The 57,671-nt window shown below is 32.8% G+C and carries 56 protein-coding genes and 2 tRNA genes (2 of these 58 cut by a window edge); 15 read left to right on the plus strand and 43 right to left on the minus strand.

Annotated elements, in window-relative coordinates:
- Together Q0856_RS03790 and Q0856_RS03795 are read left to right on the plus strand one after the other, a co-directional pair.
- Positions 1 to 2,259, plus strand: the 3' portion of a protein-coding gene (locus Q0856_RS03790; RefSeq protein WP_298502778.1) for a reprolysin-like metallopeptidase. 1,506 nt of this gene lie to the left of the window's left edge; only the last 2,259 of its 3,765 coding nucleotides appear in the window; its start codon lies off the left edge, out of view; the stop codon is at positions 2,257 to 2,259.
- A complete protein-coding gene (locus Q0856_RS03795; protein ID WP_298474425.1) occupies positions 2,256 to 2,936 on the plus strand; it encodes a hypothetical protein in 681 nt (226 codons plus the stop codon). Before Q0856_RS03790 ends, Q0856_RS03795 begins: the two co-directional genes overlap by 4 nt.
- Here Q0856_RS03795 and pth read toward each other — a convergent pair whose 3' ends face one another.
- The 3 genes from pth to Q0856_RS03810 all read right to left on the minus strand — a co-directional run bounded on the left by pth (position 2,937) and on the right by Q0856_RS03810 (position 5,255).
- Complete coding sequence (gene pth / locus Q0856_RS03800; RefSeq protein WP_298474427.1) at positions 2,937 to 3,566, minus strand: aminoacyl-tRNA hydrolase; 630 nt, start codon at positions 3,564 to 3,566, stop codon at positions 2,937 to 2,939.
- A 77-nt stretch (positions 3,567 to 3,643) separates the two neighbouring features.
- Positions 3,644 to 4,267 carry a 50S ribosomal protein L25/general stress protein Ctc gene (locus Q0856_RS03805; protein ID WP_298474429.1) on the minus strand — a complete coding sequence of 208 codons (624 nt, stop codon included), beginning with the start codon at positions 4,265 to 4,267 and terminating at the stop codon, positions 3,644 to 3,646.
- Positions 4,268 to 4,313: 46 nt separating this feature from the next.
- On the minus strand, positions 4,314 to 5,255 hold the full coding sequence (locus tag Q0856_RS03810) for a ribose-phosphate pyrophosphokinase (RefSeq protein WP_298474431.1): 942 nt from the start codon (positions 5,253 to 5,255) through the stop codon (positions 4,314 to 4,316).
- A gap of 152 nt (positions 5,256 to 5,407) precedes the next feature.
- Between Q0856_RS03810 and Q0856_RS03815 the strand changes: the two genes are divergently transcribed.
- From Q0856_RS03815 to Q0856_RS03830, 4 genes are all read left to right on the plus strand, one after another.
- Positions 5,408 to 5,488: transfer RNA gene (locus Q0856_RS03815), tRNA-Leu, on the plus strand.
- Between the two features lie 161 nt (positions 5,489 to 5,649).
- A complete protein-coding gene (gene dinB, locus Q0856_RS03820) occupies positions 5,650 to 6,870 on the plus strand; it encodes a DNA polymerase IV (RefSeq protein ID WP_298502781.1) in 1,221 nt (406 codons plus the stop codon).
- Positions 6,871 to 6,881: 11 nt separating this feature from the next.
- Positions 6,882 to 9,908 (plus strand): DNA polymerase III subunit alpha, encoded by a 3,027-nt coding sequence (gene dnaE, locus Q0856_RS03825; RefSeq protein ID WP_298502784.1) that lies wholly within the window; start codon positions 6,882 to 6,884, stop codon positions 9,906 to 9,908.
- Between the two features lie 33 nt (positions 9,909 to 9,941).
- On the plus strand, positions 9,942 to 10,814 hold the full coding sequence (locus Q0856_RS03830) for an AraC family transcriptional regulator (protein ID WP_298502788.1): 873 nt from the start codon (positions 9,942 to 9,944) through the stop codon (positions 10,812 to 10,814).
- Here the strand turns inward: Q0856_RS03830 and Q0856_RS03835 are convergent.
- The 3 genes from Q0856_RS03835 to Q0856_RS03845 form a co-directional block, all read right to left on the minus strand.
- Entirely contained in the window at positions 10,811 to 12,193 is a 1,383-nt protein-coding gene (locus Q0856_RS03835; protein WP_298502790.1) for a GH1 family beta-glucosidase, read from the minus strand. The two genes, Q0856_RS03830 and Q0856_RS03835, sit on opposite strands and share 4 nt — an antisense overlap.
- A gap of 44 nt (positions 12,194 to 12,237) precedes the next feature.
- Entirely contained in the window at positions 12,238 to 13,845 is a 1,608-nt protein-coding gene (locus Q0856_RS03840; RefSeq protein ID WP_298502793.1) for an MFS transporter, read from the minus strand.
- Between the two features lie 173 nt (positions 13,846 to 14,018).
- Positions 14,019 to 14,969 carry a hypothetical protein gene (locus Q0856_RS03845; RefSeq protein WP_298474441.1) on the minus strand — a complete coding sequence of 317 codons (951 nt, stop codon included), beginning with the start codon at positions 14,967 to 14,969 and terminating at the stop codon, positions 14,019 to 14,021.
- Between the two features lie 596 nt (positions 14,970 to 15,565).
- On the opposite strand from Q0856_RS03845, the gene Q0856_RS03850 reads away from it, so the two are divergent.
- The 5 genes from Q0856_RS03850 to Q0856_RS03870 all read left to right on the plus strand — a co-directional run bounded on the left by Q0856_RS03850 (position 15,566) and on the right by Q0856_RS03870 (position 20,868).
- Entirely contained in the window at positions 15,566 to 16,666 is a 1,101-nt protein-coding gene (locus tag Q0856_RS03850) for a helix-turn-helix transcriptional regulator (RefSeq protein WP_298474443.1), read from the plus strand.
- A 72-nt stretch (positions 16,667 to 16,738) separates the two neighbouring features.
- Positions 16,739 to 17,281 carry a phosphatase PAP2 family protein gene (locus tag Q0856_RS03855; RefSeq protein WP_298474445.1) on the plus strand — a complete coding sequence of 181 codons (543 nt, stop codon included), beginning with the start codon at positions 16,739 to 16,741 and terminating at the stop codon, positions 17,279 to 17,281.
- A gap of 420 nt (positions 17,282 to 17,701) precedes the next feature.
- Complete coding sequence (locus Q0856_RS03860; protein ID WP_298502795.1) at positions 17,702 to 18,862, plus strand: DUF3800 domain-containing protein; 1,161 nt, start codon at positions 17,702 to 17,704, stop codon at positions 18,860 to 18,862.
- Between the two features lie 341 nt (positions 18,863 to 19,203).
- Positions 19,204 to 19,374 (plus strand): hypothetical protein, encoded by a 171-nt coding sequence (locus Q0856_RS03865; protein ID WP_298502797.1) that lies wholly within the window; start codon positions 19,204 to 19,206, stop codon positions 19,372 to 19,374.
- Positions 19,375 to 19,935: 561 nt separating this feature from the next.
- A complete protein-coding gene (locus Q0856_RS03870) occupies positions 19,936 to 20,868 on the plus strand; it encodes an IS1595 family transposase (protein WP_298502800.1) in 933 nt (310 codons plus the stop codon).
- A 160-nt stretch (positions 20,869 to 21,028) separates the two neighbouring features.
- Here Q0856_RS03870 and Q0856_RS03875 read toward each other — a convergent pair.
- A tRNA-Ala gene (locus Q0856_RS03875) sits at positions 21,029 to 21,100 on the minus strand.
- 48 nt (positions 21,101 to 21,148) lie between these two features.
- Positions 21,149 to 21,307 carry a hypothetical protein gene (locus Q0856_RS03880; RefSeq protein ID WP_298502803.1) on the minus strand — a complete coding sequence of 53 codons (159 nt, stop codon included), beginning with the start codon at positions 21,305 to 21,307 and terminating at the stop codon, positions 21,149 to 21,151.
- A 129-nt stretch (positions 21,308 to 21,436) separates the two neighbouring features.
- Here Q0856_RS03880 and Q0856_RS03885 point away from each other — a divergent pair, with 129 nt between their 5' ends.
- From Q0856_RS03885 to recQ, 3 genes are all read left to right on the plus strand, one after another.
- A complete protein-coding gene (locus Q0856_RS03885; protein ID WP_298502806.1) occupies positions 21,437 to 21,559 on the plus strand; it encodes a hypothetical protein in 123 nt (40 codons plus the stop codon).
- A 374-nt stretch (positions 21,560 to 21,933) separates the two neighbouring features.
- On the plus strand, positions 21,934 to 22,266 hold the full coding sequence (ssb, locus tag Q0856_RS03890) for a single-stranded DNA-binding protein (protein WP_298502808.1): 333 nt from the start codon (positions 21,934 to 21,936) through the stop codon (positions 22,264 to 22,266).
- A 97-nt stretch (positions 22,267 to 22,363) separates the two neighbouring features.
- Entirely contained in the window at positions 22,364 to 24,481 is a 2,118-nt protein-coding gene (gene recQ, locus Q0856_RS03895) for a DNA helicase RecQ (RefSeq protein ID WP_298502811.1), read from the plus strand.
- Between the two features lie 14 nt (positions 24,482 to 24,495).
- Here the strand turns inward: recQ and Q0856_RS03900 are convergent, their stop codons facing one another.
- The 35 genes from Q0856_RS03900 to Q0856_RS04070 form a co-directional block, all read right to left on the minus strand.
- Positions 24,496 to 25,176 carry an ATP-binding cassette domain-containing protein gene (locus Q0856_RS03900; RefSeq protein ID WP_298502813.1) on the minus strand — a complete coding sequence of 227 codons (681 nt, stop codon included), beginning with the start codon at positions 25,174 to 25,176 and terminating at the stop codon, positions 24,496 to 24,498.
- A gap of 407 nt (positions 25,177 to 25,583) precedes the next feature.
- Positions 25,584 to 26,033 carry a hypothetical protein gene (locus Q0856_RS03905; protein WP_298502816.1) on the minus strand — a complete coding sequence of 150 codons (450 nt, stop codon included), beginning with the start codon at positions 26,031 to 26,033 and terminating at the stop codon, positions 25,584 to 25,586.
- 53 nt (positions 26,034 to 26,086) lie between these two features.
- Positions 26,087 to 26,653 (minus strand): Crp/Fnr family transcriptional regulator, encoded by a 567-nt coding sequence (locus tag Q0856_RS03910; protein ID WP_298502819.1) that lies wholly within the window; start codon positions 26,651 to 26,653, stop codon positions 26,087 to 26,089.
- A 25-nt stretch (positions 26,654 to 26,678) separates the two neighbouring features.
- Positions 26,679 to 27,968, minus strand: a complete 1,290-nt coding sequence (locus Q0856_RS03915; protein WP_298502822.1) for an AMP-binding protein — start codon at positions 27,966 to 27,968, stop codon at positions 26,679 to 26,681.
- Positions 27,965 to 29,650: a C45 family peptidase gene (locus tag Q0856_RS03920; RefSeq protein ID WP_298502825.1), complete on the minus strand. Its 1,686-nt coding sequence runs from the start codon at positions 29,648 to 29,650 to the stop codon at positions 27,965 to 27,967. The genes Q0856_RS03915 and Q0856_RS03920 overlap by 4 nt, the downstream gene beginning before the upstream one ends.
- On the minus strand, positions 29,637 to 31,187 hold the full coding sequence (locus Q0856_RS03925) for an NAD(P)/FAD-dependent oxidoreductase (RefSeq protein ID WP_298474459.1): 1,551 nt from the start codon (positions 31,185 to 31,187) through the stop codon (positions 29,637 to 29,639). Before Q0856_RS03925 ends, Q0856_RS03920 begins: the two co-directional genes overlap by 14 nt.
- Positions 31,184 to 34,858, minus strand: coding sequence for an MMPL family transporter (locus Q0856_RS03930; RefSeq protein WP_298502828.1), 3,675 nt, complete (start codon positions 34,856 to 34,858; stop codon positions 31,184 to 31,186). The genes Q0856_RS03925 and Q0856_RS03930 overlap by 4 nt, the downstream gene beginning before the upstream one ends.
- A gap of 4 nt (positions 34,859 to 34,862) precedes the next feature.
- Positions 34,863 to 36,065, minus strand: coding sequence for a DUF2062 domain-containing protein (locus Q0856_RS03935; protein ID WP_298502830.1), 1,203 nt, complete (start codon positions 36,063 to 36,065; stop codon positions 34,863 to 34,865).
- Between the two features lie 68 nt (positions 36,066 to 36,133).
- Entirely contained in the window at positions 36,134 to 36,619 is a 486-nt protein-coding gene (locus Q0856_RS03940) for a hypothetical protein (protein ID WP_298502833.1), read from the minus strand.
- 1 nt (position 36,620) lies between these two features.
- Entirely contained in the window at positions 36,621 to 36,989 is a 369-nt protein-coding gene (locus tag Q0856_RS03945) for a 3-hydroxyacyl-ACP dehydratase (RefSeq protein ID WP_298474468.1), read from the minus strand.
- A 2-nt stretch (positions 36,990 to 36,991) separates the two neighbouring features.
- Positions 36,992 to 37,579: a porin family protein gene (locus tag Q0856_RS03950; RefSeq protein WP_298474470.1), complete on the minus strand. Its 588-nt coding sequence runs from the start codon at positions 37,577 to 37,579 to the stop codon at positions 36,992 to 36,994.
- Between the two features lies 1 nt (position 37,580).
- Positions 37,581 to 38,189, minus strand: a complete 609-nt coding sequence (locus Q0856_RS03955) for a hypothetical protein (protein WP_298502835.1) — start codon at positions 38,187 to 38,189, stop codon at positions 37,581 to 37,583.
- Complete coding sequence (locus Q0856_RS03960) at positions 38,170 to 38,790, minus strand: outer membrane lipoprotein carrier protein LolA (protein WP_298474474.1); 621 nt, start codon at positions 38,788 to 38,790, stop codon at positions 38,170 to 38,172. Before Q0856_RS03960 ends, Q0856_RS03955 begins: the two co-directional genes overlap by 20 nt.
- Positions 38,783 to 39,502, minus strand: a complete 720-nt coding sequence (locus Q0856_RS03965) for a polysaccharide deacetylase family protein (RefSeq protein WP_298502837.1) — start codon at positions 39,500 to 39,502, stop codon at positions 38,783 to 38,785. The genes Q0856_RS03960 and Q0856_RS03965 overlap by 8 nt, the downstream gene beginning before the upstream one ends.
- Positions 39,503 to 39,552: 50 nt before the next feature.
- On the minus strand, positions 39,553 to 40,617 hold the full coding sequence (locus Q0856_RS03970; protein ID WP_298502839.1) for a beta-ketoacyl synthase N-terminal-like domain-containing protein: 1,065 nt from the start codon (positions 40,615 to 40,617) through the stop codon (positions 39,553 to 39,555).
- Positions 40,614 to 41,813 (minus strand): beta-ketoacyl-[acyl-carrier-protein] synthase family protein, encoded by a 1,200-nt coding sequence (locus tag Q0856_RS03975; protein WP_298502842.1) that lies wholly within the window; start codon positions 41,811 to 41,813, stop codon positions 40,614 to 40,616. Before Q0856_RS03975 ends, Q0856_RS03970 begins: the two co-directional genes overlap by 4 nt.
- Positions 41,814 to 41,833: 20 nt before the next feature.
- A complete protein-coding gene (locus tag Q0856_RS03980; RefSeq protein WP_121063768.1) occupies positions 41,834 to 42,091 on the minus strand; it encodes a phosphopantetheine-binding protein in 258 nt (85 codons plus the stop codon).
- A gap of 8 nt (positions 42,092 to 42,099) precedes the next feature.
- Complete coding sequence (locus Q0856_RS03985; RefSeq protein WP_298502845.1) at positions 42,100 to 42,717, minus strand: 3-oxoacyl-ACP synthase; 618 nt, start codon at positions 42,715 to 42,717, stop codon at positions 42,100 to 42,102.
- Between the two features lie 5 nt (positions 42,718 to 42,722).
- Positions 42,723 to 43,784, minus strand: coding sequence for a methyltransferase (locus Q0856_RS03990; RefSeq protein WP_298502849.1), 1,062 nt, complete (start codon positions 43,782 to 43,784; stop codon positions 42,723 to 42,725).
- 18 nt (positions 43,785 to 43,802) lie between these two features.
- Entirely contained in the window at positions 43,803 to 44,951 is a 1,149-nt protein-coding gene (locus Q0856_RS03995) for a beta-ketoacyl synthase (RefSeq protein ID WP_298502853.1), read from the minus strand.
- A complete protein-coding gene (locus Q0856_RS04000) occupies positions 44,944 to 45,393 on the minus strand; it encodes a thioesterase family protein (RefSeq protein WP_298474485.1) in 450 nt (149 codons plus the stop codon). Before Q0856_RS04000 ends, Q0856_RS03995 begins: the two co-directional genes overlap by 8 nt.
- Positions 45,371 to 46,645: an ABC transporter permease gene (locus Q0856_RS04005; RefSeq protein WP_298502856.1), complete on the minus strand. Its 1,275-nt coding sequence runs from the start codon at positions 46,643 to 46,645 to the stop codon at positions 45,371 to 45,373. The genes Q0856_RS04000 and Q0856_RS04005 overlap by 23 nt, the downstream gene beginning before the upstream one ends.
- On the minus strand, positions 46,638 to 47,381 hold the full coding sequence (locus Q0856_RS04010) for an ABC transporter ATP-binding protein (RefSeq protein ID WP_298474487.1): 744 nt from the start codon (positions 47,379 to 47,381) through the stop codon (positions 46,638 to 46,640). The genes Q0856_RS04005 and Q0856_RS04010 overlap by 8 nt, the downstream gene beginning before the upstream one ends.
- A gap of 12 nt (positions 47,382 to 47,393) precedes the next feature.
- Positions 47,394 to 48,389 (minus strand): BtrH N-terminal domain-containing protein, encoded by a 996-nt coding sequence (locus Q0856_RS04015; protein WP_298474489.1) that lies wholly within the window; start codon positions 48,387 to 48,389, stop codon positions 47,394 to 47,396.
- A gap of 5 nt (positions 48,390 to 48,394) precedes the next feature.
- Complete coding sequence (locus Q0856_RS04020; RefSeq protein WP_298474490.1) at positions 48,395 to 48,796, minus strand: hypothetical protein; 402 nt, start codon at positions 48,794 to 48,796, stop codon at positions 48,395 to 48,397.
- A 2-nt stretch (positions 48,797 to 48,798) separates the two neighbouring features.
- A complete protein-coding gene (locus Q0856_RS04025) occupies positions 48,799 to 49,248 on the minus strand; it encodes an ABC transporter permease (RefSeq protein ID WP_298474492.1) in 450 nt (149 codons plus the stop codon).
- A 7-nt stretch (positions 49,249 to 49,255) separates the two neighbouring features.
- Positions 49,256 to 49,693: a hypothetical protein gene (locus tag Q0856_RS04030; RefSeq protein WP_298474493.1), complete on the minus strand. Its 438-nt coding sequence runs from the start codon at positions 49,691 to 49,693 to the stop codon at positions 49,256 to 49,258.
- Positions 49,693 to 50,826 carry a beta-ketoacyl-ACP synthase III gene (locus Q0856_RS04035; RefSeq protein WP_298474494.1) on the minus strand — a complete coding sequence of 378 codons (1,134 nt, stop codon included), beginning with the start codon at positions 50,824 to 50,826 and terminating at the stop codon, positions 49,693 to 49,695. The genes Q0856_RS04030 and Q0856_RS04035 overlap by 1 nt, the downstream gene beginning before the upstream one ends.
- A complete protein-coding gene (locus Q0856_RS04040; protein ID WP_298502859.1) occupies positions 50,826 to 51,752 on the minus strand; it encodes a dialkylrecorsinol condensing enzyme DarA in 927 nt (308 codons plus the stop codon). The genes Q0856_RS04035 and Q0856_RS04040 overlap by 1 nt, the downstream gene beginning before the upstream one ends.
- Positions 51,749 to 52,636 (minus strand): lipid A biosynthesis acyltransferase, encoded by an 888-nt coding sequence (locus Q0856_RS04045; RefSeq protein WP_298474497.1) that lies wholly within the window; start codon positions 52,634 to 52,636, stop codon positions 51,749 to 51,751. The genes Q0856_RS04040 and Q0856_RS04045 overlap by 4 nt, the downstream gene beginning before the upstream one ends.
- Positions 52,637 to 52,643: 7 nt before the next feature.
- Positions 52,644 to 52,886: an acyl carrier protein gene (locus tag Q0856_RS04050; protein WP_298474498.1), complete on the minus strand. Its 243-nt coding sequence runs from the start codon at positions 52,884 to 52,886 to the stop codon at positions 52,644 to 52,646.
- Between the two features lie 3 nt (positions 52,887 to 52,889).
- Positions 52,890 to 54,107 carry a beta-ketoacyl-[acyl-carrier-protein] synthase family protein gene (locus tag Q0856_RS04055; RefSeq protein WP_298502861.1) on the minus strand — a complete coding sequence of 406 codons (1,218 nt, stop codon included), beginning with the start codon at positions 54,105 to 54,107 and terminating at the stop codon, positions 52,890 to 52,892.
- Between the two features lie 19 nt (positions 54,108 to 54,126).
- On the minus strand, positions 54,127 to 54,879 hold the full coding sequence (gene fabG, locus Q0856_RS04060; RefSeq protein ID WP_298474502.1) for a 3-oxoacyl-ACP reductase FabG: 753 nt from the start codon (positions 54,877 to 54,879) through the stop codon (positions 54,127 to 54,129).
- A gap of 21 nt (positions 54,880 to 54,900) precedes the next feature.
- Positions 54,901 to 56,031 carry a WG repeat-containing protein gene (locus Q0856_RS04065; protein ID WP_298474503.1) on the minus strand — a complete coding sequence of 377 codons (1,131 nt, stop codon included), beginning with the start codon at positions 56,029 to 56,031 and terminating at the stop codon, positions 54,901 to 54,903.
- A 6-nt stretch (positions 56,032 to 56,037) separates the two neighbouring features.
- A complete protein-coding gene (locus Q0856_RS04070) occupies positions 56,038 to 57,564 on the minus strand; it encodes an aromatic amino acid ammonia-lyase (protein ID WP_298502864.1) in 1,527 nt (508 codons plus the stop codon).
- Between the two features lie 104 nt (positions 57,565 to 57,668).
- Between Q0856_RS04070 and Q0856_RS04075 the strand changes: the two genes are divergently transcribed.
- A protein-coding gene (locus Q0856_RS04075; protein WP_298502867.1) for an NAD(P)/FAD-dependent oxidoreductase crosses the window boundary here: on the plus strand, positions 57,669 to 57,671 show its beginning. Its footprint extends 1,239 nt past the window's final position; 3 of the gene's 1,242 nt are visible here — the first part of the coding sequence; the start codon lies at positions 57,669 to 57,671; the stop codon falls past the right edge of the window.

Genomic DNA, 57,671 nt, shown 5'->3' on the forward strand with positions numbered 1-57,671 from the left:
CTTTCTGATGTTGAACGGGAATTAAATTTTGCCCTTACCGTAAGAGATAATGCTCCCGGAGGAGGACAAGTGGTATCTGACCTAGTTACTGTTTCCGTAGTAAATAACGCTGGCCCTTTTCTTGTCACCTCTCAAACAACTAATGAAATTTATAAAGCCGGAGACACCCACACTATTACTTGGGACGTTGCAAATACTAATATTGCCCCAGTACTCACATCTACCGTTTCTATTTTACTATCTCTTGATGGAGGACAAACATTCGATATTGTTTTAACAGAAGATGCTATGAATGACGGAGAACATAAAATAATTATCCCTAACGCTAATACAACAGAAGCAAGAATAATGGTAAAAGCAAATAACAATATTTATTTTGCTGTAAATAGTAGCGATTTTACCATTGAAGAATCTGAAGTTATTTTAAACTTTAGTGATTTAGAGTATGAAATTTGTGTGCCAAATGATTTAACTACTACTTTTAATTACGAAACCTATCTAGGATTTTCCGAAGAAAGCACTTTCAGTATTGTATCTCCTCCTGCAGGTCTAGATATAGCAATTACTCCAAATACCGCAACACTAACGAATACTGAAGTTACTTTAGACTTTACTAATACACTAAACTTAGCTCCAGGCACATATCCCATTCAAGTTCTTTCTACCTCTGCAACACAAACAAAAACAGTCACTTTAGACCTTCATATCTCAAATTCTAATTTTACAGATGTAGTACTCCAAACGCCTATTAATAATTTATTAGATGCCTCTACGAACACTGAAATTACATGGACAGACAATGTGCTTTACACCAGCTATGATATAGAAATAGCTACCGACGAATTGTTTGCAAATATCGTAGAAACAACCAACGTAACATCTAACTCCTACACTCCCGTATCTTTACAATATGAAACTACTTATTACTGGCGTGTAAAACCAAAAAATATTTGTGGTGAAGGAAATTTTAGTGCTCCTTTTTCTTTTACTACTATTAAATTTAGTTGCAATACCAAAAACGCTATTGGCCTTCCATTAGAAATAACTGCAGAAGGGACCCCAACTATAAACTCAAAAATATCTTTCTACGAAGATGTACCTTTATCAGACATTAAGGTTTCTTTAGAACTAGATCATAATTATTTAGCAGATTTAGTGGTAACCTTAATATCTCCTCAAGGAACTAAAATAATATTAGTGTCTAGTTCCTGCGGAGATTTAAAAAATATAAATGCAATTTTTGATGATAGCGCTAATGCCTTTAGCTGTGGTGGAAATCCTGCCATAACTGGAACCGTAAAACCTCTTGGAAATTTAAGCTCTCTTCAAGGAGAATCTATAAAAGGGGATTGGACACTTCAAATTAGTGATAATGCCAATGATGATGGCGGTTTTCTTAAAGCTTTCTCTATTGAAATATGTGTCGAAGGAGAGCTTAGACCCGATGAAGATAATGACGGTGTTTTTGATGATGGAGATGATTTGTGTCTTGGAACTCCTGCCGGATTAGAAGTAGACGAAACTGGATGTACCATTTACCTATTCCCTTCTACTAATTTTACAGTTACTTCTCAAAGCGAAGCTTGTAGAAATAATAATGATGGAAAAATCATTATAGATGCAACCCTACCATTAGATTATGAAATTACCATCAACGGTAATGGTATAAATTCTACGGAAAATTTTACTACCAACCACACTTTAAATGACTTAGGTTCTGGAACATACAATATTTGCATTAATGGTACAGACGGCAACATAACCTATGAAAACCATTGTTTTGAGGTAGTAATTACTGAACCAGAAGTACTAAATGTAAGCTCCAAACAGTCTCTAGATGGCAAACAAACTATTTTAAATTTATCTGGATCTACTTTATATAATATAGAATTAAATGGCGTAGTAACGCAAACCAATAAGTCCGAAGTAATTTTAGATTTAAAAGGAGGCGCAAACACGCTAAAAGTATATACCAACATCCCATGCCAAGGGGTACACAAAGAACAACTCTTTGCAATAGAGCAACCTATTATTTACCCCAATCCTTTTAATGGCTCTACGACCTTATTTCTTGGAAATTATACACAGGATATTGAAATTAAAATATTCACTAGTAGTGCACAATTAATTAGCTCTAAAAACTACAATATAAATAATACAGAATTAAATTTAGACTTTACAAGTTTACCAACAGGTATCTACTTTATATCTTATAAAGGTGAAGCTTTAAAAGGAACTGTTAAAGTAATTAAACAATGAGAATTTTAGGAATAATTATACTAACTTTTTTTGTTTTAAGTTGCAAAAAATCTGACCCACCTAAACCCCCTGGAAGCACGCAATTATCTTATCCAGACAAGAATTCTGAATGTACTACAGGAATAAGTATAAGCGATACTTCTAGCGAAGTAGAATTTAGATGGAGCACCGCGGAAAATACAGACACCTACACTTTAAGTGTTACCAACCAAAACACAGGGTTTACGCAAACCACAAACACTTCTGCCACAAAACTTAAAGTGCCAATTGATAAAGGAACTCCTTATACTTGGTTCGTCGTCACAAAAAATAACAAAGTCTCTGAAACTTCTACAAGCGACAAATGGGCTTTTTACAATTCGGGATTTGTTTCTGCTTTTGTTCCTTTTCCGGCAGAAATTCTTTTTCCAAAAATTGGAGACAATGCATTTATAGATTTAAACAATGAGGTTACTTTAGACTGGTCCGGAGCCGATTTAGATAATGATATTGATGGCTATGATTTATATTTTTCCACTTCTAAACCACCAACAACACTTTTAGTATCTACTACTCCCTCGGTTACAGAACAAAAAGTTACTGTAGAAGCTAACACCATATACTATTGGAAAGTAATAACAAAAGATAAAGAAGGTAATACTTCTGATTCCGGGGTATTTAGTTTTAAAGCCCTTTAATTATTTACCATTAAATTGATTCATGGTGTTTTTAACACCTGATAACACAAAAGAACTAACAAGATCTGCAGCTTTTATTAAACGCTCTTCAAGAGCTTTATTTTCCTCTGCGCTCCACTCTCCTAAGACATAGTCTACTTGCCTACCCTTGCCAAAGTTTGCACCTACACCAAATCTAAAACGATTATATGTTGCGGTTTGTAGTATTTCTTGAATACTTTTTAATCCATTATGACCACCATCACTCCCTTTAGTTTTTAATCTAAATGTACCGAATTCTAAATTTATATCATCTGTAATTACCAACACATTCTCTAATGGCACCTTCTCTTTATCCATCCAATACTTAACTGCCTTACCACTAAGATTCATATACGTAGAAGGCTTTAAACAAAGAAGACTTCTTCCTTTAATTTTAACCACTGCAATATCTCCCAACCTTTGAGTTTCAAAAGCAACCTCTTTACTTTGTGCTAAGGAATCTAAAACTTTAAAGCCAATGTTGTGTCTTGTCTCTGCATATTCGCTTCCTATATTTCCTAAACCAACTACTAAAAATTTTTTCATTATATCTGATTCTTCTAACAAACCGGTAGTACTACCAAATAACCATTTAAACATAGACAACATAAGCCTTTTGTGATGGTATAAAAATACAAAAGCATCTCATAAAAAATGAGATGCTTTTAAACTTATATAATTTTTGTTTATTCTGCTGCTGCTTCTGCTGGTGCATCTGCTGCTTCACCTTCTTCACCTTCTTCTTCCTCGTCTTCTTCAACTGTATTACGAGAAGTTTTAACCTGTACAACAACTGTATTGTCTGGATGTAACAAAGTAAATTTATCACTTTTCAATGATTCCACTTTTATATTTCCACCAATTTTAAGCTCTGATAAATCTACATCAAAGAAATCTATTAAATCTCCTGGCAATGCTTTTATAGAAAGTTTTCTGTTTCTAAATAATAAACGTCCACCATTTTTAACTCCAGGAGAGCTACCTAATAATCTCACTGGAATAGACATTGTAACCTCTTTGTCTGCAAATAATTGATAAAAATCTATGTGAATTATCTTATCTGTTACAGGGTGAAACTGAATATCCTGCATAATTGCATCTACTTTAGTTCCATTCTCTAACTCAATCACAACGGTGTGTGCGTTAGGCGTGTAAACCAAATCTCTAAATGACAATTCATTCGCTGAAAAATGTAATGGTTTTTCCCCTCCGTATACTACGCAAGGAACCTTTCCAGCATTACGTAAGGCTTTTGTTGCTTTTTTGCCTACGCTTTCTCTTTCTGATCCTTTAATTGTAATTGACTTCATTATATATATTAAAAATTAATAATTCTTTTTTTTAGTTTCAATGGTGTTACATTAAAAACTTAGAACTTATAGAAGTATTGTTTTGTACTCTGCTCATAACATCTGCAAACAAATTAGCACAACTTAATACTTTTACTTTTTTACTATCTTTTCTTGTTGGAATAGAATCGGTAATTATTAGTTCTGATAGTTGCGACTTTTCTATTTTATCATAAGCATCACCAGACAACAAACCATGCGTTGTAATAGCTCTTACGCTTAACGCCCCTCTTTCCATCATTAAATCTGCCGCTTTAGCTAATGTTCCGGCAGTATCTACCATATCATCCACCAAAACAACATTTTTACCTTGCACATCACCAATTAACTCCATATGTGAAATTACATTAGCTTTTGCACGTTGCTTATAACATATAACCACATCACTCTTTAAAGCTTTAGAATATGCGTAAGCCCTTTTAGAACCCCCCATATCTGGAGATGCAATAGTTAAGTTATCTAAGTTTAGATTTTTTAAGTATGGCAAAAACAAAGTGGATGCGAACAAATGATCTACGGGTTTCTCAAAGAATCCTTGAATTTGATCGGCATGTAAATCCATTGTTATAATACGTGTAGCCCCAGCTGTTTCCAACATTTTAGCTACTAACTTCGCCGCAATAGGAACTCTAGGTTTATCCTTACGATCCTGTCTTGCCCATCCAAAATAAGGCATAACCGCAGTAATATGTCTAGCTGATGCACGCTTAGCAGCATCTAACATTAACAACATTTCCATTAAATTTTCAGAACTTGGATTTGTAGATCCAATAATAAAAACTCTCGCGCCACGTACAGACTCTTCAAAAGAAGGCTGAAACTCACCATCACTATATCTTGAAAATTTAACTTTTCCTAACTCAGCCCCATATTTCTCAGCAATCTTTTGTGCTAATTCGGTGCTTTGTGTACAGGCAAAAATTTTAGGTTCTGGTACTTGGTAAGGCATAGCTAATGTGTTGTTCCCTAGTTTATTAAACTTTATTTTTATAAAGGAGGTGCAAATTTAGAGTTTTTTTTGAGGTACTAAAGCATATTAATGTCTTTTTTTAGACGTAAACAAAAAATATTTTTTAATTTTGCAGTCCTCTTAAAAGTTATGCTCGAGTGGCGGAACTGGTAGACGCGCTGGATTCAAAATCCAGTTCCTTTGGAGTGTGGGTTCGATTCCCACCTCGAGTACATCAAAAAACCCTGTTAATCATACGATTTTCAGGGTTTTGTTTTTAAACAACATTCCCTTATTTATTTTTCTTCTCTTCTATAAAAAACAAACTTCTTTATTTCCGTAATTTTTTATATATTGGAATTATTCCATAATTTTGGATATTTTCCAATTTAAGATGCGTAAAACAATATTACATTTTGATTTAGACACTTTTTTTGTCTCTTGTGAACGGTTACTCGATAGCCGACTAAACAACAAACCTGTCATTGTAGGCGGCACAGGTGATCGTGGTGTAGTCAGTGCTGCCAGCTATGAAACACGCGCATATGGAGTGCATTCTGGAATGCCTATGAAAATGGCAAGACAACTATGCCCAAATGCCATTTATATTAGGGGTAATGCAGGAACATACACCAAGTTTTCTAAACAGGTAACCCAAATTTTACAACAAGAAGTTCCTATTCTAGAAAAAGCTAGTGTAGATGAATTTTATGCCGATTTAACAGGAATGGATCGCTTTTTTGGTTGTTATAAATTTGCCTCCGAATTGCGAACCAAGATTATCAAAGAATCTGGGCTCCCTATCTCCTTTGGACTTTCTATAAACAAAACGGTTTCTAAAATAGCCACAACAGAAGCAAAACCAAATAACCAACTAAAAATAGATGCCGGATATGAGAAGACATTTTTAGCTCCACTATCTATAAAAAAAATACCTATGGTAGGCGAAAAAACCTATAGAGCATTTTGTAACATGGGCGTTAAAAGCGTACATACCGTACAGCAAATGCCTGTAGAAATGATGACTTCTGTATTTGGAAAAAACGGTCGTTCTATATGGCTACGCGCTAATGGCATAGACTATAGCCCTATTATTGAATATCATGAACGAAAATCTATATCTAACGAGCGTACCTATGGGCAAGACACTACAGACAATACAACTTTAAAAACAACTATTGTTGCAATGGCAGAAAATCTGGCCTACCAACTTCGCAGGGGTGGTAAGCTTACTTCTTGTGTTACTGTAAAAATTAGATATTCAGATTTCCAGACCTATTCTAAACAATTAAAGATTCCGTATACCTCAGCAGATCACCATTTAATTCCTGTAGTACTAGAACTCTTTAATAAACTATATAGCAGAAGAATGTTAATAAGACTTGTTGGTGTTCGCTATAGTAGCTTAACGGCAGGCACTTATCAAATTAATTTATTCGATGATGAAAAGAAAACCGTAAATCTATACAAGGCCATGGACGCCATCCGTACAAAATATGGCGATCGTAGTATTACACGAGCAGCAGCTCTTGGCTCTGGCTCACACACCATAGGAAACTTTACCAATCCTTTTAACGGAGAACCCCCAATAGTCTTAGCGCACAGACACCAATAACAATATCTAAAATGTTTTTAAACAACCATTCTTACTATAGTCTACGCTACGGCACTATTTCTGAAATAGAATTATTAGAAATAGCGCAACAAAATAAATGCACTCATTTTCCGCTTACAGATATTAATAACACTTCTGGTTGTTTAAACTTTATTAGAAAAGCTTCTAGTTTTAACATTACTCCCATCGTTGGTATAGATTTTAGGAATAATACCCAACAATGCTATATCTGTTTAGCCAAAAACAATACTGGATTTTTAGAGTTAAACCATTTTCTTTCCGAACATCTACACCAAAAAAAAGACTTCCCAGAAGTTGCTCCCAATTTTAAAAACAGTATTGTTATTTACCCTTTTGAAAAACTCTTACTTTTAGAGAAAACCACCTTCTCTAAACAAGAATATATTGGTATAAAACTAACCGATATTAATAAACTGAGCTTTTCTAAACTAAGCACATTCAAAAACAAACTTGTTGTATTACACTCCGTTACTTTTCGCAATAAACGTGATTTTAATATACACCGTCTTTTACGAGCCATAGATACTAATATGTTATTAAGCAAATTACCCGTAACGCAACAAGGGGATCTAAATGATAAGATTCACTCTTTTGCAGTTATAGAAAATGCTTTTAAAAACCATCCTTATATACTGGAAAATACCAAGAAGTTATTAACTCAATGTGGTATTACATTCGGTTTCTCTAAAGACAGAAAAAACCAAAACCTAAAAACCGTTTTTAATAGTAAAAAAGAAGATTATAAAAAATTAGTAGCGCTATGCAACTTAGGTTTACCTAATCGATATGAAAACATTACAGAGGCCATAAAACAACGCTTAAACAAAGAATTAACCTTAATTAAAAAACAAAATTTTGTTAGTTTTTTTCTTATCAATTGGAAAATAATTCAATACGCCAAATCTAAAGATTATTATCATGTTGGGCGTGGTAGTGGTGCCAATAGTATTGTTGCTTATTTATTAGAAATTACAGATGTAGACCCTATTGAGTTAGACTTGTATTTTGAGCGATTCATGAATTTATACCGGGCTAGTCCGCCCGATTTCGATATAGATTTTTCTACCTGGGACAGAGAAGATGTTACCCGTTATATTTTTGAAGCTTTTGGCGCAAACGGGCAAGCGGCTTTATTAGGTTCTTATGTTACTTTTAAACATAGCGGTGCTGTACGTGAACTAGGAAAAGTATTTGGCTTACCTAAACATGAGATAGATAAATTAAGTGACGGCAAATACAGCCCAGAAAAACTAGACGATTTATCTAAATTAGTACTGCGCTATGCTTCTTATTTAAATGGAAAACCTAACTATTTAAGTATACATGCTGCTGGTATTCTTATTTCGGAAAAACCAATGCATTATTTTTCTGCAACGCATTTACCTCCTAAAGGATTTCCTACAGTTCAGTTTGATATGCATATCGCGGAAGATGTTGGTCTTTATAAGTTTGATATTCTAGGGCAACGCGGCCTAGGAAAAATTAAAGACGCCATTGCCATCATTAAAGAGAATCATCCCAATGTTGTTTTGCCCAATATTCACAATGCAAAGCCTTTTTTTAAAGACCCTAATATTAATGCTATGATAGAAAGGGCTGAATGTATTGGTTGTTTTTATGTCGAATCGCCAGCTATGCGAATGCTATTAAAAAAAATAGGAGTAAAAGATTATTTAACTTTAGTAGCTGCTAGCTCTATTATACGTCCCGGAGTTGCCAAAAGTGGCATGATGCGCGAATATATTTTACGCCATAAAGACCCAGAAAGAAGAAAACAAGCACATCCAGTATTATGGAATATTATGCCAGATACGTATGGTATTATGGTATACCAAGAAGATGTTATTAAAGTAGCACACCACTATGCAGGGCTCGACCTAGGAGAAGCCGACGTTCTTCGCAGGGGAATGAGCGGTAAATATAGATCTCGCTCGGAATTTGAATCCGTTAAAAATAAATTCATAGAAAATTGCCGCAAAAAAGGAGAGCTAGATGCTGTAATATTTGAAGTGTGGCGACAAATAGAAAGTTTTGCTGGTTATGCGTTTGCCAAAGGACATTCCGCTTCTTACGCTGTAGAATCTTACCAAAGTCTATTTTTAAAATGCTATTATCCATTGGAATATATGGTAGCAACCATAAATAATGGTGGCGGATTTTATAATGTAGAAACCTATATTCATGAAGCTCGCCTTCATGGAGCAACAATACACGCTCCTTGTATTAATAACAGCTCTATACAAACCACCATAAAAGGCAATGACATCTATTTGGGTTTTCAGCATTTACAAGGCTTAGAGAAACATACCATGCTGAAAATAATTCATGCACGATCTCATAGAGCTTTCACCTCTTTAGAAGACTTCATGGAATGTATTCCTCTTAGTATAGAAAAACTAGATATTCTTATTCGCATAAATGCTTTTAGAGAATTTAAAAAAGACAAACGTACTTTATTGTGGGAAGCTCATTATAAATGTAACCATATTAGTAGTGCAGAGTTACAGCAGCAACTTTTTAAAGTACATATAAAAGATTTTAGCTTACCTCAATTTACCGTTACCGATCTAGAAAGTGCTTTTGATCAATTAGAGCTATTACATTACACCCTACATCCTCCTTTTATTTTACTTAAAAACAAGCCTACAAGCACCCTTATTTGTTCAGAATTGGCGCTGTATTTAAACCGAACTGTAATTATATACGGATACTTAGTAACTATTAAAAACACAGGAACATCTAACGGCAACAGAATGTATTTTGGTACTTTTTTAGATCAAGCTGGGCAATGGCTAGATACGGTCCATTTTCCGCCATCAGCAAAGAAATACCCTTTTAGAGGCAAAGGCATATATCGTATCACGGGTAAAGTAGTCTCTGAGTTTAACTTTCTAAGTATTGAAGTAATAAAGCAAGAGCGTATGCCATACATAGCGGACCCTAGATTTGATCTTACTTATAATAGAAAAGCTACTCCGCCAACGCTAAAAACAGGAATACAACAAGATACATCCTAATCCTTCCGTAAAAAAATTGTATTATTGTTTTACATGTTTACGCAAGCGCATAGAGAAATTAGTAGACTAAATCCCGAAGACAACTTTTTATTCGAGGAACGCTATAAAGATGACTTTGACTTTCCTATTCACTTTCATCCGGAATACGAAATAAATTTTATACATAATGCCAAAAATGCTCGTAGAATTATAGGAGATAGCACCGAAGAAATAGGCGATTTAGATTTAGTTTTAGTAGGACCTAATTTAGTACATGGATGGGAGCTTCATAATTGTAAAAGCAAAAAAATACATGAAATTACCATACATATACCACAAGATATAGTAACACAAAGAACCTTATCTAGTAAAATATTTAAGCAATTGAAAGATATGCTTCATCGTTCTAAACATGGTATTCTTTTTTCTAGAGAAACAGCACTTAAAATAAAACCTAGATTAAAAGCATTACCAAAAATAACTGGAGTGTCTTATTATTTAGAGTTCCTTTCTATTTTAGATCATTTAGCAAAATCTAGCAACCAAAGAATGCTTTCAAATCTAAGGGTAGAAACCACTGATTTTCAAAATAGTGACCAAATAAAAAAGGTTTATAATTACATTCAAAAAAATTTTCATCGAAAAATAACTTTGGATGAAATCTCAGAAATAGTAAACATGAGCCCTACTTCATTTAATAGGTTTATAAAACATAGAACGGGTCAGACCTTTGTATCCTATGTTAATCATACGCGAATTAGTTACGCCTCTCGTTTACTGTTGGAAACCGATTTAAATATTGGTGAAATTTGCTATAAAAGTGGATTTAGCAACAATGCTAATTTTAATAAATTGTTTAAAAAAAATAAGGGTTGTACCCCTAAAGAATTTAAAAAGCAGTTTATTAAAACCAAAAGAGTACTTTAAAAATCTACACTATTAGCTGCTGTAACTTCTCTAAACCACAGAGCAGATTTCTTGGGTATTCTTTTTAGTGTTTTAAAGTCTACATAATGCAAACCAAAGCGTTTTTCATAACCAGAAGCCCATTCAAAATTATCCATAAAAGACCATGCGAAATAACCTTTTAATTGCACCCCTTCGCTAATAGCTTCTTCACAAGCTTCTAAGTATCCTTTATAAAAGTTTACTCTATTAGTATCCTCTACTTTGCCGTCTACCAACTCATCTGAATAAGCACATCCATTCTCTGTTATATAAATATTTGGCTTATCATATCGCTCATCAATCCACTTCAAAAGTTTTTTACACCCCCAAGGCACAACGGCCCAATCCATAAGAGTTACATCCCAATTTTCATCTAAGGAAAGATCTACTTCTTGATCTTCAGAAATACCCCCATTCCCATGCACACTTATTTCTTTTTTCTCTCCACTTGCCTGTGCAGCATACATGGTAGTATAATGATTTAATCCAAAAAAATCTGATGTCCCTTTTATAATTTTCTTTTCTTCAGGTGTAAAAACGGGCAACCTTTCTCCCAGACGTTCTTTCATTACTTCCGGATAATCTCCTTTATAAATTGGATCGGCGAACCAGGCCAAAAAGAACTCCAACGCTCTTTCAGCAGCTTGTTGGTCTTCTTGGCTGTTAGTTAATGGTTCGCGCCAATCACAATTATTAGTTATTCCAATTTGCCCTCTTTGATAGCTATAAGATTCCCTATAGACATGTACTGCTTTAGCATGCGCCAAAATTAAATTATGTGCTGCCATATATGGCTCCGAATTCGATTTTCTTCCAGGAGCAAAAACACCTTGACCATACCCCAATATAGAAGCCACCCAAGGTTCATTTAAAGTTATCCAGTTCTTTACGCGATCCCCAAACCTACTAAAGCATAAATCCGCATAATCGGCAAAACTATCTATAATAGATTTTCCTAGCCAACCATCCTCTTCTAATTGCAAAGCAAGTGGTAAATCCCAATGATATAAAGTTACCCAAGGAACAATATCTGCATTTAACAACTCATCAATTAAATCAGAATAAAACTGTATCCCTTCTTCATTGACTTTTCCTTTTCCTTCTGGTAAAATACGAGCCCAAGCAATTGAAAATCTATATGCTTTTACTCCCATCTCTTTCATCAATTGAATATCTTCTTTATATCTATGGTAATGATCACAAGCAATTTCTCCTGTTTCCGCATTATGTACTCTCCCGGGTATATTACAAAAAGCATCCCAGATGGAAGGCCCTTTACCATATTCTTTCGCCGCTCCTTCTATTTGATAAGATGACGTTGCCGTACCCCATAAAAAGTCTTTTGGAAATTTCTTCATATTCTTTCTTCTAATTCTATTTTATCCTTTTTAAGCCAACACATTTAAGATTCATTTGTTCTTCTAGTGTTCAACTCTAACGTAATTTCATCTAACTTTTTTTGAGTTAATGGATAAAAAGTCATTAATACTGCCGCAATAGCAGCTATAATAGACGGCACCCAACTCATTAACATTACAATACCAGGAATAGCCCCTTTTATCGCCGCAGTATCTTGTCCGTTATAATGAAAACTTGCTAGTACTAAACCTATAATTGCTCCGGCAATACCACCGCCAAATTTGGTAGCAAAAGAACCCGCAGAATAAATTAATCCCGTGGCTCGTCGGCCATTTTTAAACTCGGAGTAATCTGCCGCGTCTCCTAACATTACAAAAAACAAAGTAGGGAATATAGCCGAGGCAAATTCCGATAATATACCTATTATAAAAATGCCACTAATATCCTCTGGGCTACAAAAAACAAGTAACGCATTTACAATTCCAGAAAACAATAATGCGTAAATAAACAAATTACGCTTTCCTAATTTTTTTCCTAATGGCGCAGTAATCATTGCTCCTGCAATAGACGCCAACATTAAACCAACCATAAAGCTAGCCGCCAATAATTGATTATTTAAGTAGTGTGTAAAATAGATAACAACAATCCCTTGTTTAATGGAGTTATACACATTAAACAACAAACCAATTACTAACAATATAACCCAGGGTTTATTTGCTACTAAATCTTTAAGATCCTGTTTTAAATTACTTTTTTGCGTTTTTGGCGGTAATATTCTCTCCTTTGTAGAGTAAAACGTGATAAACATAAAGAGTACTAAAAAAGCAGACATTAAATACATAGAATTACTATATCCTTTTTGCTGATTTATAAGGGATAATTTATCTTCCGTAATCTCTTTTTCTCCTGAAACTATAAAAGCGTATTCCTTTTCCGCTTCCATGGAAAAACTCTTCCCAATAGTAGGGCTATTATCATCGGAATCCGAAGCTAAGGTTTCCCAAACAAAAGTGGCAATACCGTCTTTAGTTTTTATGTTAGCATTTTCAACATCTTTGGATGCCGTTACCTCAACTCTATATTTTTTATTTTCTAATTGATTAATATTAATTTTTGGCTCTATATTCCCAAAATAGGCTACCAAAAAAAGTAATGCTCCTTGCACCAGCATTCCCCCTCCAAAGGCGCCAACCATTCGGTAAGAACCAATACTTGTTCTCTCTTTGTCGTTTCCTGTCATTACCCCCATAAGAGCTCCATAGGGTATATTATTTGCGGTATAAATTAATGTAAAAAGGATATAGGTAATATAGGCATACACTACTTTGCCCGTACTACTAAGCTCTGGCCCTGTAAATAACAAAGAGAGTATTACGCCTAATGGAATAGCCGTCCATAAAACCCAAGGTCTAAACTTTCCGTATTTAGAGGTAGTTCTGTCCCCTATTATACCCATAGCAATATCGCTAACACCATCGCTAAACCTAGCAACCAACATAAGCATTCCTACGGTTGCAGGGTGTAATCCAAAAACATCGGTATAGAAAATAAATAAAAAAGCAGCAACACCTCGCCAAGCAATATTAGCAGCTCCATCTCCAAAAGCATATCCAATTTTTTCTTTGATGGATACTTTATTAGAATCTAACATAGTACATACGGGTTTTAACAAACCCAAAATTAGGCTTCAAAACAGAAGTATTTTGATACTATTTTGCCTTTTTTACAAAGTATTAACCAATATATTATAGAAAATTAAAAACAAGATATCCCAAACATTAAAATGAAGTATGCTAATAAAAAAGGAATTGCATACTTCCTTTCTTATTTATTTACACTAATACTTACTGCTTCGCAGCTCTTTAAATCGGAATTTAAAATAATATCTTCTGTTGTAGTAGTACCATCCGTAATTTTTAAAGAAACGGTATTAGGAGGAGCACTCCCTAAATTATGAGCATATAAAAACAAGTCGTTCTTTTTACTAGGATCTATTTTAATTTTAATTTCCTTCTTCCAGTACGTTAAATAGTATTTAGTTAATACAGGTTCTCCATTTAAATAAATAGAAACTATATCACCGTCTTGTCTACCATGATCCCAGATATATACACTAATCTCTGTGCCATCAAAAGCTAATTCTTTTACATAACTTATATTTCTACCCACAAATTCTTCTCTAAGTTTAGGAGGTTGTGGTACTGCCTTTTTGGTTTCTTCAACAGGTACGGGTTCGGGTTTAACTTTATTACTTGCTGTTGCTTGTTTTCTTGCTTTCCTCTTTTCTTTTTTTAATCTTCTTTTCTCTCTCTTCGTTAATGTTTCCTTGACTGGCACCGATTGTGCTATAGCAGTTTGTGTTGCTACAGATGGCGGTGTTTTAGCTTCCTTTTCTATAGAAAAAAATGGCGTTACAAATTTGGCTATACTATACTTATCGTCCGGAAATAACTCTATTCCCATTACCTGATAATGATTGCCCGCACCTATGTTTTTTGCTAATTTTATGTCCGTCGCTATACCAGTATTAGGAAAAATACCTAACTCCTGCGCTACCATTTCATCACGAACTAAGAAAAAGCGTATGTTTTTCTCTTCTCCAATATTATCTGTAGACCACTCTAAAGTAATCGTCTTAGGAAGTTGCCAAACTGTATGTACAGCAGGGCTGATAATATTTAATACTGATTTTTCCTGGCCATATAGAGTAGTACAAAACACGGAAACGGTAACCAACAAAAAGAAACAATAGAGGGAATATAATTTATTTGTCATGAATACTAAAAACTAAATCTTTTTTTTATAAAGATAATAATGTTAAAGTGTGATAACGATTTTTATAGCTAAATGTTTGATATAGCATAAATTATTTACCCTCTCCCATCCATTATGATAGGTTTTTAGATGCATTTTAGTTTTATAATTATTCCCATTTACGGCTTATTTTAAACTTTATGAATAGTATATCCTAAACAATTAAAGACACTACGTCTTACCCATTTAGAATGCAAGAAAAACAAAAAACACCCCCAGAAGATGTCGCCAAAAGGGGGTGCCTACCTGATACTATACTTAATATACCGTTAGTACTCAAAATAATAGAATATGTAACAATTTTTGGCTTTCCCGCTTAAAAGCTATTTCGAAAATAGAAAAAGCTTACTTTCATAGTTACAACATTAAAAAGTAGTACATTGAGAATACTAGAATAGTTAACTACAACGTTCCCAATAATAAAGAGGTATAAAATTATACTGATGGAATTTTTCTAATCACTAAAAAAACTAGCTTTGACATAATTAAACAGCACTACTTTTTTAAGGCAAAAAATCTCCCGTATACATTTTATGATAATTAAAATAATGTTATAAGTGATTATTTTTATTTACTTCCTCAGTTTTCTTCAAGGATTAATTTTTGCCCTGATTCTTTTGTTTTCTAAATCGTACAAAAGTTCTATAAATAAGTATTTAGCATATACCATATTAATTATTAGCTTTTTAGGTCTAATGAATGGTATAGACACTCAAATTGGGGATTCTTATTATTTTCTCTTTGAATTAGTAGATCAAATACCCTTAGAGACGCTTTTTCCTGCAACATTTTTAAATTTCATTTCTTTAAAAACAAATTCAAAATTATGTAAAGAAAAACACGCATATCTGTATATACCATTTTATTTGTTTACCATTACAAATATCCTCCTCATAACACTGGATGCTATATTTTATAAAAATAACTCTGAACTACCTTTTCTTATTTATGTTTTATTAGAAATTCCATTTTATTTTAGTTTACTATATTCCTTTACGACATGCGTTTTAAATTTTGTTCTAATTAATAGTGCTAACCATTTAAGAACAGAAAATAAAAAATGGTTAAAGTATTTAGCAACTATATATTTTGCTCCAATTTTAATATGGCTATTTTCTGAAATCTATGAAATGTTTAACGATACCGAACCCATTTATCTAGAATATTGTCTTTGGGTTGGGGTAACAACATTCTTTTATTGGATTAGTTACAAAGGACTAATTCGATTTAGATTATTGGAAGACCGGCATGAGATAACTCAAGTTATACACTCTATCTTATCCAAAGAAAAAAGAGAAATTAATAAAGATATTTCTAATTCTCATTTTCAAAAACTTGAAGCATTAATGCAAAAGGAACATGCCTATTTAGATTCTAATTTAAGCCGAGAAAATATAGCGAACCAAATAGGAATAAGCCCAGGGTACTTGTCTAAAATTGTCAGTAGTATTACTAATGATAATTTTTCGGAATACATAAATGCCTATAGAGTAAATGCCGTAAAAAATATGATTAAAAACCCTGATTTTAATCAGTATAGTCTATTAGCCATTGGTTACGAGTCTGGTTTCTCTTCTAAAACTGGATTTTATAATGCTTTTAAAAAACATACTGGCGTTACTCCAAATACATATAAGACAACCTGCAATAGGTCTTAATATCTCCACAATTCACATTTAAGGACTTTCATTTTTTTCACTACCAATAGGTTTGCTGAAAAAGTTTCTATAATGAAAATGAGAGTTCTATTTTTTACGACAATGCTGTTTCTAATCACTAAATTAAGTTATGCACAAAAAGACGTTTATGAAAAATCAGGAGACATTTTACAAATCGCATTACCTTCCCTGGCTTTTACTTCTACCTTAATTTGGAATGATGGCTCTAAACCCATTTTACAATTTGTAAATACAATGGGGACCTCGGTATTGCTAACCCATAGTTTAAAAAGGATAATAGATAAAGAAAGGCCTAATGGTGGTCGCTATGGTTTTCCTTCTGGGCATACCTCTTCTGCTTTTACTGGTGCAGCATTTATACAAAGAAGATATGGGTGGAAACTTGGAATTCCTTCTTATATTATAGCTAGTTATGTAGGGTGGACAAGAATCCATGCAAATGCACACGATACATGGGATGTAATAGGAGGCGCTACAATTGGCATAGTTAGCTCTTACCTATTTACAAAACCTTTTAAAAAAGAAGATGTAAAACTCTCTCTCTTAAACGCTAATACTAAAGGCTTTTCAATAGGGCTCACTTACAAGTTTTAGAAATACTAAGTTCAATAATTGTATGTAATTCAGAACAAAACTTTTAACAGATAATCTCTATATTTCATTTCGTGCAATTAGCGACGATTTAATCCTGAAACCTGAACTTTAAAAAATGCACGTTTCTAGTGCTACAATCCATTATATTTTCTTGTCCCATTTGGTATATACAATACAAATGAGAACGTTACTACCCTATGTTATACTCTTTAAAATACAGTAATTATCGATAAAATGCATATCCCTTTTGGCGCACTTCATATTTTAACCGTTAGTTGGTGTTTGCTTAATACTAACTAACACTATAGGTAACGATACATTTCAACATAGTGTGTTAAAAACTATGTGGTTATATTGCCAATTTTCAATTACAAAGAATGTAGCTTTAGTATTACTTTTAAGTAAAATTTTTTGATAAAAATGAGTAGAAAAATAGGGTTTATAGATGAGTCGGGAGATAAAAGTATTCACTTTGAAAAAAAAGGTGTAACAACCTTTTTTATAGTAACAGCAATAATTGTAAATGAAAGTAATGTTAATAAAGTTCGAAAAGGTTTTTTAGAAATTGCCCGAAAGTACACACAAGCACCAGAAATAAAATCAAATTCCAAAACTTTTAAAAATATTGATAAAAGAATAAAATTTTTAAAAGCAATTTCTAGTCTAGATTTTCGAATTTATAGTGTAATCGTAGATAAAAGAAAAGTTTTTGAAAATAGTGGTTTACAATTTAGAGATAGTTTTTACAAATATGTCAATGGATTACTAGATCACGAACTTTATGATTACTACCCTTATCTAAAACTTATTTCTGACAATCACGGAACAGATAAATTTATGAATGAATTTATAAATTACGTGGAAAAAAATCATAACCAAACAGAACTTTTCCGAGGTCCAGAATTTAAATTTAGTGATAGCGTAGATGAGCCATTAATTCAATTAGCTGATTTTATTGCAGGTAGTATAGCAAGATGTTATGAACCGAATAAAATAGAATTAAGGAGTCCAGAAGTACTTCAAATTTTAGACAAACATATTTTACATCTCAGAGAATGGCCAGAAAGCCCTCCTAAACTCATTAAAAATATTGAAGTTGGAGATGAAAAATATGATAAAGAAATGGTTAATTTTATTTTTTTTAAAATCGAAGAATTTATAAATGCCAACCAAGAGAGAGCTGAAATAGAAATTAAAAATCAAATTATTTGTTTAAACTATTTGATTTATAGGTTTAAAAAAAATCCATATGAGTATGTGTTTTCAGATGAAATTATTGATAGAATAAAAGTAAGGGATGTGCTTTTAACCAAAAGGCAATTTGGAAGAGATGTAATCAGTAATCTCAGAAGTAACAAAATATTAATTGTAAGTTCTCAAAGTGGTTATAAAATACCTTGTAGCAAAGCTGATATCATAAAGTTTTACAATAATTATACTTCTAAAATAATCCCAATGATTGAAACTTTAGGAAAAGCAGATATTGTTATTAAAAATGCTACTTCTGGTAAAATAAATTTACTTCTTGACGATGATTTTGAATTACTAAAAGATTTAATAAAAACTGTGTCGAGTAAATAAAATAAATATTTATATAGTCTTAACCTATAAAATTCCCCTACCCCATTTGGTATATAGATGCCCCATCTATGGTATCTATATACATGTTGGGACAAGATTAAAAAACCATTTTTACTGAATGCTTCACACTCTCTTTAAAACACAGTATTCATCGATGAAATACACTTTTTTGACTAAAATACTTCTTATTCTAACCGTTAGCTTATATTTTACCCGAAATAATAGAACTCTCTAACACACTGTAAACATTATCTATTTACCTACATTTCAACATTTTGTGTTAAAAACTTTGTGATTATTATCGACTTCAGATCGATTCTACCTGATTATTATTTTTACCTTTGTTTAAAATCATTCTAAATAGTGGAATTATGGAAAATAATGTAAAAATTAAGACGGTCAGGTTGCGTCCAGAAGTGATTGAAAAAATACAAAGGTTAGCAGACAAAGACAATAGGTCATTCTCTAATAAAGTAGATACGATACTAGACAAGTACGAAGAAGAAGTTTAAGGAATTAAAAAAGGACATACACCAATATGTCCTTTGATTTAATCGGTAGGATGGCTCGAGGTTCATCCATTTTGTTTAACCCTAATATAAATGCGAGATGGCAAGAGTTATTAGAATTAGACCCGTAAGGGTCACAGTTACCACAAGGGTAAGAGTTACGACAACCGTTAGACGGGTAAAGTAACTAAAAAAATCTAGGGGATAAAGTCGGTTTCATTTGCCGAAAAAACGGGTCTCATTAGCCCGACCTAATCGAGTTATAATAAACTCAACTCTAGATTTAATTTAAACCAAGCGACTCCCATCATTAGGGATTAGCTAGACTGAATTTTTAAAAGTGTGCCGTCTTCCATTCGGATAGGGCTTTTAAAGAAACGGTCGATAAGGGGGCTGCTCTCAAGGGTACGCCCTCTTATTCATTACAAATGTATAAATATTATGAATCGGATCCAAAATTTTATAAGTTAAATTTTTATAATTTATTGTTTAGTAAAGATTTATATATAAATATTAGGTAGTTAGTGGGACAAAATGTATATTTGATTATCTAAATAAAACACCATGCAATTCAAGTCATTACCACAATTATTAGATTACTTTAAAGAAGAAAGTACCTGTGTAGAATATTACGAAAATCTACGTTGGGGTAATGAGCCGCATTGTCCTCATTGTGGTTGTGAAAATCCATATAAAACCAATAGAGGTTACAAGTGTAGAGATAAAGAATGTCATAAGAAATTTACTGTAAAGGTTGGTACTATCTTTGAAAATTCAAAAATTCCTTTTCGTATTTGGTTTGCTGCAATATGGTTATGTACGGAGCATAAAAAAGGTATTAGTTCCGTACAACTTGCAATTGATTTAGGTATTACACAAAAAACAGCATGGTTTGTACTTCATAGAATTAGAGAAATGCTAAAAGAAAAAGCTCCTCAAATGTTAGGAAAGGAAAAAATGGTTGAAACTGATGCTACTTATATCGGTGGTAAAGAGAAAAACAAGCACCTTAAAAAAAGACGTTCTAAAGATGATTTATCGTTGACCAATGAAGGTAAGCCATACAAGGCAAAGAAAACCGTTATTGGTATCATTGAAAGAAACGGTAAGGTTGCTTTAAAGTATGTATCAGGAGAAACTACACAAAATATGTTAGAGTTTGTTAAAACTCATGTACCGCAAGATGCTACTATCTATTCAGATGAAGCACCTGCATACAAGCAGTTGAAGAAAACATATAAGCATGATAATGTAAAGCACGCATTAAACATTTATGTTGAAGGTCAAGTACACACAAATACAATAGAAAGTTTTTGGAGTGTGTTAAAACGTGGATTATATGGTGTATATCATCAAGTAAGCGATAAGCATATTAGTCGTTACCTAGATGAGTATGCAGCAAGGTTTAATAATCGTAACTTAACTTCTAATGAGCGTTTTAATTTGTTCTTGGAAGGGTCGGAAAGTGTGTTGAGATACGATACTCTTATTGGATAAAATCCATATTTATGGAAATATTCCTTATCTTTGTGATTTAAATGTTAAAAAAATAAAATTTATACTGTTCGACATGTCAATTGTAGGTAAAAAACAATATTTTCGACGAAGAATACGTTACCAACTAAAAAGAGCCAGACTTACGTCCAGCTCTTTTCTGAGGTGCCGACCAGATTCGAACTGGTGTGGAGATACTTGCAAGACACCCGCCTAACCGCTCGGCCACGGCACCCGGTAATATGAAAAAAGCCTTTCGAATAAGTCGAGAGGCTTTTATTTTTTATATAGGTTGTTCTTCCTGTTTTTCTACAGTTTGCTTTAATACAGTTACTACAAAATTTGAAAAATTACGATTTTGCATTTCTGCTAATCGATTAACCTGAGTATACAAGTCTTGGTTCATTCTAATTGTTTTTCGGTAATCTTTAGTTGCTCCCATATTATTCAATTATTATAGTTAGACATCTTGTACTACAAAATTATGTAATATTTTGTGTGATTTTGTCAGACAAAAGCAGAAGTTGTTAACAGTTAACTAACAATATGTTTTATTTCTTAACTTTACACTATGGAAAAGAAACAACCCATAAAAGAAAAAAAGGAACGTGCAAAGAAGTACGAAGAGAAATTAAAGATTAACACTACTCTAGATGATGTCTTAAAAGCATCAGTTCCAAAAAAGAAAAAGTAACATGATTACCCAATGTTAGTAGAATTGGATTAATACATGTTAACGCTCTTATACAAGTGATACTATACTTTGAATTAGGTAAGACGCCTACGCTCTGTATAACTGAATTAGCGGTTGTGTAATCGTAAAGTATAGGTTTGATTTAAAAAAAATAGCACATTTCCAGTGCGAAACATTACTTTATTTTCTTGTCCCATTTGGTATATAGATGCCCCATCTATTGTGTTCTTATTCGAATTTAAACGACTACAAACGTTTACAAACGAAAGTAAATATTTTGCAACCGAATAAACTTTAAGAGCCGTTCTATGTTTGCAACGTGGCAGCAATAAAGCACCATAGTATTAACTGTTTAACATTAAAATTTAAAACGTATGAACGCACTTAAAAACAAAGTACAGTTGATTGGACATTTAGGACAAGACCCAGAAATTGTAATCCTAGACAGCGGGAAAAAACTAGCAAAATTCTCTATCGCAACTACAGACCATTACAAAAATGCGAATGGCGAAAAAGTAGAAGACACCCAATGGCATTCTATTGTAGCATGGGGAAAAACAGCAGACATTGTAGAAAGCTATTTACAAAAAGGAAAACAAGTTGCTGTAGAAGGGAAACTTACGCACCGTAGTTATGACACCAAAGAAGGCGAAAAAAGATACATTACCGAGATTCGGTGCAATGAGTTATTAATGTTAGGGAAGTAATAATCATGATTGAAAAATTAATACTGATTTTCCAATAGTAATTTTAAACACAAACTGTTCTTCTATACTAGAAGAGCAGTTTTTTGTTTTGTAACCAATGCCGCAAACTGTAACTTTACCTCGTATGCTACAAGAAGAACAAAAACAACAATTACTTAGCCTTTTAAAAACCCATTTTGGTTACGATTCTTTTAGACCTAACCAGTTAGAGGTTATCTCCAATGTACTAAACAAAAAAGACGTAATGGCTATTATGCCTACTGGTGGTGGTAAATCGCTCTGCTATCAATTACCAGCTTTAGCATTAGAAGGTACAACGGTGGTTATTTCTCCACTTATTGCACTTATGAAAGATCAAGTAGATGTGTTACGTGCCAACGGTGTTTCAGTAGCTTATTACAATAGTTCCCAACCAACCGAAGAACAACAAGAAACTTTAAAAAACTTTAAAGAAGGAAAACTAAAACTCTTTTACGTAGCGCCAGAAAGTTTACCTTTTATTGAACCTTATTTTACCCAAGTAAGCATAGACCTTATTGCGGTAGATGAGGCGCATTGTATTTCCTCATGGGGTCACGATTTTAGACCTGCATATACCCAACTTGGGCGTTTAAAAACAGCCTACCCCAAAGTGCCTATTATTGCACTTACAGCAACTGCCGACCGTGCTACACAAGATGATATTCTAGACCAACTTTCTATTCCGCATGCAGAGCGCCATTTGGCGTCTTTTAACAGAGCCAATCTGTATTTAGAGGTTAGACCTGGGCAAAATAGAATGCAGCAAATACAGCAGTTCTTAGAAGGTAAAAGTACCGAAAGTGGTATTATCTATTGTTTAAGTAGAAAAAGTACCGAAAAAATTGCCGAACAGCTCTGCAATTTAGGTTTTAAAGCCAAAGCTTATCACGCAGGTATACAGGCCGATAAACGTTCTACAATTCAGGAAGACTTTATTAATGACCGCACTCCAATTATTGTAGCCACCATTGCTTTTGGCATGGGAATAGACAAAAGTAATGTACGTTGGGTTATTCACTACAACATGCCTAAAAACTTAGAAGGCTATTACCAAGAAATTGGTAGGGCTGGCCGTGATGGTATAGATTCTAACACCTTACTTTTTTATAGCTATTCTGATGTTTTGCAACTACGTAAATTTATAGATAACGGAGGTAATACTACCGTACAGTTGGCAAAATTAGAACGTATGCAACAATTTGCCGAAGCTTTAAGTTGTAGACGAATTGCACTATTAAATTACTTTGGAGAACACAATACCAAAGCTTGCGGGAATTGCGATATATGCAAACGCCCACCTGCCTATTTTGATGCTACCGTAATGGCACAGAAAATTTGCTCCGCTATTGTTCGTCTAAAAGAGCAAGAAGCTATGGGAACGGTTATAGATGTTTTACGAGGTTCCCAAAACGCTGCGGTATACGATAAAGGATATCAAAACATAAAAACTTACGGTGCTTTAAAAGATATTCCTTGGCAAGATTTGCAGCAATATATAGTACAATTACTAAATCAAGGAGTGCTGCAAATAAACTTTAAAGAACATTCTAAGTTAGAATTAACACCACTGGCAAAGTCTATTTTGTTTGAAAAACAAAAAGTGCAATTGGCTACCCTTATAGACCTTAAAGAAAGGGCTAAGGAAAAAGCAAAAGCTGTTAAAAAACAAAGTGCTTTATTTGAAAAATTACGTGCCCTTAGACAACAAATAGCAACCGAAGAAAACGTGCCTGCCTATGTAGTTTTTACCGATGCCAGTTTAAAAGATATGGAAGCAAAAAAACCTATGACCATAGAAGCTTTTGAAAAAGTTTCTGGTGTTGGTGCTGCCAAACTAAAGAAATATGCTAAGGTTTTTATGGATGAAATAGCAGCGCATAGAAGAACCGTAAAAACAAAAGTTCCTACACATGAGGTTTCGTATTCCATGTTTAAAGACGGAATTTCTATTAGCGATATTGCTGTAGAAAGAGGCATAAAAGAAGATACTATCTACGGACATTTACAAAAGATGCGTGAAAATGGTGAAACCATAGATTTTGACCAATTTATATCTTCCGAAGAAATACAAAAAATAGAAAAAGCCAAAGAAGCACTTACAGCAGAAGATGGACTAAAAGCTTATTTTACCTATTTTGAAGAAAAAATACCCTACTGGAAAATTAAAATGGGATTGTATTTGTTAGATAATTAAATAAGACACTACTTCTATGTAAAAACAGCATTATAGGTAGCTGTAGTTAAGTACCCCAATTCTACTAACTGCTTGTTATCTTTTAACTCTTTAAGATACCCATCTTTTAAAAAAGATACCGTATCGGAAACTTTTATTACGTTTTCATAATCATGATCCGTGATAATAATTCCCTTATCTATCTTCATTTTTTTAATATATGCAATAATGTAATCTACCATTAATGGGCTCACGCCATTAAAAGGTTCGTCTAGCAATAGATATTTTGCCTGGGAATGAATAACTAATAAGATTTCTATTATTCTTTTCTCCCCACCAGAAAGGTGCTTTACTTTTTTATTCCACAATGGTTTTACATAGAAATTTTCCAGAACAATATTTCTATTTTCCTTAGAAAGAAAAAGGGTAATCAAAGATTTTACTCTTACGTCATTGGGCAAAAAATTCTCTTGCGGTAAATAGTTTAAAAGGCCTCTACCATGAGAAACATTTTGGATAACTTTATCTCCTATTCTAACAAACTTAGAATCTGAATTTTCAATACCAAAAATAATTTTCAATAAAGTAGATTTCCCACAACCATTTCTACCTAAAAGTCCTTTTATTTCTCCAATTTCACAAGAAATAAAAATATCACTTAATAAAACTTTATTATCATAAGACTTGGTTATACTATCTACATGTAATTTTTTCATAATAGTAAGAGTATTAACATGTTAAAAACTCCTACTCCTAAAGTAGATAGCCACAATATTGTTTTACTAAAACCCAAATTATAGTAATAATAATATTCTTGTTTACTCTGAAAATCATAAACATAAAAATGCACTAATGGAGCAGCTACCAGATAGCTAATTGCAATATTTAATAAAGCCCCACCAAATAAAATTCCAATAGGAATTGAAATTAAAAGTGCTCCAAAAAATATTCTTTTTTGAAAGAGTAATATGTTTTTTAAAAATTTCAGAACAATATTTTACATCTAAAGAAGTACCGCCTGTAACTTCAATCCCTTAAAAATAGATTAAATAGGGAATGTTTAGACTTAAAAAAAAGCCAATTCTTTTGTAATACTCATTTAATCATACTTTTTTAAATAACATCATCTAATAGAAGATAAATAAATCCAAACAATAAAGAATATTTGTAACGGCACTCTAAACCAAAGATATACTAATCCAGGCCCATCATAGGTAGCTTTTTGATAGTTTATATTTTCTAGTGCTGCCTTTATATTAGAAGGAAGTATTGCTATAAAAAATAAAATTAAAAGCCATGCCACTACTACTCGGTATTCCGAAAAGTGTAAAGCAAAAGCGCCAAACACCTCTATAATTCCAGTTAAAATAATAACCTCTTTTTTAAAAGGAATAAAGTCGGGGACCATTAAAGCCATTCCGTCTGCGTACATAAAATGCCCTAATGCTGTAAAAAACAACATGGCAGACATTCCTATACGTGCGGAAAAAGCATAATCATAATTTCCTGTGTTTATTTTTATAAAAATAAAAGCAAGAATACTAACAACAATAAGAATTAAAAATGGTTTCATCTTTTTTTTTAGCAAAAGTAGAGGTAGCTAAAAGACCAAACAATGAACCTAGGTTAAGTAATTCTTTTTCGAATTCTACTCAAAGCTTGTGGTGTTACTCCAATATAAGAAGCTATATATTTAAGAGGAATTTCCTTTATTAAATTAGGCCTTTCTCTAAATAAATTAAGATATCTTTCCTCAGCAGATTGGGTTAATAAAGACGCTTCTCTTTTAGATTTGGCAAGAAACAAAGTTTCTGCCGTTACCCTACCAATACTATTTCCATCAACTGTTTCTTTATAAATATCCTGAAGATCAGCATAGGTTAAACGCCAAACTACGACAGCAGACATAGCATCTATCTGAAATATACTTGGTTCTCTGTTTAAAAAAGAAGCATAAGAGCTCACAAATTCATTCTCAAAAACAAACCCAACAGTTACATCATTCTCTATTTTAGGAATATAAATTCTAGCAGAACCCTCTATAATAAAACTAAGATAGCGCTCTACATTTCCTGCTTTTAAAATCGCATCGCCTTTTTTTATTTCGTATTTCTTTAATTTGGAAGAGAATATCTCCCAATCGGCATCCGAAAGCTTGCTAATAGTATCTAGAGATTTTCTTACTTCCTCCATATCTAAAAGATTTAAAAAAACACCTTTACCCTCTCCTATCAATCACAGTTACTGGCTTTCTTCCTAACATAGAACTTCTTAATTTTTGAATTTCTGCATTACTACAATATTCAATCTTTGGAGCAACTCTAAGTTTAGACCTAAAGTGGTCACGTATTTCGTTCTGTAATTCGTCGGATTGGTTATTAGAGGCTATTTTAATTCCAATTTCGTCGGTACCAATATCGTTATGATAAATTTCTATAACATGGCTTTCTACTTCTGTAAAATCGTTTAAAAGATTATCCATTGCTGGTGGATAAAGGGTAGTTCCCTTGTACTTTACCATTTGTTTTTTTCTTCCCACCAAAGGCCCTATTCTAACCGTATTTCTACCACAAGCACAAGGATTATCATGTGCCACTACAATATCGCCAGTTTTAAAACGTAAAAGCGGCATTGCCTCTACACCAAGAGTTGTAATCGTTAATTCTCCTTCTGTTCCTGCCGGTACAGGTTGGTTATTATCATCTAAGACTTCCACAATAATTAATTCTGGATGTTGGTGTCCGCCTTGCATTTCGGAACATTCCGTAAAAGCAGTACTCATTTCTGTAGAAGCGTAGGTAGAAAACAAATCTATATCCCACTTTTCTTTAATTTTATTTCCTAAGATATTCAAAGAAAAATCTTGGTTGCGTAACGACTCTCCAATACAAACCGCACCTTTTATACCCGAATTTTTATAATCTATACCGTGCTCCTCTGCATAGCTTACCAATTTTAATAAAAAAGAAGGTACTACTATTAAATACGAAGGTTTAAATTTTACAATAGTATCCCATTGCAATTCTGGAATGCCGGCGCCTACTCTTATAATTCCGGCTCCCAATTTTCTGGCACCTAAGAAATATGCCAAACCAGCAATAAAACGCCTATCCATAGTCGTAGTAAGTTGTAAAACATCTTCCTTTGTAATACCAGCGCAAGCAAAAGAGATAGATTCGTTATAGGCCAAACGCTCCAAATCGGCATCAGTTAAAGCTACGGTAACTGGGTCTCCTAAGGTGCCCGATGTGGTTACATAATCTACAATATTGGTCTTAGAAACACATAGAAAATCGGCATTATGCTTTTGTAACTCTTCCTTCGTAGTTGGTTTTATTTTTACCAAATCTTCCAAAGTCTGAATATCCTTTACAACAATTTTATGACTCTTGAACAAACGTCTGTAATACGGAGATTTTTCCTGTAGATAGGATATTAATTCTCTCAGTTTTTCTTCTTGAAAAGCTTTTATCGTTTGCTTGTCTGCTTTTTCTATCTCAGGAATCATACGTCTATTTTCCGTTTTATTTTGCGAATATAAAGGTCTATATTTTCTTGGTCTACAAGTGTTGTAATTTCTTTAGTTTTAGCCACATTAAATTCCGCTAAAGCAGCTCTATAATACCCTTGCTCATATAAGTATTTACCACTAATATAATATCCTTCCCAATGATTCGGATTTTTCTTTTGCAACTCTTTAAACAACTGCAAGTCTACTTTTTTTTCTTGACGTATGGTTTTTTCAATGGTACTCTTTAGAACTCTATAACTCTCATAATTAGCAAATGTTTTAGTGAATTGAAAAGAGTCCTTTGCTATGGTTAAAGTATCATCCGCCAACTGTCTCGGATTTATTTTTTCCGCTTTTTCTTTAAAAATAGTATTTAAATCATACGCTACAAACTCTCCCAATTGATACGGGTTAGAAGAAACCCAAACCAATAATTCTTCTGGCTTAAAAACAATACCGTGATGGGCTAATAACTGATTTAAAGCCTTCTCATTCCCATAACCAATTTCTTTATCATCTAAACCTTCTTTATTTCTAAGAATACCTACCGCTACTTCTGGGGTTACCTTTGGGTTTTCTTGCAGCAACTCTTGCATGCGCTCATAACGATATTGAGAGTGACTCTCTAGAATGTGTTTTTGATTTTTTTCATCATCAACGTACGCTACGCTTTGAAAATGATTAGAACACACCAAAGTATTCTGATTCTCCACTTTATAAACTCCAAAGTTCTTGGGAGAAACTTCTATTAATACAACCTCTTTATCTTTTGCACTACCCACAAAAATAGATTCGGAAACAAAAACCTCTTTACTTTTTGCAATTGCAATAGCTTCTTCGATAGTACTAGCATACTGCAAAATTTCTCTGGTAACTAGAGATATGGGTGTTTTCGCAACCAAAGGAAATTTAGATTTTCCGGCATTAATAGTGACGGTTAATCCTTGATTATTCATTCCAGAAACTACTCCTAGCATTCCGCCCCAAGTAACCGACATAAATGGGTGGCCTTTCTCTGGCTCTATAAATGCTATTATCTTATCTTCTGCAAAAGTATCGCCAGCATAGAAATCTAAATTACGCCCAATGATAAGTTTTCCGTCCTCTGTTTTATCTCCCCAAGCAGCAAAAGAGGAGCAACCAACCAGGGCTAAATCTTGTAATGCATGGCCAATATCATGCGCGCCATGTAAATATAATATTCTAGGATACGGTTCTGCTATATGTTGGTATTTTGGAGAGGCATAATAGGATAGTCCGTAAATTTCTGCTTTAAAATCTTCATTGATATTCAGGTACATTTTACGGTTAAACCAAGCTAAAAATTTACGTAGTAAATACTGCTTGGTTTTAGAAGGCACCAACTCATCTACCTTAGATAACAGTGCATTTTCTTGCTTATGAAAAAGTTCTTGCGTTAAAGCTCCTGTTGCTAAACCTAGTTGCATAGGATTGCCTTTTACATACAACTCCCATGAACCCTGTTTGTTCTTATTTAAAAAACCATTAGTAACTGCGTAACTAGAATCAGATACTTTTATACGTTCTGGTTTTTCTAGAGAATACGCACTTATATCTGGCACATTATTTAACGACTTAGAAATGCCACAAGAAGTAATTCCTATGCCAATAAAAAGAACGCAAATTAACCTTATACAATGCCTACTATAGCGTCTCATTAGATACAATTTCTTCGGCCGTTGGTTCAACAATTTTATTTAATAAATATTCTCTACCAAGAATTTCCGAACAGGTTACAATACCACTAATTGTTACTCCTAAAATTCCGTGCATGTTTAGACTTTGTCCTGTAAATAGTAAATTTTTAATTTTTGTTCTTGGCGATAAAACAGATTTTAAAGGGTTATTTACATCTTTTACGTACCCGTACATAGAACCCTCATTACAAGCTATATAATCTCTATACGAAAGTGGCGTTGATGTATAAATAGTTTGTATACACTCTCTTATAGTTGGAAATTTTTTCTCTAATTCCTTAATAAATTGCTCTGCCTTTATCTTTTTAAAGTCTTCATAAGTTTCGCCTCTATCATTCTTTTGAGCAACCGTATTAAAGGTTTTGTCCCACTGCCTTACTTCATCGTACTGCATATAGGTAATAGCGGTTAATTGGTCCGCCCATTCTCCTAAACCTTTTTTAACTCCCATGGATACCATATACCCTAGCGGCCAATTTTCTTGTGTATAGTTATGGCAATTCCAAACTGCATCTGGAGTTTTGTAATGGTAATAATTTTTGTTTAAATATTTTACTGTTTCTGGTTTTAGAACCAAGTGAATACTAAAGGCCGAAATTGTACTCTCAATACCTTTAATCCTATTGCTATAGGCTTTTCTAAAATTGGTTTCCCCAACCAATTTCAATGTTAATTTAGGCTCTATATTCGATATAAAAAGGTCTCCTCTTACAACTTTACCTTCTTTGGTATGGGCCGCTACAATCTTCTTATCCTTATACTCTAATTGTGTAACTTCTTGATGCTTATAAGCCTCTCCTCCGTTTTCTATTAATCTTCTAATTAACAATTTTGTTATCTGGCTCCCACCATTAACACAACGATACGAACTTTCTATATAAGAGTTTACGGAAAGAGCATGCACGTAAAAAGGAGTTTTATTAGGCTCCCCGGCATATAATAAATTAGACCCAGCTAAGACCGCCTGTAACTTTTCGTTTGTCGTAAAAGAGTTTATATGCTCTCTTGCCGGGAGAGAAAACAACTCTGTATCATCATAATAAGGTTTTCCTAACTTTAGATTATACAACGGAAACTTATCGCAAGTTTCTCTTAAATTTTTACAATATGCTTTTATACCCGCTTCTTCTTCTGGGAATTGATTAATAAGTGACTTCTGAAAATGCTCGTAACCTTGCGCATGATTATATTCCGTTTGGTCTTCATCAAATGTAATACTATCAAAGGCATCCTCGTCCATTTTCTTAAGATTCAACCCATCGAAAATGCCCAAATACTTAAAATAGCGATATAAATTTTGCCCTTTAGAAAGCCCGCCTATATAGTGCACTCCCGTATCAAAAATGGTTTTTTCACGAACAAAAGTCTGTAAATTACCTCCATATTGATTATTCTTTTCTAAAACACAAACACTCTTCCCCTCTTTTGCAAGGATTATAGCAGAAACAAGGCCACCCATACCACTCCCAACAATTACAACATCGTACTGCTTATTCATATTTCAATTACCCTTTTTAAAAATAAAGCTTGCGGTATCTCTTTATCTATTTTAAATCCTTGAGTTTCTATATCTTTCAACATAGTATTTTTACTTTCTTTTAACAGGATTAAGGTAGTAATTTCAGACTTTAAAATAGATATCCATTCTTCAGAATTTATAATGTCCAAGTTAACAATACCAACGTTAGCATCCTTCTTTACAGTTTCTAACACCGACTCGGCGAAACTAATTTTACCATAGTTGTGCGTAATATATGTATTTGCTACAATTTCTCTAGCTTCCGCATCCTTAATAAATGTATGAATTTTTCTATCTGGACCATCTAATTTTAGCAACAAATCTAATGAACCATAATCCTGAGACATATGCCAAATACTCGCTTTAGAATCCACATAATCTAAAACCTCCTTATACAGCAAGGCATTCGATTTTAAATCACTTTTAACTGCCTTATAAAAGGCATTTCCTTTGTATCTATATTCTAACAAAACTATAGAATGAAAATAAAAAGCGTCTTCTATACTCTTCCTTGTTTTCTTAAATTCATCCTTAAAATACTGACTAATTTTTTTTGTTTTTTCCCTAGTTGTAGCGCCAAACTCAGAACTATTAATCCGTAATTTATTTAATATCTTAACTGTTATACTACCGTCTCGGATTATAAAACTACCCTTTGGATTTACTTCCGAATTACCATGAATAAGAATAGGAAGAATATCTAAATTTAATTTTTCTGCTAAATGAAAAGCCCCTTTATGGAATCTTTTTATTTTATTAGTTTTAGAACGTGTACCTTCTGGAAAGGCAATAAGAGAATACCCTTGGGCTACTTTTTTACGTAAATGCTCCTCTCCGTTTTCTATACCCTTAGAAACCGGATAAAAACCTGCCGCTTGTACTGCTTTACCAAAAACAGGAGAATTGTATACCCAATCATTTACCAAAAAAACAATTTTCGGATGTAACATTCCTATAGCCAAAATATCTAAGAAAGAGGTATGGTTAGCAATAATCATAACCGGTTTCTTAAATGTATTTTTATCTAGATTGATGATTTTTTTAGATACAAACCAATTGCTATACAAAACAGACCCCATAAGTTTAGAGATAATCCTATGAAACCAATTCATTTTTGTTTTCTTTGGTAACGGAATTATTTGAATGACAATTCCTAGAAAAGAAAGAAACAACCCTCCCAAACCAAAATAAGTAAAGGACAAAAAAGAATGTATAAACAAACGTATAGAAACAGGCCTTTTTGTTTTATTCCCAATAAATAATTTAAAAAGTAAAGGTTGTACGGTAAAAGCAATAAGTACCGCCGACAATATACCGACCAAAGAAACTAAAGAAATAGTATATAAAGCCGGATGTTTAGCAAAAATAAGAACTCCTACTCCTAAAATAGTAGTTATTACAGATAATAATATAGAAGTTTTATGCGTAGACATAACTCTTTCTCCCGTTCTATTTTCTGCTAATAAACCATTCGTTATAAAAATGCTATAATCTACTCCTAAACCAAAAATAAATGTAGAAATAATAATATTAAATATATTAAACTCTATATGTAACAACCCCATAATACCGATGGTTAAAAACCAGGTTAAAAAAATAGGTATACCTGTCACTAATGTAATAGAAAAGCTCTTATAAAAAAGTAGTAGTAGCACTAAAACCACAAGAACGGAATACCCTATTAAACGATTAAAATCATTTTTAAGATTTCCTAAAAAAGCTTCATTCATTCCCTGACGATCAATTAGAATAATCTGGTCATTGTTTAATTTTCTTTTAATTACCTCGGTATCTTCAGATGTCTCTACTTTTATTAAAGACGTTACAGCAGTAAAATCTTCTTTAGTTCCTATAAAATCTGAAATAGACAAAACATCGATGGCATTATAATCTTCAAGAGAAAGAGATTTAAAGTCTTTACCTAACAATTTATAAAAAGAATTAAAAGTCTTAGGTTTAAAACCTAAAGATTCTCCAGCCACAATTAAATCGTTCTTGGTTTGCAAAATTTTATTTGTATTCCAAAATTCTTTCCAACGTTGAATCTTCTCGTTTTGTTTCTTCTGAGATGCTACCAATGCACCTATAGAGCTAAAATTTTTAAGATTCCCTTTTAACTTACTTTCTTTTAATATCTTATATATATTATCATTGGTTTGTAAAGCCGTTTCTAAGTCATTCCCATATGCCGCGGCATAGATTGACTTAGACCCTAAATCTGTAAGCTTTTCTAAATTATTACGAGCATTTAAAAGTGCCTTTGGTTCGTAATTCATTTTAGCAATATCGGTATTGAATACTACTTTATTATAGGTAAAAATGCTTATCATTAAGGCCAAAATAATCCCTGAAAGCACTATTTTGTTTTTGTGAATCTTGTAGGACGCTATACGATCTAAAATATTGCTTTTATTCGTCCCGCTTTCTTTAGAGCTATATATTTGCGGAATTAACAACAAGGCAAAAATGGATGCCCCTAACACGCTAATAGCCGCAAAAATACCAAGATCTTGTAGTGCCTGCGATTTTATAAACAACAAACATAAAAATGCACTTGCTGTTGTAAGACTACTCATTAAAATAGAAGGCGCAACATCTACATAAAGACTTTTTATACTCTTATTATTCCGAATATGAGTAAGTATATGCAACGAATAATCTAAGGTTACACCTAAAAGTACAGAACCAATTCCTAGTGAAATTGCTGAAATTTTACCTCTTAACAGATATAGAATGGCAACAGATACTAATCCTCCAAAAAGAGTTGGTAAAAATAGAACAATAGGAACTGTAAGCTTGCGATAAAAAAACACAAGAATAACTAACAACAATGTTAATGCTATCCCTACCGTAAATTGAATATCGCTTTTTATCTGATTAGCATTTGCCACAGCTACTAAAGCTGCGCCAAAATACTCACTACGTACTTTACCTTTATATTGGGTATTTAACTGTTCTTGAATTTGGTATAAAGCAGTTGAAAAACTAGTATTTTTATCCGTTTCGCTAGATGGGTATTTAGGAGTGATAAAAAGAAGGATATGCTGTTCATCTTTGCTGAGTAAAAATCCGTCTTTTAAGGTAAAGTCCTCTCCAACACCTAAGCTTTGTAATTTTTTCATTGCTATAAAAGAAAGCCCCAAAGGGTCTTTTAAAATAGTTTTCTTAGCAATTATCCCAGTAGGAGAAATAAGTGTATTATAATTCTGTTTTGTTATACTCACTAGACTATCTCTAGTAGTTTTTTGTTCTAAAAGTGTATAGTCTAATTCATCTAAAAACAAAGGCAAATTTTCATAAACAAAATCTATGGTATTAAAGACTGCATCATCTGAAATTTTTCCTTGAACATTTTCTATATAACTAGACTCCCTATCTAAACTATCCAAAAACGAATTCGCATATGCCGTAATATCTGAAACTTTACTATTAGGCTCTCTTTGTATGTTTACAATAATTTTATCTGTAAACTTTACCGTCTGTAATACTTTTTGATAATCGGTGTTTTCTGTATGTACAGGAATAAGCTTGGTTATATCTTCTTCGAATGTAATTTTACTTGTTAAAGCTCCAAAACCTATCACCAAAAGAAAAAGTATTGATATACTAGTAATTTTATGTTTTACTATTTGCCGATATATTTTATACAAAAAATCACCCATTTTGCCCTACCACCTTTCTTTTATCAAAAACAGTTAAAAACAAATACGCCAAAAGCCCTAATGTAATAGCCGAAATAGTAGCAAGCGTTACACTACCAACAATATAGGTCTTTACATGTTTTAAGACTTCAAAATTTGTTGTCATATCTTCTAAAGTATAAGAGTGCTTTTCCCCTAGTAAAAATTGGCCTATTTTGGAACTTGCATACAAAACAAAAGGAATAAATGGAGGCAAACTTACATTAGAAAATGCAAAAGCTATTACTTTATTCAGTCTAAAAAAAACGGCTAATGAGATTACTAAAACAGTGTGCAAACCCCATAAAGGAGAAAGCCCTATAAAAATGCCTAAAGCAATAGAAAATGCCTTTTTTCTTGGAGAATCATCACTCTGTAAAACATCTTCTTTAAAAAATTGTTTAAATCCTTTTTTTTTAAACCGTCTATATAAATCTCTAGGTTTAATGTACAAAAGAGCAATAAGTACCAGCCAAGTGTTTAAAATACTTATTCTAGTAAAATCTTTAAAAGGTCTAAAATGGGACACTCTTTCTTCTTCATTATACGTAACCTGCACTGGTAAATTTTTTACCAAAGTTCCTCTCCATGCGGCTCTAACAATAATTTCAATTTCGAATTCAAATTTAGGGGTGTAAAATTTTAATTCTTTTAATTCTAAAATAGGATACAATCTAAAACCGCTTTGCGTATCAGTCAATCGAATTCCCGTCTCAAACCAAAACCAAAAATTAGAAAATTTATTCCCGAAACTACTCTTTTTGGGAACATCTGTTTGTCCCATATTACGAGCACCAATATAAAGCACATTTTTTGTGGTTTCTTTTTTCAACGCATTTACAAAAACAGGAATATCTTCTGGAAAATGTTGCCCATCAGAGTCTATTGTTATTGCATAAGAAAAACCTAACTCTATAGCTTTTTTAAACCCAATCTTAAGTGCATTTCCTTTACCCTTATTTTCTTGTAACTGAATACGTGTTAGATACGTAAATTCGGATAAAATTTTTGCTGTATCATCCGTAGAGCCATCATTGATTATGATAATATTTTCTGTATAACCAAGGACTCCCGAAATAACCTTCTTTAACGTCTTTTGATTATTATAAGTGGGAATAACTACACAACATTTTAGTTGCTCTATAGTTTCTTGAATAGATGGCGTATTTGCTGGCAAAAATAAAAAGTGTTGTGCAGCCTTTTTACAAAGACTTTAGTTTTTCACAAAGATAACAATTGAAGGTACTAAAACAACTTCTTTTCCGCAGCATCAAAAATAGAAGATTGCAACACATAGTCTTTTACAAATTTCTGTACTGCTTTATCCTTGGTGGAGTTAAAATTATTCATTAAAAACTGCTTATCTTCCTCTATATTTTTTTTGTATTTTAAAATTTTTGGGGAATGCTCTTGTACACTTAAACGTATGCATCTTATCTCTATATTCTTTGGCGCTTTCTCCACGGAATATTCTAAATATTCTACACCTTCTTTAAAAAAGCCTTTCTTTAGCTTTATTCCCTTGCTATGCTTTGCCCTTAAAGTAGCTGCTGCCCCCTTATAAGCTATTAATATTGGCTCACTTTCTTTGGTAATACTTTCTAGAGCAAGGCACAATTTTTCAGTTGTTTCTTTGGCATCATTTGCTGCTATATAATCCTTTCTAATCTCAGGCAAATTAGCACCTAAAAAACTAATTATCAATATTATAAAACCAAAAAAAGATTTCATATTAATCTACAATTTTAAAAGTTGCACTCAATTTCAATGCTAAAGTATCTTCAAAAGAAGTAGTGTTTTTTACTTTAACGATACCTTCTTCATGCTTAAGAACTAAAGTAAGTTGTAGAGTATCATTCTTTTCTGGGTTAATAATTGCCATGAATTTAATATTAGAAGACACCGATAAGAATAACTGTTTTTCAGTAGCTTTCTCTGTTAGTTCCTTTATTATCTGAATCATACAAACTCCAGGCATTACAGGGTTATTCGGAAAATGACCTTTAAAAACATCATGTTCTTTATATATTTTTATTGTCGCATTGATAGTGTTATCGTCTGTAACAAAATCTTCAATAGTATATAATCCTTCTATCAGCATATTTAAATCTTGAATTTATAAGCAATTCCTACTTGAAAAACGTTATTTAAGCTTGGGTTATCTTCCTGGTAATCATCAAAAAAATCATCAAAAAGGTCAATATTTATTAGCCCTTGCTTATAACGTGCTTCTACAATTAACCCAAAAGGAAACTCATATCCTACTCCAAAAAACAAAGATAAATCTATCGGAGTAACGTCAGAATCATTAGTATCATTAACCAAATTAATAAAATTATTATCAAAATCTATATCTACACTAGGCCCTACAATAAAGTGCAACCCTTGCTTAGGTATTACAAAAAACTTACTCACTGCGGCTATAGATATATAATTTACATTTAGATCATCTCCGTTAAAAGTAGATTTTCCTCCTTGATTAGAAAAAGCAATTTCTGGTTGTAATGCATAAAAATCTGTAAACCGAATATCGGCAAAAACAGCTCCATTAAGACCTAATTTATCTTCTAAATTTGTGTTAGATATATTAGAACTATTTATTCCTAAACGGATACCAGGGCTTACCTTTGATTGCGAGAAACCTATAACGGAAAAAGCAAAAAACAAGATTATTAAAATTCCTTTTTTCATATTAAATTCCTTTTAACTTAATGTTCAATTTAATGTTTTTGTGTTCTATTAAAATTCCTTGTGCAATATTATTCTTTATTTCCGAAAAATGATACACTACCTTTTCTTTTCCTTTGTTTTCTCTTACAATTTTGACTAGTTCTTTATTTTCATAAAAATAGAAATACGCCTTATTAGCCATCTTGGTTTCTTTTACTTCTAGATTTTTCTTTGTGTAGTCTTTTATACTTACATTATACTCTTTTAACAATGCCGAAAAATCAGTTTGCAGCATATTTAGAATAATTTTCTTGTTCATATCCTGCAAAACATAGTTTACTTTAAAGTCGTTTTCATAAAAAGAAAAATCGAAAATCTTATTCCCCATTTCTGTAGTAAACACTAATCTATGCTCTTTACTTCCGATTTTTTTGACAATAATAATTCCAGAAAATTTTCTTTTATAAAACTTTAAATCTGCCTTATACACATAATCTTTAGTGGTATTAGAAAAATAGGGATTATAAACCTGTTGTTTAAGGTTTTCTTCTTCTACAAGACCAATTATATCTGGGTAACTTGCACAGGAAGCGAAGAGCAAAACACAAATACTAGTGAGCAAATACCGCATCTGGAATTGCTTTGTTTAACTCTCGATTAGAAAAAACTATTTGCGTATAATCGTTCGACGGTTCTATCATTTTTACTTCCATAACGTCCCCCATACTATTAAAAGTAATATGAAATGCTTTTATAAATTCGGACAGTTTTGGGTCCTTTGGCGCAAAATGCACCTCATTATCTTTTCCCTTTTTAAAATAGGTTATAGCAAAATGCTCTGTGGTGAACATATCTCCTTTAATACTAGACGCAATAAGGGTATTTAATTCTTTAAATAATTTATTAGAGCCAATATCCACATTACTCTTATCTCCTTCATTATTAATATACAATGTTTCTCCTTTAAATAAAACAGAATAAGCAAAAGGCTTTACATATTCCCACTTTACCGTATTTGGTGATTTAAAAGCTAGTTTTCCTTTAGATTCTATATCATTAGACAAAAAATCTAAATGTTTGTATTGTGTAAAATCACTAGAGATAGACTGTGTTTCATCTGCCCTGGCTTTAACTTTATTTTTTAATATTTCTGCTTCCTGGGCGCTCATTTTTGTTTGAGCATTTATCCCTCCAAAGGCAATAAAAAAAAGAAGACATACTATCTTATTCATAGGCCGAAATATCTAACAATTCATTTACTGTAACGGATTGCATTTCTTGTTGCCGTAAAAATAACAATAACTGTTCCAAAACTGCCATGGTTTTTACACTAGTATCATGTAAAAGTATAATATCGCCTTTTTTAAGATTTTTTACAGTTCTATTCAGTATCCTTTTAGGAGACCTCTTTGTTGTGTCTAAAGAACGAACGCTCCATCCTATTGATATAAAGCCTGTTCTTTGTAACACTCTCTTAATTCGTGGATTGGTAACTCCAAAAGCTGGTCTATATAAACGTAAATCTAAACCAAAACTTTTTTTCACAATCGTATTAGTCCTCTCTAATTCTTGCTTTACATTCTCTGTACTTAAAAAGCCAAAGTTGCGCGTGTGCGAATAGGTATGATTGCCTATAGTATGCCCCCCTTTTAATATTTGAGAAACAATAGACGGATACTTTTCTATTTCTTTCCCAATACAAAAAAAAGTTGCTTTAGCATTATATTTTTCTAAAAGGTCTAGCGCCTTTGGTGTAAATTCTGGATGCGGGCCATCATCAAAAGTAATCGCAATTTTATTTTCTGTACTATTTTGATTTTTATGATAGGATTTAAAATGGTAATTCCATTGAATAAAAAAAGAACCAAAAACCGTTAAAGCAAACCACATAAAACCAAAGACGGCAAATAAAAAAACAGGAATCGAAAGCCAATAATTTGCCAAAAACAAAAGACAAAAAAGTGTGATAAAAATTCTATTTACAACCCCAAATTTTAGCATTGTTTAAGTATAGTGAAGCTGTGGTTTTCTCCTCTATACTGATTATATAATAAAACGGTTTTAATAGAATTAATCTGTTTTTGGTTAAGCCTAGTCTCTGCCGGAACAGTCTGCGTTTTAAGAATTTTTGCTCCTAACCAAAACCCAAAGGAAGAAACTGTATTATGCTCTCCACTTAAATGTTTGTAATACACTTGTTGTTTTTCAGAAAAAGCACCTTCCACAAGTAGATTATAATATTGGTCATAATCTACATCTCCATTATTTCCTAAAACAATAAGATCTATTGTAGATACATTTAACCCATGCTCCATTAAAAATGAATTTAAGGTAGTTTGCAAGTTTTCTTTAGACAGGGTATTAAAAGTTTGTACGGCCACAACTTCTGCATAAGTAGATTCTTGTTTTTCTGAGGATAATACAAAAAAACTTGCCCCTTCACTACATACAGCACCGGAAGTGTTAGATTTTAAAACGGAAAACGTTTCTGTGTTTTCTTCCTTAATATGACCCACTAACCCATGAACCTTTGTAGTATGCGCGCCAATTTCATCGACACCACCAATAAGAATGTTCTTTTCCTCTTCATTAATTAGTTGCAATTGAGCATCTAACAAAGCAGATTCAAAGGAAACACTAGAATGTACATAAGTAAAATTATATCCTTTACATTGGATTCCTAGTGCAATTTGCCCCCCAACGGTATTATGAGTAGACTGTATAAAAGATGTTGGCGTTAAAAATTGTTCGTTATCATCTATTAACTTACTTAAAAACTTTTCAGAATCTACAACGCAACCCATTCCTGTTCCTGTAATAATTGCATCTACAGATTCTAACTCCGCTTCTTGCATCGCAAGATTAGAAGCTACTACTCCCATTTTTACACCTTTTGCCATTCTACGAGCAGCGGAACCAGGTATAAAATCTTTGTAAACAGGGTTTACTGCTGGAATAACCGTATCATTATAGGTCGTTACTTCTTCTAAAAACTCTGAATTATCAAAAGTCTTCTGAGAGGAAATAGTTCCACTTCCATTTATATAGACTTTTTTCATCCTTTGGAAAATATTACTGTAGAACAATTACCACCGAACCCAAGAGAGTTAGACAATATTGTGTTTAATTCTTTTTTCTTTAACTCTGTTTGAGGAATTATAGCAAACTCCTTCATAGGAGTTTTAAAATTTAGGTTTGGGAATATTATATTTCTCTGTAAGGCTAAAATGGAATATACCGCCTCAATGCCACCTGCCGCAGCTAAGGTATGTCCTGTATATGGCTTTGTAGAACTAAAATCTGGCACATTCTCTTTAAAAACGCGAAGTATCGCCCTTCCTTCAGACAAATCATTATTTCCGGTTGCCGTTCCATGAGCATTTATATAATCTATATCTTCTGCCTGTAAATTTGCAACCTTTAATGCTTTTTCCATTGCTAATGTTGCTCCATCTCCATTTTCCGAAGATGCAGTTTGGTGATATGCATCATTTGCATTTCCATATCCCTTAACATAAGCCAATACCTTTTTATTTTCTTTAGCTACTAATGCATCAGATTCTAAAACCAAAAAAGCTGCTGCTTCTCCCAAGTTTAGTCCTTTTCTATTTTCATCAAAAGGAGTATTGTATGTATCTGATAGTATCATTAAGGTTTTAAAACCATTAATGGTAAATTTAGATAGACAATCTGCTCCACCTACCACTACGCGATCTAGTTTTCCTGCCTTTATTAGTCTAGCGCCATACATAATAGCATTTGCAGCGGAAGAACAAGCTGTACTAATAGTAGTTACCAAACTCTCTTTTATACCCAATTCTTCCGCTATTTTCTGAGTAGAATCGCCGGCATGATGTCCTTCTATATATTTCCTATTAGTGTTACTTTCAATATAATCATAATAGAACTTTTCCGTCATATCCATTCCACCTACACTAGTAGCTGAAATTAAGCCCGTTTTATATTCCGAAATATCTAGAATACCTGCTTCTTTAACAGCTTCTTTAGCTGCTACTAATCCTAAAAGGGCGGTCCTAGAATAGTTATTATCGGATGATAATCCCAATAATTTTTCTAACTCCTTGTTGGTAAAACTAATCTCACCAACCATAATATCATCTTTATGAATCGTATCTATTTTGGAGATTCTAGAGATCCCTTTGTTGCTAGAAATTAAAGAATTATAATTTTCTTCTACATTGTTTCCAATCGCAGAAATAATTCCCATTCCAGTTATTGCAACTCCTTTACCCATAGATTATAAAAACAAAAAAATTATTTAGGACTGTTTTCTGAAATATATGTAGCCATAGTATCTATAGATTCAAAAATCTTTTTCCCCTCTTTAGGGTCAGATAATTTAATACCATAATCCTTGTCTAACATTACTATAAGCTCGAGAGCATCAATAGAATCTAAACCTAAACCTTCTCCAAACAAAGGATCATTATCTGCAATTTCATCTACTGATACATCTTCCAAGTTTAGTTGCTCAATAATTTTATTTTTTAACTCTTCTTTTAATGCTTCCATAATAATGTTTAAAATATACTTTTTACTTCTTTAATTGTATGAGGAGCTAATCCTTGCTCTTTGCTTATGAGATATAGAAAAGCAGTATAATCTTCTTTGTCTATATTTACCCATCCACATAATACTTTCTCTGCTTTATTTTCCTGTATTAATCCAGTGCTATATGCGTGCAAATATTCTGGATTAAAGTTTTCAAAGATAAAGAAACTATTTTCAGAATACAGTTTATGCTTAATACTAATTTCACCTAAGCATATATTAGGTAAGGTATAAACAAACACAGCAGGGCTTGGATAAAAGTTATCGTCATCTTCTATAGACTTCTGGTATTTTCTGTCTGTATCTAAACTAGATGCATTGTTAGAAAAAACAAGGGCAATGTCTTCCTCTTTTTCCTGATCTACATTTTCATGTTTCAACAAAACATCTGCCCCCAAAAATGCTAACTTACTTAAATTATCCATTTTAAAAAATTTGGAATAATTTGTGTCTAAACTCTTATAGGCTGATTTTATAAAACCTGAGAAAGAAGCTTCTTTTTCTCCTTTATAAACCTCTGTTCCGTTTAATAAAACAGAATTGTTTTTTATATGGCAATAACTATTTATGAAAGTTTCAGATTTCAATTATATTACTTTTTTTTACAAACTAGTATAGTGTGGTATTCCCCTATAGCAATGTCTTCTTTGATGTATAGACCTGCCTTTTCTGCCAATCTTATTAAAACTTCCGCTTTGTACATTTTACTATTACCATTTGCTAAAACAGTAAAATATAACGAAGTTGCTTCTAAAATAAATTTAGCATTATCAAATCTTTGCCTATCTGTAAATGTTTCCATAATGAGCAATTCCGTATTCTCATCCATTCCTTCAACACAAGCGGATAATATTTTAACAATTTCATCCTCAGAAAAACAATCTAAAAATTGACTCATCCATATAGCATCTGCCTCTTTTCCTATTTCAGGATTATCAGAAAGCCAATCTATCTCTTGACCAGAGATTCTATGATCTAAATTATTCTTTTTTGCATTGCTTAACGCAACATTAAGTTGCCCCGGCAAATCATATATTTTTACATTAACATCTTCATTAAAGTTACAGCAAAGCAACGCACATTTCCCTGTATTTCCTCCAATATCGTAGATTTGCTTTGGGTTATTTCTAAAAAGAACTTTCAAAGCTTCTTCAAAAGCACCATCGGAATAATGATGATCAAAATCGAACCATGATTTTTTTATTTCTTCAGGAAGTTGAGATAACCCTTCGTAAATAGTATCCCATTTCCCTAATTCTTTCAATCCGGAAGGTTTTCCAGTTTTTATAGAATCATTTAAATGATATAACCCTTTAAAACAAACATCATTAGTGAAATTCATATTCACCTTTGCTGTCTCATTAAATGCCAAGAAATAGCCGATTTTAGTTAACTCATATTTTTTCTCTTCATTTACATAAACAATATCCGAGCTTTCCGCCATTTCTAACAAAACACCTAAACCGTATTCACTAACCTCTAAGTCCTTCGATATTTCTTTAATAGTAGTGCCTCCTACTTTATTTTTGTTAAAAATGTAATCTAGAACTCCCAATTTTTGAAGAGATACAGATGTCTGAAATACAAATGGTGCCATAGCAATTTTCTGGGCTTCTTCTAATGCATCTATTGCTTTTATGTGTTTTTGTGGCATTTATTTATTTTTGAATAATTAGTGTTTTACTTTTTTAAATATTGCAGCTGTATTACAACCTCCAAAACCTGATGCTGTCTTTAAAAAGATAGTTACGTTTTTTTCTATGGATTCTTCAATGATATTTACCGGTTTACTAACTCCCATTTCATCAAACCCCAAAGAGGTAAAAAGAGTATTTTGGTGCATAGAATGCATCCCAATAATAGTTTCTAATAGGCCAGATGCTCCTAAAGTATGTCCAAAATAACCCTTAAGACTATTCAAAGGAATTTTATTCATGTTTAACCTATTAAAAGCAATGGCTTCCATTTCGTCATTAAAAATTGTAGCCGTTCCATGAGCAGAAATATAATCTACCTCAGCAGCAGTAATACTTGCCTCTTTTAGGGCAGAATTTACACTGCGCACTAAACCTTCGCCGGTTCTTGAAGGTCCTGAAATATGATTGGCATCATTTGCTGTGCCATCTCCCATTATAATTACAGCTTCTTCTGCCAGATTTGTACTTTTTTTAGTTACCAGAACACTAGCTATAACTTCTCCTATATTAATTCCTGTTCGGTTTTTACTGAATGGCTTACATGGCTCGCTACTCAATGCCTGAAAAGAATTAAAACCTGAAACAATGAATTTTGTAACCAAATCGCCGCTTACTATAAAAACATCATCAAACAAATCTTGTTTGATTAAACGCTTTGCTATAGAGGTTGCTAGAACTCCAGAAACACATGCATTGGACAAAATCAAAGGTTCCTTTAAAAATCCGAAAAAGTCTTGAATAGATTTTCCTAGTTTAGACAAATACGCTTTCTCTTCATTATGTGGCGAACGAATATCTAAAGCATCAATATTTCCTTTAGTAGTAGAAATAATTAACCCAGTCCGCTCTGTAATTACAAAATTGCTATCGGAAATAACTTTACTTAGAGAAAGCAACATCATTTTCTCTAAAGTGGTGTATTTTTCTCCAAGATTTAAGGCCTTAGATTCTTCAGATAAACTTTTCTTATTTACCAAAGACGAATAAAAGGGTTCTGGCATTAAACTTTTATCGTTAACCAATTCTAAGCCCGATATTCCATTTTTAATTTTTTCTACAGCATCTGTACTACTAAAACCGTAGGAAGAAATTATATTATTATGCGAGAGATAAATTTTAGTCATCTAACAAACCGACTTTTCTTTTCCATTCTTTAAAAAAGTCTGGAATTGTTAGTGATAACTCTCCTCCTAATTCCACAAAAACTTGAACGGTTTCTCCTGTGCAAGCCACCTCTCCTGATGGATTAAGAATCTCATATTTAAAAATCATTTTTGCTGCAGGAGAATCTACAAAGGTAGTTTTAACTGTAGCTACATCTCCATAACGCAATGGCAGTTTATGCTCGCTACTAGATTTTACTATTGGAGTAGAAAAATTAAAATCTTTCTGATCCAAATAGGAAATTCCATGATGCCTTCCAAAGGCTTCTCTACCATCTTCAAAATACTGAATATAATTACCGTGCCATACAATTCCTAGCGGGTCTGTTTCTACAAAACGTACTCGAATTTCGCTAGTAAAGTGAATTTCTTTAGAAGGTTTAGACGGCATTTTTTTTCTCATTATAAAGTATTGCTATCGTTGTCGTGATCATAAAAAATAAAAACAAGAGTGTAATTTCAGGAATAATTTCAACAAAACCTACGCTTCTTAAAAAAACGTCATAAAATGCATTTAAACCCCAATTCATTGGAGACACATTAGAAAGGATTTGCATAAACTTTGGCATTGCAAAAACGGGTACCCAAACACCTCCCAATGCTGCTAAAATAACTACTAAAGTAGCTCCAAAAGGAGCAGATTGTTCATGTGTTTTAAAAATTGTTCCCAATAATAACCCTAATCCAATTGCAGCAAGACCAGCAAAAAAAGCAACTAACAATAACATTGGAAGCTTATCCGTAATATCTATTTTTGGCAAAGAAATAAGAGGAAACAAATACAAACCCACCAATAACATAAGTACAAACTGAGTTAAACAAACACCCAAATAAACTATAGTTTTCCCTCCTAAAACAGTAGCATAAGAAACCGGGTTTGTTCGTAACCGAACAAAAGTACCTTGAGACTTTTCTTTTACCATGTTTATGGAAAGCGGAAGGATTATAAAAAATATTGCAAACAATGCCCATGCAGGTACGTTGTGCTGACTAGCATTAGGTATTGCATTTTCTGCTTTATTAGGAACTATTTCTTTAAAGGAAATAAAGCTCTCCGTAGCAAAAATTGGTTCTTCACTAGATTCTTCCGTTAATTGCTCTTCAAAAGCTTTGTATATGCTTTGTATTTCTATACTAGAAATCACCTTATCAATGCCATTTTTAACCGAGCTTTTAAAAGATTGTTGCGTGGCTGGATCAAAATAAAGTTTAACCTCTTTCTTTTGAATCACTCTTTTATTTCTACTGTTTAATTCTTCCTCTTCTTCGAGTCCAAACTTTGCCAAAATTCCATCTACGTTTTCACTTACTTTGGTTTCTAAATCCGTAGATAAACTCTCTGGAATTACAATTGCTAATTGATATTTTCCTTTAAAAACAAGTTCTTTTGCCTCTTCTTCCGAAGCCTTTTTTATTACCTCAAAAGCACTAGTACTAGAAAGTCCTTTTTTTATCTGTTCTGAAACAGGGCCTTTGTCATTATCTACAAGAAGTATAGGAATTTTAGAATCCTTAAGTGTTTTAAAGGTATTGTTTTGAATTAATGTAATAGTTATAAGTAAAACCAAAGGCATAACAAAGAGAATAGCCAATCCGCCCAAATCTCTAATCAAAAGCAAAAACTCTTTATATGTTGAAGATAAAAGTTTATACATAATCTCTAAGAGCCTTACCCGTGCGCGCTATAAACACTTCTTCTAAATTATTAGCACCTTCTTGCTGAAAAATTAATTCTGAAGGCTTGCCTTTACAAATTAGTTTCCCGTGATCTACAATACCTACTCTGGTACAAAAATGTTCTGCCTCGTTTAAATGATGTGAGGTATATATAATAGTGGTTCCGTTTGCATTTAATTCTTTCAAATGATCTATGATGACATTTTTAGATTGTACATCAACGCCAACCGTAGGCTCGTCTAAAAACAAATATTTGGGTTCGTGTAAAATACTTGCTATTAGATTAATTCTTCTTTTCATTCCGCCTGAAAAATGGCGTATTTTTTTATCTATAAAATCTGTAAGACCTAAAGTCTCTACATGTTCCTTTATTAAAGATGTAAGCCTATTTCCTTTTAATCCGTACATACTCCCCAAATAAAAAAGATTTTCATAAGCGGTTAATGAAGGATACAATGCATATTCTTGAGGCACAATTCCGATAATCTGTTTCAGATTATTTTTATCTTCCTTATAGGTAAGTCCATTTATTGAAAAAGAGCCTTCTGTAGGTTTTATTAAAGAGCTAAGCATGGATATTAAAGTAGTTTTCCCTGCACCATTAGGACCAAGTAATCCAAAAATTTCTTTATTTTCTATAACCAAATCTATATTGGACACCGCATAATTTTCTGCGTCTTTATACTTTTTAGATAATTGGTTAATAGTAATCATTCTTCAAATTAATTAGACTGCTTTTTTTAATTTTTTAAAAAAAGCTTCTTCTTTATCTGCTATAGAAGCCAATTGATCCGCTACTTTATTATAACCATCTTCCGTTGCGCTTCGGTTTTTATATATTCTAGAAGCGTCTACAGCAAAGTCTCTCCATAAATCCCCAATTTGCGTAATTTCTTTTGATAATGCAGAAAGTTCTTGATTATCTAAAACCTTACTTGCTTCTTGCAAAAATGCGCCATAAATATATCTAAAACCGCCACCACCAGTACCAATCTCTTCTTGCATACGGACAATTTGTCCTAGATAATGATTAGCTGTTTTTACTCCCTTTTTAGAGGGCCATTTGCGAATTAACTTAGCCGTTTTACGAATAGCCTTTACTCCCACAAACGGAATTGGAGCAGTCATATCTTTGCAAGTATGTTTAATTCCTTTTACTATTGCTTTTTTTAATTCTAATTTCTCTGGAAATTCTGTAGGGTAATATATATGTCCTTTAGGAGCGAATGCCCCTTTTGCAAAACGAACTTTTTCTAGTTCTTTTTCTGTCAATGAAGTAACATCTTCCATTACTGGATCACTAATTAAATAAGTTCCCTCTTTTTTACCATAAACAACCATGTTATGGGCGTTAAAATGAAAACGATATTCTTCTGGAAAATAGCCTAAATTATACACCCCTACTTGTAAACCAACAGGGTTATTTTTTTTCAAATTTTGATCCAATCTCTCTTGAGCTTTTTCCAAGCTTTTAAACTTTTCTCGCTTAACTTTTATACCTACACGCTTTGCAAAGCGGTTAAAAATAACACCAGGCATTACTCTATAGGTAACTACCGGCGCATGGTTTACTTTTAAAAATGGAAGATAACTAAAGAGCAGTCCTGATCCAATTCCAAAAACCATAGGTTCACTTACTTCAAAACCATTAAAGCGCATTAAATTAGAAACCACTCCATTTTCGCAATGCGCGGATTGTTTATGAGTAAAATTTATTTCCATGAATTTTATTTATCAATATGCTTTAACTGTTCTACAGATATATCAAAAACCTCAGCGTATTTTTGAAGTGTATTTTTACTTAATTTTTTAAAAACAGAAGGCTTAAAATGTCTTTTAACTCGCCATGCCCACATACCCATATAACTAGCCAAAATTCCTACATCCATTTTATGAAGCTCCATATAATATTCTATAGGACTTGCCTTATCATTTAGAACTTTTTGCCTAGCAATCTCAGTCCTCTCTTCTATTTCTTTTATAGCGTTATCTAAAGCTATCGTCTTTGGATCCCAACCTGTGCTTAATTCGGTCGTATATTCTCCATTTTCATCCACAGCATAATACATCTCCTTAATATTAGCTGATTCTAGGTTACTTTTATCTTGGGGCACTTCATTTTTCTTCATCTCTATATTTCATGAATTAGGAAGTTAAGGGTACAAGCTACAATTAATTCATCATTATTAAAAATAGCTCCTTCTATAGTACAAATGCTTACCCCTTCTGTATCGAATCTGGAAACTAATTTGGCTTTTGTAATAATTTCATCTCCGATTTCTGGAAGTTTATGTATGGTTACTTTCTTTATCGCACTTATATAGCCAGTAATATTATTACTTTCTCCCTTTAAATCTCCTTTTTCAAAAAAGCTTTGCCCTACAACGGCAGAACTAACTTGTGCCGCATTTTCAATAAGACCTGGTTCCTGCAACGCATTATTTTTTGTAAAAACACAATCTTTAGTTATCGGAAACACTCCTATTGCTGATGTATCATCTATATGCGTAAGATAAGCCACCATAAGCATTGGATCTCTATGAGGTAAAAAGTTTTTAATCCCTATCTTTTTCTTACTCACAGACTTTTTATTTTGCTAATACGGTTTTCATTTCACTAGTTGCAATAATTTCGCCTTTGCATTGCACTTCTACTTTCACTAAAGTAACCCCCATTATATCGTGCAAAATCACAACCGTAGTTTTAAGTTCACTACCTACTTCTGGCAAATTAAGTATTTCTACTTTTTTAATAGAACCAATATAACCTGTTGGCGCTTCTTTGCCCTTTAAAAAATAGGAATATCCAGTATGTAATGCAACCGTCTGAGCCATATTCTCTATCAGTCCAGGCCCTTGAAAACAATCATTATTTACAAACAAATTGTCTTCCTTAATAGTAAAACCAGATACTACTTTTTCATTAGAAAAATAAAACAAGGCGTTTACCATTACAAACGGCCATTTTTGCGGAATCAAGTTTTGAATAAAACCCTCCTCTGTAATTGGTTTCTTTACCAAATTCATTAACACACCGTTAAATAAGCATATGCGTACGAAAATCGTGCACTCTCTGGCACATGTAATAAAATACGGTCTCCTTTTATAAGCTTACCCGAAGACATTAACTCCTCTAGCATAACATATATCGAAGCCGCTCCTACATTACCTACCTTATCTAGGTTCAAAAACCATTTTTCCCAAGGCATTTCTATTCCTCTATTTACCATTTCATCGTACAAGCCTTGTTTAAAGTAATACGACGAAATATGAGGCAAATAATAGTCTACATCATCTGGTCCTATATTGTGTTTTTCATATGCTTGCTTTAAACTATCTACACCCTTTACTAAGATGTTATTACCAAGCAAGCGTGTATCTTGTTTCATTGCAAAAAGAGACATTTCTCCCCATACATCTGCAGGATATTCACTCCATGGTTTTAAATTTCCGTCTTCTAATTTTTCTCCCCCAGCGTACATACATGTTTCCATCTCATAGGCATAGGAATATCCTTCCATCCATTCGATTTTTAACGGCAGTTTTCCTTTTGGCTCACTTTCGAGTAAAACCGCTGCAGCACCATCAGAAAGCATCCAACGTAAAAATTCTTTATTAAAAGCAAGTATAGGGCTATCTTCTAACTCTTTAAGGCGCTCTACTTCATTAGAAAAAATATCGGACTTCATCCAGCTAGATGTTCTCTCGGAACCTGCGCAAACGGCATTTTCTACTTGCCCAACTTTTACAGATAAAAATCCAAATTTCAAAGCATTCATACCAGAACAACACGCCCCAGAAGGCGAATTTATCTCCATATTACCGTTCTTTAAAAAACCATGTACCATGGCAGTGTGAGATGGTAAAATTTGATCAGGACTCGAAGTTCCACAAGAAAGTAATTGTATATCTTTTGTTTGAAATTCCTCATCACATAAATTCTCCACAGCTTCTTTAGTTAACTGTGCATTATTGTGGGTAATTTCTCCATTATCTCCTATAGCGTAATAACGTGTTTTTATTTGATTGTTTCTTAAAACTACACGTCTAGCTTTTGATGCCTTACCATTAATAACTCCCAATTTTTCTTCCATTTGGTCATTCGTAACAGGCTCATTTGGCAAAAACTTAGATATTCTAGTTATATATACGTTATTCATTAATTTTCCTTTAAATAAACGGAAGAGTAATATTCCTTCTCCTTTTTTCTCTTTTTATAAGTGGGTAAATAAGTTATCAAAAATACAACAAAAACTATAGGTGCAATGACCCATATGGCGAAGAACAAATATTTTTTAAAATAATTAATCCATTTGTTACGTTTTGCTTCACTCTCTTCTCCTTTTTTAGTTAATAAAGCTGCCCATTTAGAGAACACAAAATTTCCACGTTCATCTGTTTTAACTAAAAAAGGGTTTACAATTACTGCATTTAGTTCCAAAAGTTTTCCTTGTAAAATAGAAAATGTATTAGACAGTAATGCTTCTTCTATTACTGGGCTAAATCTAGATGCCTCCTTAATATCCTTATCTGATACTCCTGGTTTTGGAAAAATACCCCACATTCTCCCTTTATCCCCAGAAAACATCCAATGCGCTATTGTAATAACACTAATATGGTTTACATTACGATCTACCAAAGCAATATGACCAACAAGGTTAGCCTCTACATTCTTTAATAATCTTTTAACTTTTTCCTGTGCTTGAATCCACATATTTCTACAAGCAACAACAGTAACAACTGGAGTGTTCGATAACAACTTTTTAGCCGCCTCTGATTTTAAAAAAGAGTTAATGGGTACCGACGGCGTTAAAAACCATACCTGATAACCTAAGACTACTAAATCGTATTTCTTAGAAAAAACAGATTCATTTGGTGCTTTTAATTTCGCAGGAACTTGACGAAAAGATTCCGGAAAAGCATTATAAAATGCTTCTTTTGTCCAAGGAAAAGGAAAAGGGTCCTCTAATTCAATCTTATGATAGGTTACATTAACTTTTTCTTTATCAAAAGGAACAACTATATTTTCTAAAATATCTAACAGTTGCCCGGTTTGGGTGTAATATACTACCAATACTTCTTTCATTCTATTTCTTTAGTATTCCAGAATTTGAAATAATTAAACCATTGTAATGGGTATTTTCTCAACATCCATTCCACACTTTCTGTATATTCCTTTAACAAGCCTTGAGCATCTCTACTATTGGCTTTTGCTCTTCTAGCATATAAATGATAGTGTTTTTTAGTTTCTTTCATTACATAAACAAAAAGAACTGGAACATTTAATCTAGAAGCCATTAAAAAAGGTCCTGCCGGAAACTCCGCTTCTTCTCCTAATAAGCTTTGTGTTAAAGTTTTATTTCCTTCAAAATAGCGATCACCCGTAAAACAAACTAAACCACCTTTATCCAAAGCTGCCTTAATCTCGAAAATATGATTTAAATCCTCGTTAACTAATATAAACTTGATATTAGACTTCCCCGTAACACTTTCTAAATAAGATTTTATTTGTTCATGCTCACTATCTGTCGTTACAAGATGAATTTGAGAAGAATGGTCTATTTCATCGAAAAAAAATTCTGCTATTTCAAAATTACCAACATGCGCACTAATTAAAATACCTCCCTGCTTCTTTTTAATAAGATTGGTAATATTATGTTCCCCGTCAAATTCGTAAGAAAATTTGTTTCTTAAACCACTGGAAATTGCAATTTTATCTATAATAGTTTGCCCAAAAACATAGGTATTTTTAAGAACACTTATAAGGCTCTTGAATTTTGAATATTTTAACCGATTATTAAAATATTCAAAACTAGACTCCCTTCCTTGTTTAGAAAAGAAAAAGTAATATACAACAACAAAGTTCAATATAAAGTATGCAGAAGAAAGCCCTAAGAACTTTATGAAAAAAACAAAGATTTTATAGCCTAAAACGGTCCCTTTGGATTTTCCTTCCCACTTTTTTGCCATTGCAATTTTAACCTATTTTTTGCTCAATAAGATTGTAAAAATGTTGTAATGTAGTTACATTAATGAAGTCTTCGCCAACTAATTTAACCCCAAAGTTAGATTCCACAGCAACCACAAGATCAACAAAATCTAAACTATCTAATTCCAAAGTATCTTTTAGGTTTGCTTCTGGACTAATATCATCCTGTTCTACCTCAAATTCGTCTATAAGAAAGTCATTTATCTTTTCAATGATAACTTCTTTATTCATGTATTATATTGTTTTTATTACAAGAGCAGAGTTTGTACCTCCAAACCCAAAAGAATTGGATAAAAATACATCAATTTTTTTATTTATGGTTTTTGTTACTAAATTTAATTTAGCTGAGTCTTCATCTGTGTTTTCTAAATTTATATTTGGCGCTACAAATGAATTTTGCATCATAAGCATAGAGTATATTACTTCACTAGCACCAGCCATCCAACATTCATGACCTGTCATTGACTTTGTTGAACTTACCAAAGGACGATACTCTCCAAAAACTTCATGAATTGCCTTTGCCTCGTTAGCATCCCCAACTGGAGTAGAGGTTGCATGGGCATTAACATAATCTATTTTAGAAGCATCCATTTGCGCATCTTTCAAAGCTTTCTTCATCGCTTTTGATGGACCCTCAACGTTTGGCGTAGAAATATGCCCTCCATTAGATGAAAATCCGTAACCCACGACTTCTCCTAAAATCGGAGCTCCTCTTTTAACTGCAGATTCATAACTCTCTAATATAATAGTAGCTCCACCCCCGCTTGGCACAAGGCCATTCCTTTCTTTATCAAATGGGCGAGAAGCCTTTTCCGGATTTTCATTATTCATAGCAAAAACCCCAAGACCATCAAAACTAGCCATTGCCAATGCGTTAATTTCTTGAGCTCCTCCAGAAATAATACAGTCTTGCATACCACTTTTTATTAAATGATACGCCATGCCAATAGCATGTGAGCCACTAGCACAAGCAGCACTAATAGTATAGTTAACCCCTGTTAATTTAAATATAGTAGAAAGGTTCATGGTTATTGTAGAGTTCATTGCCTTAAAAATAGCACCAGAACCAACAAGAGTAGTGTCTTTTTTTTCTCTAACTGTGTCTATAGATTCTATAACAGATTTTGCAGTACTATCATTACCATAAATAACACCTACTTCATTTGTTTCTAAAAATTTTTGAGATATTTTAGCATTAGCCAAGGCTTCTGCTGTTGCTGCATAGGCATACGTTCCTTCTTGCCCTAAGCTAACACGTTGCCGCCTAGAAAGAATTCCTTTTAGAATAGGAGGTTCTACCATTCCTGTTAAACTAGACCTATACCCTAAATCTTTCCTTTCCTGATCAAAAACAATTCCAGATTTACCCTGATACAAAGAAGACTTTACTTCTTCTAGATTTTTACCTATACAAGAATATATACCCATTCCTGTTATTACCACTCTTCTCATTATCTACAAACCCTTTTTTTTAAGAGTATATGCCTCCATTTATACTTATTACTTCACCTGTAATATAGGAAGCTTTTTTTGAAACTAAAAATGAAACCAAATCTGCAACTTCTTGTGCTTCACCAAATCTGTTCGCGGGAATCATTCTTTTCAACTCTTTTTCATTAAGTTCTCCAGTCATATCTGTTTTAATAAAACCTGGAGCAACAGCGTTTACAGTAACGTTTCTTTTTGCAACTTCTTGCGCTAAAGCTTTGGTTGCCGCTATTATTGCTCCTTTGGCAGCGGAATAATTGGTTTGTCCTGGAGTACCTTTAAGTCCCGAAACAGACACCATATTAACTATTCTACCGTACTTATTCACCAATATTTTTTGAATAAGGTGATTTGTAACATTAAAAAAACCGTTTAAGCTTGTATTAATAACACTAGACCAATCCTCAGGTTTCATCCACATAAATAGACCGTCCTTTGTAATTCCGGCATTATTCACTAAAGCTTCTATAATCCCATTTTCATTTGCTTCTTGCCAAGCATCTAACGTAGTTCTTACCTCTTCTAAATTTGCAACGTTAAATTGAATTATTTCTCCAGAGCCCCCAGCATTTTCAACTTCATTAAGTGTTTCTTTAGCTGCTCCCTCATTACTATGGTAGTTAATAAGAATTTTATAATCTGTATCTTTCGCTAATTGAACACAAACAGCTTTACCTATTCCTCGCGAACCGCCTGTAACCAAAGCGTATTTTATAGGTTCTATTTTCTCCTTCATTTATTAATATATACTTTCTTATTACTTACTAGTATCTACAAAATTCTCTGCATTCTGAAACCATTTACCCCCTAAAGGCTCTCCTTTTTCATTAATAAAGCCCCACATTTTTTTATACTTCACTTTTGCTAAACCATTAATAAAACCTTTCTTAAAACCAGACATTACAAATGAAAATCCTCCTGAAATATCATACTCCATAGGAATTATCAATACTCCAGACTTATTTACAAAGCCCCATTTTTTATCTCTTACTGGAGCCAAACCTTTGTCTCCAAATATTTCAGCATCTCTATAATCAAAAGCAATTACTTTCTCTCCCTTCTCGTTAATAAATCCCCAAGTTTTTCCCTGTAAAACTGGTGCTAATCCGTCTACAAAAGCTTTTACCTTATTAAATGTAGGTTCTATGACCCATTCCCCTTTTTGATCAACAAAACCCCATTCTTTTCCTTTTCTTGCATATGTTAAATTAGAAGAAGCGTGAAAGTTAGCAATCTTATTAGCCCCAGAAACAACTTTTAATTTACCATCGACAAAAATCCCGAATTCTTCTCCTTTTCTTCCCCATACACCATTGGCATTATACTTGCCTATCTCTTGGTAATCTGCCGGTATAACAATCTCTCCTTTTTGATTAATTACTCCCCAAGAATCTCCTACTTTTACTTTAGCATGACCATCCCAGAAATTTTTAATTGCATTGTATTTAGGTTCTAAAATTAATTTACCATTTGTACCTAACAGACCTATTTTATCCCCTTTTTTAAAAAGAGCAACACCATCGTTAAAATCATAATACTTATCTGGCACAGGAGTATTTAGTTCTTTCCCTGTTTCGTCTATATACTTCCATACATCATTACTGTAGACTAAGGCATATCCAGAATTAAATCTCTTTACCTTATCATATTCCGGAGAAATTACCCATTCTCCTTTTGCATTAATATAACCCCATTTATCATTTTTCTTTACCGCTGCTAACGCTCCAGAAAAACTTGCTGCTTTTTCAAACTGTGGTTCAATTGCATATGCTCCAGATTTATTAATATATCCAAACAAATCGTTCTCTCTAACCAACGCAAGTTCTTGCGCATAAAAAGAAGAAACGGATAACAAAATAGTTAAAATGAATAAAAAGCCCTTTTTCATAATGTTTTAATTTTCGTTGTTAATGATAAATTCTTTTACTTGATTAACATAAGGATACATAATAAGATCCTCTTTAAATGGGGGCACTATTTTTCTAATTCTATCGTACACTGCTTTTGTTTTAGAAGAAACCTTATCCTGAACTCCTAAATACTCAATAGCTTGGGTTATTGTTATTAATTCTATTGCCATAACCTCAAATGCATTTTCTATTACTTTTTTAGTAATTAATGCCGCATTAGTACCCATACTAACAACATCTTGATTGTCATTATTATTAGGAATACTATGTACATACATAGGGTTAGATAACATTTGATTCTCTGCCGTGGTTGATGTTGCTGTAAATTGAACCCCTTGCATTCCAAAATTTAAACCTAATTTTCCAAGATTTACAAATGGGGGCAAAATATCGTTCAATTTAGAGTTCATTAAATAGTTTAACTGCCTTTCTGCAAGCATACTCATTTTAGCGACTACTATTTTTAACTTATCCATCTCTAAGGAAACATAGTCCCCATGGAAATTTCCACCATGATACACATGCTTTTTCTCTACATCGACAATAGGATTATCATTAGCAGAATTTACCTCTTCAATAAGTATTTTTTCTACTCCGTTTAAAGTATCTAATATAGGGCCTAATATTTGTGGTACACAACGTATAGAATAATACTCTTGTACTTTTTCCTCGAAAACAGACACATCATCATTATTAGTATATAAATGATGCTCTCTTTTTCTTGTAAGCGTACTATCTTTTAAATGACTACGCATAGAACGAGCTATTTCTCTTTGTCCTTTATGTTTTTTTGTCTGATTTAATTCTTTCGACAAATGATCATCATAAGCCTCTACAATTTCATTAATTGCAGAAGAACAAGCTATCATCCATTCTAACAATCTACGTGTATAAACAGTATTGACAATACCTATTCCCGTCATTACAGAAGTTCCATTTATAAGCGCAAGACCTTCTCTCAATTCTACAGATATAGGAGATAAACCTTCTTCTTTATAAACCTCTTCTGTTGGTCTTCTTTTTCCTTTATAGAATACTTCTCCTTCACCAATAAGTACCAGTGCTAAATGCGCCAGTTGCACTAAATCTCCACTAGCACCAACACCACCGTGTTCATAAATAAGTGGCGTAATATCTTTATTTATTAATGAAGTCATTAATTCTATCACCGATACATGCACTCCCGAATTACCAAGACTCAAAGTATTTAGTCTTGCCAACATTGCAGCTTTCACATATTGAGGTGCTATTGGATTACCTGAACCCGAAGCATGACTTCTAATTAAATTATATTGTAATTGAATTCTTTCTGAATCCTTTATTTTATATTGCGCCATAGGGCCAAAACCCGTATTAACACCATAAATAACTTTGTTTTTTGAAAATTCCTGTAAAAAATCGAAACTCTTTATTACAGTTTGTTTTACTTTCTTATCAATTTTTATGGGGTCATTTTTAAAAATAACACTATAAAACTCTTCTATTCCTAACTTTCCTTTAATTTCTGGCATCTATGGTTGAATCTATCTTAAACAAGTGGCAATTTATAAATAAAAATAGCTAATTTGGTATGCAAATTTATAATAATTAACGAATCTAAATATTTTATTTGAAGATG

It is taken from the genome of uncultured Maribacter sp., assembly GCF_947496775.1.
Taxonomy (GTDB): Bacteria; Bacteroidota; Bacteroidia; order Flavobacteriales; family Flavobacteriaceae; genus Maribacter_B.

Coding starts and splice junctions, on each gene's coding strand:
- Q0856_RS03795 (WP_298474425.1), top strand. CDS start 2,256: ATGAGAATTTTAGGAATAATTATACTAACTTTTTTTGTTTTAAGTTGC.
- pth (WP_298474427.1), bottom strand. CDS start 3,566: ATGTTGTCTATGTTTAAATGGTTATTTGGTAGTACTACCGGTTTGTTA.
- Q0856_RS03805 (WP_298474429.1), bottom strand. CDS start 4,267: ATGAAGTCAATTACAATTAAAGGATCAGAAAGAGAAAGCGTAGGCAAA.
- Q0856_RS03810 (WP_298474431.1), bottom strand. CDS start 5,255: ATGCCTTACCAAGTACCAGAACCTAAAATTTTTGCCTGTACACAAAGC.
- dinB (WP_298502781.1), top strand. CDS start 5,650: ATGCGTAAAACAATATTACATTTTGATTTAGACACTTTTTTTGTCTCT.
- dnaE (WP_298502784.1), top strand. CDS start 6,882: ATGTTTTTAAACAACCATTCTTACTATAGTCTACGCTACGGCACTATT.
- Q0856_RS03830 (WP_298502788.1), top strand. CDS start 9,942: ATGTTTACGCAAGCGCATAGAGAAATTAGTAGACTAAATCCCGAAGAC.
- Q0856_RS03835 (WP_298502790.1), bottom strand. CDS start 12,193: ATGAAGAAATTTCCAAAAGACTTTTTATGGGGTACGGCAACGTCATCT.
- Q0856_RS03840 (WP_298502793.1), bottom strand. CDS start 13,845: ATGTTAGATTCTAATAAAGTATCCATCAAAGAAAAAATTGGATATGCT.
- Q0856_RS03845 (WP_298474441.1), bottom strand. CDS start 14,969: ATGACAAATAAATTATATTCCCTCTATTGTTTCTTTTTGTTGGTTACC.
- Q0856_RS03855 (WP_298474445.1), top strand. CDS start 16,739: ATGAAAATGAGAGTTCTATTTTTTACGACAATGCTGTTTCTAATCACT.
- Q0856_RS03860 (WP_298502795.1), top strand. CDS start 17,702: ATGAGTAGAAAAATAGGGTTTATAGATGAGTCGGGAGATAAAAGTATT.
- Q0856_RS03870 (WP_298502800.1), top strand. CDS start 19,936: ATGCAATTCAAGTCATTACCACAATTATTAGATTACTTTAAAGAAGAA.
- Q0856_RS03880 (WP_298502803.1), bottom strand. CDS start 21,307: ATGGGAGCAACTAAAGATTACCGAAAAACAATTAGAATGAACCAAGAC.
- Q0856_RS03885 (WP_298502806.1), top strand. CDS start 21,437: ATGGAAAAGAAACAACCCATAAAAGAAAAAAAGGAACGTGCAAAGAAG.
- ssb (WP_298502808.1), top strand. CDS start 21,934: ATGAACGCACTTAAAAACAAAGTACAGTTGATTGGACATTTAGGACAA.
- recQ (WP_298502811.1), top strand. CDS start 22,364: ATGCCGCAAACTGTAACTTTACCTCGTATGCTACAAGAAGAACAAAAA.
- Q0856_RS03900 (WP_298502813.1), bottom strand. CDS start 25,176: ATGAAAAAATTACATGTAGATAGTATAACCAAGTCTTATGATAATAAA.
- Q0856_RS03905 (WP_298502816.1), bottom strand. CDS start 26,033: ATGAAACCATTTTTAATTCTTATTGTTGTTAGTATTCTTGCTTTTATT.
- Q0856_RS03910 (WP_298502819.1), bottom strand. CDS start 26,653: ATGGAGGAAGTAAGAAAATCTCTAGATACTATTAGCAAGCTTTCGGAT.
- Q0856_RS03915 (WP_298502822.1), bottom strand. CDS start 27,968: ATGATTCCTGAGATAGAAAAAGCAGACAAGCAAACGATAAAAGCTTTT.
- Q0856_RS03920 (WP_298502825.1), bottom strand. CDS start 29,650: ATGAGACGCTATAGTAGGCATTGTATAAGGTTAATTTGCGTTCTTTTT.
- Q0856_RS03925 (WP_298474459.1), bottom strand. CDS start 31,187: ATGAATAAGCAGTACGATGTTGTAATTGTTGGGAGTGGTATGGGTGGC.
- Q0856_RS03940 (WP_298502833.1), bottom strand. CDS start 36,619: ATGAAATCTTTTTTTGGTTTTATAATATTGATAATTAGTTTTTTAGGT.
- Q0856_RS03945 (WP_298474468.1), bottom strand. CDS start 36,989: ATGCTGATAGAAGGATTATATACTATTGAAGATTTTGTTACAGACGAT.
- Q0856_RS03950 (WP_298474470.1), bottom strand. CDS start 37,579: ATGAAAAAAGGAATTTTAATAATCTTGTTTTTTGCTTTTTCCGTTATA.
- Q0856_RS03955 (WP_298502835.1), bottom strand. CDS start 38,189: ATGCGGTATTTGCTCACTAGTATTTGTGTTTTGCTCTTCGCTTCCTGT.
- Q0856_RS03960 (WP_298474474.1), bottom strand. CDS start 38,790: ATGAATAAGATAGTATGTCTTCTTTTTTTTATTGCCTTTGGAGGGATA.
- Q0856_RS03970 (WP_298502839.1), bottom strand. CDS start 40,617: ATGAAAAAAGTCTATATAAATGGAAGTGGAACTATTTCCTCTCAGAAG.
- Q0856_RS03975 (WP_298502842.1), bottom strand. CDS start 41,813: ATGGGTAAAGGAGTTGCAATAACTGGAATGGGAATTATTTCTGCGATT.
- Q0856_RS03980 (WP_121063768.1), bottom strand. CDS start 42,091: ATGGAAGCATTAAAAGAAGAGTTAAAAAATAAAATTATTGAGCAACTA.
- Q0856_RS03990 (WP_298502849.1), bottom strand. CDS start 43,784: ATGCCACAAAAACACATAAAAGCAATAGATGCATTAGAAGAAGCCCAG.
- Q0856_RS03995 (WP_298502853.1), bottom strand. CDS start 44,951: ATGACTAAAATTTATCTCTCGCATAATAATATAATTTCTTCCTACGGT.
- Q0856_RS04000 (WP_298474485.1), bottom strand. CDS start 45,393: ATGAGAAAAAAAATGCCGTCTAAACCTTCTAAAGAAATTCACTTTACT.
- Q0856_RS04005 (WP_298502856.1), bottom strand. CDS start 46,645: ATGTATAAACTTTTATCTTCAACATATAAAGAGTTTTTGCTTTTGATT.
- Q0856_RS04010 (WP_298474487.1), bottom strand. CDS start 47,381: ATGATTACTATTAACCAATTATCTAAAAAGTATAAAGACGCAGAAAAT.
- Q0856_RS04015 (WP_298474489.1), bottom strand. CDS start 48,389: ATGGAAATAAATTTTACTCATAAACAATCCGCGCATTGCGAAAATGGA.
- Q0856_RS04020 (WP_298474490.1), bottom strand. CDS start 48,796: ATGAAGAAAAATGAAGTGCCCCAAGATAAAAGTAACCTAGAATCAGCT.
- Q0856_RS04030 (WP_298474493.1), bottom strand. CDS start 49,693: ATGAATTTGGTAAAGAAACCAATTACAGAGGAGGGTTTTATTCAAAAC.
- Q0856_RS04035 (WP_298474494.1), bottom strand. CDS start 50,826: ATGAATAACGTATATATAACTAGAATATCTAAGTTTTTGCCAAATGAG.
- Q0856_RS04040 (WP_298502859.1), bottom strand. CDS start 51,752: ATGAAAGAAGTATTGGTAGTATATTACACCCAAACCGGGCAACTGTTA.
- Q0856_RS04045 (WP_298474497.1), bottom strand. CDS start 52,636: ATGGCAAAAAAGTGGGAAGGAAAATCCAAAGGGACCGTTTTAGGCTAT.
- Q0856_RS04050 (WP_298474498.1), bottom strand. CDS start 52,886: ATGAATAAAGAAGTTATCATTGAAAAGATAAATGACTTTCTTATAGAC.
- Q0856_RS04055 (WP_298502861.1), bottom strand. CDS start 54,107: ATGAGAAGAGTGGTAATAACAGGAATGGGTATATATTCTTGTATAGGT.
- fabG (WP_298474502.1), bottom strand. CDS start 54,879: ATGAAGGAGAAAATAGAACCTATAAAATACGCTTTGGTTACAGGCGGT.
- Q0856_RS04065 (WP_298474503.1), bottom strand. CDS start 56,031: ATGAAAAAGGGCTTTTTATTCATTTTAACTATTTTGTTATCCGTTTCT.
- Q0856_RS04070 (WP_298502864.1), bottom strand. CDS start 57,564: ATGCCAGAAATTAAAGGAAAGTTAGGAATAGAAGAGTTTTATAGTGTT.